The 46,350-nt window shown below is 49.5% G+C and carries 48 protein-coding genes (1 of these 48 cut by a window edge); 26 read left to right on the top strand and 22 right to left on the bottom strand.

Annotated elements, in window-relative coordinates:
* The 3 genes from D9734_RS23505 to D9734_RS08045 form a co-directional block, all read right to left on the bottom strand.
* Positions 1 to 1,925 (bottom strand): ESPR-type extended signal peptide-containing protein (locus D9734_RS23505; RefSeq protein WP_276320413.1); only part of this gene is annotated, 1,925 nt, incomplete at its 3' end.
* A 43-nt stretch (positions 1,926 to 1,968) separates the two neighbouring features.
* Positions 1,969 to 2,652, bottom strand: coding sequence for a DUF3251 domain-containing protein (locus D9734_RS08050; protein WP_130206676.1), 684 nt, complete (start codon positions 2,650 to 2,652; stop codon positions 1,969 to 1,971).
* A gap of 535 nt (positions 2,653 to 3,187) precedes the next feature.
* Positions 3,188 to 3,550, bottom strand: coding sequence for a YibL family ribosome-associated protein (locus tag D9734_RS08045; RefSeq protein WP_000665680.1), 363 nt, complete (start codon positions 3,548 to 3,550; stop codon positions 3,188 to 3,190).
* A gap of 279 nt (positions 3,551 to 3,829) precedes the next feature.
* On the opposite strand from D9734_RS08045, the gene yibT reads away from it, so the two are divergent.
* Positions 3,830 to 4,039: a protein YibT gene (gene yibT / locus D9734_RS08040; RefSeq protein ID WP_130206674.1), complete on the top strand. Its 210-nt coding sequence runs from the start codon at positions 3,830 to 3,832 to the stop codon at positions 4,037 to 4,039.
* Between the two features lie 4 nt (positions 4,040 to 4,043).
* Here yibT and mtlR read toward each other — a convergent pair whose 3' ends face one another.
* The 3 genes from mtlR to mtlA all read right to left on the bottom strand — a co-directional run bounded on the left by mtlR (position 4,044) and on the right by mtlA (position 8,051).
* Positions 4,044 to 4,631, bottom strand: a complete 588-nt coding sequence (mtlR, locus tag D9734_RS08035; RefSeq protein ID WP_130206672.1) for a mannitol operon repressor MtlR — start codon at positions 4,629 to 4,631, stop codon at positions 4,044 to 4,046.
* Positions 4,631 to 5,776: a mannitol-1-phosphate 5-dehydrogenase gene (gene mtlD / locus D9734_RS08030; RefSeq protein WP_130206670.1), complete on the bottom strand. Its 1,146-nt coding sequence runs from the start codon at positions 5,774 to 5,776 to the stop codon at positions 4,631 to 4,633. The genes mtlR and mtlD overlap by 1 nt, the downstream gene beginning before the upstream one ends.
* 361 nt (positions 5,777 to 6,137) lie before the next feature.
* Positions 6,138 to 8,051, bottom strand: a complete 1,914-nt coding sequence (mtlA, locus tag D9734_RS08025; RefSeq protein ID WP_130206668.1) for a PTS mannitol transporter subunit IICBA — start codon at positions 8,049 to 8,051, stop codon at positions 6,138 to 6,140.
* A 535-nt stretch (positions 8,052 to 8,586) separates the two neighbouring features.
* Between mtlA and D9734_RS08020 the strand changes: the two genes are divergently transcribed.
* The 8 genes from D9734_RS08020 (at position 8,587) to aldB (ending at position 18,499) form a co-directional block, all read left to right on the top strand.
* Positions 8,587 to 8,949: a DUF3302 domain-containing protein gene (locus D9734_RS08020; protein ID WP_130206666.1), complete on the top strand. Its 363-nt coding sequence runs from the start codon at positions 8,587 to 8,589 to the stop codon at positions 8,947 to 8,949.
* Between the two features lie 2 nt (positions 8,950 to 8,951).
* Positions 8,952 to 10,088: an HlyD family secretion protein gene (locus D9734_RS08015; RefSeq protein WP_000364939.1), complete on the top strand. Its 1,137-nt coding sequence runs from the start codon at positions 8,952 to 8,954 to the stop codon at positions 10,086 to 10,088.
* 70 nt (positions 10,089 to 10,158) lie between these two features.
* Positions 10,159 to 10,767, top strand: a complete 609-nt coding sequence (locus D9734_RS08010; RefSeq protein ID WP_130206664.1) for a glutathione S-transferase — start codon at positions 10,159 to 10,161, stop codon at positions 10,765 to 10,767.
* A gap of 97 nt (positions 10,768 to 10,864) precedes the next feature.
* Positions 10,865 to 12,256 (top strand): L-seryl-tRNA(Sec) selenium transferase, encoded by a 1,392-nt coding sequence (gene selA / locus D9734_RS08005; protein WP_130206662.1) that lies wholly within the window; start codon positions 10,865 to 10,867, stop codon positions 12,254 to 12,256.
* Entirely contained in the window at positions 12,253 to 14,097 is a 1,845-nt protein-coding gene (gene selB, locus D9734_RS08000; protein ID WP_130206660.1) for a selenocysteine-specific translation elongation factor, read from the top strand. Before selA ends, selB begins: the two co-directional genes overlap by 4 nt.
* A 189-nt stretch (positions 14,098 to 14,286) precedes the next feature.
* Positions 14,287 to 15,438 carry an L-threonine dehydrogenase gene (gene yiaY, locus D9734_RS07995; RefSeq protein WP_130206658.1) on the top strand — a complete coding sequence of 384 codons (1,152 nt, stop codon included), beginning with the start codon at positions 14,287 to 14,289 and terminating at the stop codon, positions 15,436 to 15,438.
* A 119-nt stretch (positions 15,439 to 15,557) separates the two neighbouring features.
* Complete coding sequence (locus D9734_RS07990) at positions 15,558 to 16,853, top strand: Fic family protein (RefSeq protein ID WP_130206656.1); 1,296 nt, start codon at positions 15,558 to 15,560, stop codon at positions 16,851 to 16,853.
* A gap of 107 nt (positions 16,854 to 16,960) precedes the next feature.
* On the top strand, positions 16,961 to 18,499 hold the full coding sequence (gene aldB, locus D9734_RS07985; protein WP_001551836.1) for an aldehyde dehydrogenase AldB: 1,539 nt from the start codon (positions 16,961 to 16,963) through the stop codon (positions 18,497 to 18,499).
* A gap of 40 nt (positions 18,500 to 18,539) precedes the next feature.
* On the opposite strand, the gene D9734_RS07980 is transcribed toward aldB, so the two are convergent.
* Positions 18,540 to 19,619 carry a type I restriction endonuclease gene (locus tag D9734_RS07980; protein ID WP_205712813.1) on the bottom strand — a complete coding sequence of 360 codons (1,080 nt, stop codon included), beginning with the start codon at positions 19,617 to 19,619 and terminating at the stop codon, positions 18,540 to 18,542.
* A 479-nt stretch (positions 19,620 to 20,098) separates the two neighbouring features.
* On the opposite strand from D9734_RS07980, the gene D9734_RS07970 reads away from it, so the two are divergent.
* Both D9734_RS07970 and D9734_RS07965 read left to right on the top strand, forming a co-directional pair.
* Positions 20,099 to 20,284 carry a type II toxin-antitoxin system HicA family toxin gene (locus D9734_RS07970; RefSeq protein WP_130206652.1) on the top strand — a complete coding sequence of 62 codons (186 nt, stop codon included), beginning with the start codon at positions 20,099 to 20,101 and terminating at the stop codon, positions 20,282 to 20,284.
* 16 nt (positions 20,285 to 20,300) lie between these two features.
* Complete coding sequence (locus D9734_RS07965) at positions 20,301 to 20,711, top strand: type II toxin-antitoxin system HicB family antitoxin (protein ID WP_130206650.1); 411 nt, start codon at positions 20,301 to 20,303, stop codon at positions 20,709 to 20,711.
* Here D9734_RS07965 and D9734_RS07960 read toward each other — a convergent pair.
* Positions 20,708 to 21,022 (bottom strand): hypothetical protein, encoded by a 315-nt coding sequence (locus tag D9734_RS07960; protein ID WP_130206648.1) that lies wholly within the window; start codon positions 21,020 to 21,022, stop codon positions 20,708 to 20,710. The genes D9734_RS07965 and D9734_RS07960 overlap by 4 nt on opposite strands.
* A gap of 182 nt (positions 21,023 to 21,204) precedes the next feature.
* On the opposite strand from D9734_RS07960, the gene D9734_RS07955 reads away from it, so the two are divergent.
* Both D9734_RS07955 and D9734_RS07950 read left to right on the top strand, forming a co-directional pair.
* Positions 21,205 to 21,528 carry a DUF3302 domain-containing protein gene (locus D9734_RS07955; RefSeq protein WP_130206646.1) on the top strand — a complete coding sequence of 108 codons (324 nt, stop codon included), beginning with the start codon at positions 21,205 to 21,207 and terminating at the stop codon, positions 21,526 to 21,528.
* Between the two features lie 5 nt (positions 21,529 to 21,533).
* The gene (locus D9734_RS07950) at positions 21,534 to 22,670 is read left to right on the top strand and encodes an HlyD family secretion protein (protein ID WP_130206644.1); all 1,137 of its coding nucleotides are present in this window, start codon (positions 21,534 to 21,536) and stop codon (positions 22,668 to 22,670) included.
* Here the strand turns inward: D9734_RS07950 and D9734_RS07945 are convergent.
* Positions 22,667 to 23,641 carry a LysR family transcriptional regulator gene (locus D9734_RS07945; RefSeq protein ID WP_130206642.1) on the bottom strand — a complete coding sequence of 325 codons (975 nt, stop codon included), beginning with the start codon at positions 23,639 to 23,641 and terminating at the stop codon, positions 22,667 to 22,669. The genes D9734_RS07950 and D9734_RS07945 overlap by 4 nt on opposite strands.
* 124 nt (positions 23,642 to 23,765) lie before the next feature.
* Here D9734_RS07945 and D9734_RS07940 point away from each other — a divergent pair, with 124 nt between their 5' ends.
* From D9734_RS07940 to kdgT, 3 genes are all read left to right on the top strand, one after another.
* Positions 23,766 to 24,506, top strand: coding sequence for a MipA/OmpV family protein (locus D9734_RS07940; RefSeq protein ID WP_130206640.1), 741 nt, complete (start codon positions 23,766 to 23,768; stop codon positions 24,504 to 24,506).
* 156 nt (positions 24,507 to 24,662) lie between these two features.
* Complete coding sequence (gene sodA / locus D9734_RS07935; RefSeq protein WP_001361705.1) at positions 24,663 to 25,283, top strand: superoxide dismutase [Mn]; 621 nt, start codon at positions 24,663 to 24,665, stop codon at positions 25,281 to 25,283.
* A gap of 259 nt (positions 25,284 to 25,542) precedes the next feature.
* Positions 25,543 to 26,526: a 2-keto-3-deoxygluconate transporter gene (kdgT, locus tag D9734_RS07930; RefSeq protein WP_130206638.1), complete on the top strand. Its 984-nt coding sequence runs from the start codon at positions 25,543 to 25,545 to the stop codon at positions 26,524 to 26,526.
* Between the two features lie 55 nt (positions 26,527 to 26,581).
* On the opposite strand, the gene D9734_RS07925 is transcribed toward kdgT, so the two are convergent.
* The gene (locus D9734_RS07925) at positions 26,582 to 27,472 is read right to left on the bottom strand and encodes a dihydrodipicolinate synthase family protein (RefSeq protein WP_130206636.1); all 891 of its coding nucleotides are present in this window, start codon (positions 27,470 to 27,472) and stop codon (positions 26,582 to 26,584) included.
* Positions 27,473 to 27,624: 152 nt separating this feature from the next.
* On the opposite strand from D9734_RS07925, the gene yiiM reads away from it, so the two are divergent.
* Positions 27,625 to 28,299, top strand: a complete 675-nt coding sequence (gene yiiM / locus D9734_RS07920; protein WP_130206634.1) for a 6-hydroxyaminopurine reductase — start codon at positions 27,625 to 27,627, stop codon at positions 28,297 to 28,299.
* 105 nt (positions 28,300 to 28,404) lie between these two features.
* Here the strand turns inward: yiiM and cpxA are convergent, their stop codons facing one another.
* A complete protein-coding gene (gene cpxA, locus D9734_RS07915) occupies positions 28,405 to 29,778 on the bottom strand; it encodes an envelope stress sensor histidine kinase CpxA (protein ID WP_000580414.1) in 1,374 nt (457 codons plus the stop codon).
* Positions 29,775 to 30,473, bottom strand: a complete 699-nt coding sequence (gene cpxR, locus D9734_RS07910; protein ID WP_130206632.1) for an envelope stress response regulator transcription factor CpxR — start codon at positions 30,471 to 30,473, stop codon at positions 29,775 to 29,777. The genes cpxA and cpxR overlap by 4 nt, the downstream gene beginning before the upstream one ends.
* Positions 30,474 to 30,621: 148 nt before the next feature.
* Here cpxR and cpxP point away from each other — a divergent pair, with 148 nt between their 5' ends.
* The 5 genes from cpxP to cdh all read left to right on the top strand — a co-directional run bounded on the left by cpxP (position 30,622) and on the right by cdh (position 35,462).
* Positions 30,622 to 31,122: a cell-envelope stress modulator CpxP gene (gene cpxP, locus D9734_RS07905; protein WP_130206850.1), complete on the top strand. Its 501-nt coding sequence runs from the start codon at positions 30,622 to 30,624 to the stop codon at positions 31,120 to 31,122.
* 147 nt (positions 31,123 to 31,269) lie between these two features.
* A complete protein-coding gene (fieF, locus tag D9734_RS07900; protein WP_064530279.1) occupies positions 31,270 to 32,172 on the top strand; it encodes a CDF family cation-efflux transporter FieF in 903 nt (300 codons plus the stop codon).
* Between the two features lie 180 nt (positions 32,173 to 32,352).
* Entirely contained in the window at positions 32,353 to 33,315 is a 963-nt protein-coding gene (gene pfkA / locus D9734_RS07895) for a 6-phosphofructokinase (protein ID WP_032185626.1), read from the top strand.
* A 297-nt stretch (positions 33,316 to 33,612) separates the two neighbouring features.
* Positions 33,613 to 34,602 (top strand): sulfate/thiosulfate ABC transporter substrate-binding protein Sbp, encoded by a 990-nt coding sequence (sbp, locus tag D9734_RS07890; protein ID WP_130206630.1) that lies wholly within the window; start codon positions 33,613 to 33,615, stop codon positions 34,600 to 34,602.
* 104 nt (positions 34,603 to 34,706) lie between these two features.
* A complete protein-coding gene (cdh, locus tag D9734_RS07885) occupies positions 34,707 to 35,462 on the top strand; it encodes a CDP-diacylglycerol diphosphatase (RefSeq protein ID WP_130206628.1) in 756 nt (251 codons plus the stop codon).
* Positions 35,463 to 35,520: 58 nt separating this feature from the next.
* Here cdh and tpiA read toward each other — a convergent pair whose 3' ends face one another.
* Both tpiA and D9734_RS07875 read right to left on the bottom strand, forming a co-directional pair.
* Entirely contained in the window at positions 35,521 to 36,288 is a 768-nt protein-coding gene (gene tpiA, locus D9734_RS07880) for a triose-phosphate isomerase (protein WP_130206626.1), read from the bottom strand.
* 107 nt (positions 36,289 to 36,395) lie between these two features.
* Positions 36,396 to 36,995, bottom strand: coding sequence for a YiiQ family protein (locus D9734_RS07875; RefSeq protein ID WP_130206624.1), 600 nt, complete (start codon positions 36,993 to 36,995; stop codon positions 36,396 to 36,398).
* Positions 36,996 to 37,095: 100 nt separating this feature from the next.
* Here D9734_RS07875 and D9734_RS07870 point away from each other — a divergent pair, with 100 nt between their 5' ends.
* The 3 genes from D9734_RS07870 (at position 37,096) to uspD (ending at position 38,502) form a co-directional block, all read left to right on the top strand.
* The gene (locus tag D9734_RS07870; RefSeq protein WP_064530283.1) at positions 37,096 to 37,536 is read left to right on the top strand and encodes a DUF805 domain-containing protein; all 441 of its coding nucleotides are present in this window, start codon (positions 37,096 to 37,098) and stop codon (positions 37,534 to 37,536) included.
* A 211-nt stretch (positions 37,537 to 37,747) separates the two neighbouring features.
* A complete protein-coding gene (locus D9734_RS07865) occupies positions 37,748 to 38,047 on the top strand; it encodes a DUF406 domain-containing protein (protein ID WP_032204720.1) in 300 nt (99 codons plus the stop codon).
* 26 nt (positions 38,048 to 38,073) lie between these two features.
* On the top strand, positions 38,074 to 38,502 hold the full coding sequence (uspD, locus tag D9734_RS07860; RefSeq protein ID WP_130206622.1) for a universal stress protein UspD: 429 nt from the start codon (positions 38,074 to 38,076) through the stop codon (positions 38,500 to 38,502).
* A gap of 4 nt (positions 38,503 to 38,506) precedes the next feature.
* Here uspD and fpr read toward each other — a convergent pair whose 3' ends face one another.
* The 4 genes from fpr to glpF all read right to left on the bottom strand — a co-directional run bounded on the left by fpr (position 38,507) and on the right by glpF (position 42,935).
* A complete protein-coding gene (gene fpr, locus D9734_RS07855) occupies positions 38,507 to 39,253 on the bottom strand; it encodes a ferredoxin--NADP(+) reductase (protein ID WP_130206620.1) in 747 nt (248 codons plus the stop codon).
* A gap of 96 nt (positions 39,254 to 39,349) precedes the next feature.
* Complete coding sequence (gene glpX, locus D9734_RS07850; protein WP_130206618.1) at positions 39,350 to 40,360, bottom strand: class II fructose-bisphosphatase; 1,011 nt, start codon at positions 40,358 to 40,360, stop codon at positions 39,350 to 39,352.
* Positions 40,361 to 40,558: 198 nt separating this feature from the next.
* Positions 40,559 to 42,067 carry a glycerol kinase GlpK gene (gene glpK, locus D9734_RS07845; RefSeq protein ID WP_130206616.1) on the bottom strand — a complete coding sequence of 503 codons (1,509 nt, stop codon included), beginning with the start codon at positions 42,065 to 42,067 and terminating at the stop codon, positions 40,559 to 40,561.
* Positions 42,068 to 42,089: 22 nt separating this feature from the next.
* Complete coding sequence (glpF, locus tag D9734_RS07840) at positions 42,090 to 42,935, bottom strand: glycerol uptake facilitator protein GlpF (protein WP_130206614.1); 846 nt, start codon at positions 42,933 to 42,935, stop codon at positions 42,090 to 42,092.
* A 424-nt stretch (positions 42,936 to 43,359) separates the two neighbouring features.
* Between glpF and zapB the strand changes: the two genes are divergently transcribed.
* Positions 43,360 to 43,605, top strand: a complete 246-nt coding sequence (gene zapB, locus D9734_RS07835; protein WP_001296623.1) for a septal ring assembly protein ZapB — start codon at positions 43,360 to 43,362, stop codon at positions 43,603 to 43,605.
* Positions 43,606 to 43,856: 251 nt separating this feature from the next.
* On the opposite strand, the gene D9734_RS07830 is transcribed toward zapB, so the two are convergent.
* The 4 genes from D9734_RS07830 to hslU form a co-directional block, all read right to left on the bottom strand.
* Positions 43,857 to 44,531 (bottom strand): hypothetical protein, encoded by a 675-nt coding sequence (locus tag D9734_RS07830; protein ID WP_130206612.1) that lies wholly within the window; start codon positions 44,529 to 44,531, stop codon positions 43,857 to 43,859.
* A gap of 59 nt (positions 44,532 to 44,590) precedes the next feature.
* Entirely contained in the window at positions 44,591 to 45,076 is a 486-nt protein-coding gene (gene rraA / locus D9734_RS07825) for a ribonuclease E activity regulator RraA (RefSeq protein ID WP_130206610.1), read from the bottom strand.
* A 92-nt stretch (positions 45,077 to 45,168) separates the two neighbouring features.
* Positions 45,169 to 46,095, bottom strand: coding sequence for a 1,4-dihydroxy-2-naphthoate polyprenyltransferase (gene menA / locus D9734_RS07820; RefSeq protein WP_130206608.1), 927 nt, complete (start codon positions 46,093 to 46,095; stop codon positions 45,169 to 45,171).
* 66 nt (positions 46,096 to 46,161) lie between these two features.
* A protein-coding gene (gene hslU, locus D9734_RS07815; RefSeq protein WP_001293348.1) for an HslU--HslV peptidase ATPase subunit crosses the window boundary here: on the bottom strand, positions 46,162 to 46,350 show its 3' portion. Its footprint extends 1,143 nt past the window's final position; the window shows 189 of its 1,332 coding nt (coding positions 1,144-1,332); its start codon lies off the right edge, out of view; its stop codon occupies positions 46,162 to 46,164.

Genomic DNA, 46,350 nt, shown 5'->3' with positions numbered 1-46,350 from the left:
GTGCCAGCCAGTACGTTGGTGATTTTGCTGGTGGCATCGGTACCGTGTGCGGCGCTGAATGCACCAGCATTTGAATTAGCGGTCGCATCCCACAACAGGGCGTCATTATCCAGAGCAGTAAGAGCTGCGCCAACGTTGGTGTATTCATTGCCGCCAATATTATATTTAGGGCCGGTAAATACGCCGGTATCACTCATTGTTGCGCCACCGCCCAAATAGGACGTAATGGTGCTTGCAGTACTTTGAAGTTGTGAACCATTAATGGCATCGGTGCTGGAGGTAGAAACAGTGCCAGCCAGTACGTTGGTGATTTTGCTGGTGGCATCGGTGCCGTGCGCGGCGCTGAATGCATTTTTAGCATCATTCCACAGCAGGGCATCATCCTTAAGGTCACCAACGGAATTCGTCAGGTTGGAGATGTTGGTGGTGTTGGTGGCAATACTTGCCGTATTCGTGGCAATGTTGCTGGTATTAGTAGCGATATTGGTGGTATTGGCCTCGACATCGTCATTGGTAGCTTTCAGCTGAGAACCGTTAACCGCATCCGTACTGGTAGCAGAAATAGTGCCGGCTTTAACGTTGGTGATGATGCTGGTGGCATCTGTACCATGTGCCGCACTATATCCCTTTTTAAGGGAGTCCCATTGTATCGTATTATTGTTTAGATCCGCTAAGGCGTCGCCAACATTGCCATAAATACCATTTTTCAGTCTGTAATTCGGGGAAGTAACGACGCCTTGCGAATTGACGGTAGCTCCCCCACCAAGATGGTCCGCTACTGACTTACTGATAGCATAAAGCTGTGATCCATTGATAGCATCAGTACTGTCAGTGCTGATATTACCTGCTGCCATATTGACAATTTGTCGCTGAACTGTTGTGTTCCCCACAGAGACGGAATTCTCTTCAGTCGCTACAGAACCAGCGCCCAGAGCAACGGAATTTTTCCCTTGAGCACTGGCTTGACCACCAATTGCAATGCCATTTTCTAAACCGGCATAACTATCTTGTCCAATAGCAATAGAATTTGCACCGCCTGTGGTACTACCATTACCCAGCGCGATAGCATTTACGCCGTCAGCTTTATTCCCCTGACCGATGGCAATTGCACCAGCAGCTACGGCCTGGCTTTGATTACCCAGAGCAATCGTGTTATCGGCATCTGCAATACCCCCAAAGCCCAACGCGATACTATTAAGCCCATTTGCCTGCGCTTTGGTACCAACGGCCGTCGCATTTTCAGCGGCTTTGCTCTCAGCGCCCATAGAAATTGCGTTTGCGGCGCTGGCGGTGGATAGTCTGCCGAATGCGAGGCCGTCGTCACCGTTTGCTACGCTATATTCACCCATTGCAATGGATTTGGCACCTCTAGCCTCAGCGTGAAAACCTGATGCGAGACTGGATAGGCCAAGTGCTTTGCTGTAATAGCCTAGAGCGACAGCGTTATCTGCATCGGTAGTGGCATATACCCCCATAGATATAGCAAAGCCGGCATTTGCAGTTGCATTGGATGAGGCTCCCATAGCAATAGAGCGGTTGCCATCGGATTTTGCTTTTACCCCCAAAGCCAGAGAGGAATCACCATTCGATTGACTGTATGAGCCGATTGCTGTGCTCCACATTCCAAGTGCTTTAGCATAATAACCGAGTGCTGCTGATGCACCATTGGTATTTGTATATGAATTAGCGATAGCTCCATAACCAATTGCAATCCAACCAGTACCACTGTCGTAGTGGTTACTGTCACCAGTATCATTACCGGCATTTGCTAACGCCCCAAACGACGACAACAGCCCACCAGCGACCAGCGCAGAAATTAACAGCTTACTGCGTCCGCTCTTCTTGCCACGACTCTTCGCCGTTTCGCTGGCAACGCTGTAACTGCCCGTCGCCGGATTCCAGATAACTTTAAATATTTTGTTCATTATTGATGCTCTCTATTCCTTGATATAAGCGCAGAAGCTGCATTTATTTTTTGCTTTTTCGCTGCTGATATGCAGCAGAGTGAAGGTCGTCGAACTGAAGGTTTGCCATATTGATGGCGAGCTTCAGGTATTTAAGATTATTAGGAGATACGCCTTTCAGCGTCAGGTTAATGTCTTGCCATTGACCTGGTAATAATTTCAGCGAGGAGTTCATTGAGGTGCTGAAAAGTAATTGCTGCCATTTTGCTAAGTCTTTAGCATCGGCAGGTTTTTCGTTGCCCCAGGTGGCATGAAAACCAATATTGGATACGGGAACGCTTAATAAGTTGACCAGTGAAATACGAATAACGCTGCCATTTTCTACGGCGTCAATAGACAGTATGCGTCCTGCTAGACCGACTGAGCCGTTATTTAAAATGAAGTATTGTGTTTGTGTCGGATTAAATTCAGTGAAGACAAACTCATTCTGCTTGTCCTTGACTGATTTCACGACGCCAGCAAGCGTTTTGGTACTATTTATGATGCTATTTTGTTGTTTTTCAAAAAGTTCAATTTTGCTTTTATATTGTTCTTGCTGTTTTTTTAGCGCGTCTATTTGACTTTGTTGCAATGCTTGCTGCCTGGTGAACTCGTCGATTGAGTTTACTTTTTCAATATAGTCACACCCCGTTAATGCACAGAGTGACGATATCGTTAACACGTTTAATAGTGCTTTTTTTATGCTCATGGGATGAATTCCTTTTCATAATCCTGATGCGTTGGAAACTACGGTATAGTTATTTTTTGTGTGAATGATTTAATATTTTATATTCACAATAAAAATGAATGAGAGAGTTTTTAATTAATGGGCATTGAGAGTGTATTATTAAATGTCAAATTGTTTTAGTTTGTCGATGATAATGAGTAAATCGCGCGAAGTTTAATGATCGGTGTCAATCAATGTCAAATGTTTAATGGAGTAAAAGCGAGGAAGGTAAGAAGTTAATATTTGTATGGTGGATGTTTTGATAAAATAAATTTGATGATGGTTGGAAAATATAAATAATTAAGCATTAATACACGAATAATCATATTTAATATTTATATATAGTGCTTTTATTACGCAGAATATTTTCAGAATTTAGCCTGTGACAATGAGGCAAGCGAGCGGGCAACATTGAACATGCGATGTTAAGAATGTTAACGATATTCGGTATCTGAAACCAGCTCCTGCATGTGTCAGCAGGAGCGAGTAAAAATAGAGGAAGCGGTGATTACATTGATCAGAAGGCAGTCTTTGAGAACCCGGTCATCTCTTGCAGGCCCATTTCACGGCCCAGTGCGGTCATCGGGTGCACAACCACCAGCCCGCGAACGCTCTTCTTCAGCTTGCCCATATCAGCTTGCTCTTTTTTCGTAATCGCACGCTGGAATGGCATCTTCATCAGCTTTTGCGCTTCTTTACTGAGTTTCTGGCTATGAACTTCGCGCAGACGCGCAATTTCAGCTTCCAGCGTGGCTTTCTCTTTTTCCAGCTCGGCATATTTGTCTGCGGCTTCAACCAGTGACAGATCGGCTTGCTGATGGCGGATGGCGTCCAGGCGATCGCTGAGACGTTTGATTTCGTTTTTTTCGACTTCTTTCATTTGATGGCTTCTGATAAAGATAAATTTATAGTCCCTAGTATGCGCGACCAGGCACTTTGTTCACAACTGATGACATTGTAATAGTTCTTCCTTGCAACCAGTTACATGCTCAAAAACCATGTAACGTTTTGATTTGTAGTAAAATTAAAAGAAAAAGATAACCAGTGAGGGTGAACATTGAGGAATAAGCACGTTTTCCTTAATGCCATCTTGACCTGGATCCTAAACTAAAATTGGCGGCCGCGCATTCCCGGCGCGGGGTAATACGGAGATATTATCATGGGCAAATTAGGTGAAAACGTTCCGCATCTGATCGACAAAGCCGTAGATTTTATGGCATCAAGCCAGGCGTTCCGGGAGTATCTGAAAAAGCTTCCTCCCCGCGACGCTATTCCGTCCGGTATACCTGAGGATAGCGTGCCGTTATATCTGCAACGTCTGGAGTATTATCGTCGGCTTTATCGGCCGAAGCAGGTTGAGAAGCAGTAATCGCTTACTTTTGAAAGGCTTTTTTTAAGCTGATTTTGGAAATCAGCTCTGTCAGTGAAAGGACCATTGTTGAACGCACAGCTTGTTGGTAACGCTGAATTTGCATCGCATACAAACTGGAATCCGTTGGTTCAAATTGTGGCGGCGGTGGGATCGCCGCCACGCAGTGCAGCTCGCCAAATGGCCCAATAATTTCATCATCGGTAAAGGCATACTCGTTACCGTCGTGATTCAGCTCTTCACGCAGCGCCATCAAGAGTTCCGCATCTTCATATTCGTTGCGGCTAATCACGCCAAGCCCATAAATCAGCTTTAAGCGCACGGAAAGGTCGCCCAGCGGACCATCGCCGTCGAGTAACGGTTCTACAGCATACTTCACCGCGTAATCGTCTTTGCGGAATACCTGAAGCACCAGAAGATTCACCGCCTCGGTCAGGAGATCAACGGCGGTGATCAAAAAGCTTCGCACGGTTTTGCCAGCATTCAGACGCTCAAGCACACGGTTTTCAAAGGCCTGGGTTTGTTCCATTGTTGCCTGCATATCTGACAATCTGTTGTTCAGGCGCAGGGTTTTCTGCGCCTGGTCTACCATTATTTTGCGTTATAAGCCGTGACTGCTTCGGCGACTACCTCGCTGTTAGCATCAAGCCCGGAAATTTGCGCCAGCGCTTCCTGCGGGCCTTTCTCGGTAATCAGTGCCGCCAGTTCCTGCGCCTGCGGATCATCTTCACTACGGAAATGCATCGCGGCGGCGATACCTTCAATCAGGTTTTTGTGCGGCAAACCGTACTCCAGCGTACCCAACAGCGGTTTTACCAAACGATCGCCAGCGCTCAGTTTACGCAGCGGCTGACGCCCTACACGCTCCACATCATCCTTCAGATACGGATTTTCAAAACGACCGAGGATTTTCTGGATGTATGCTGCATGTTTGTCAGCATCAAAGCCATAGCGCTTGATCAGTACAGCGCCGCTTTCTTCCATCGCACCTTTTACCACTGCACGGATTTTCTCGTCGAGAATTGCATCACGAATGGTCTGATGGCCCGCCAGTTTTCCGAGGTACGCGGTTATAGCATGACCTGTGTTCAGGGTGAAGAGTTTACGCTCGACAAATGCCATCAGGTTGTCTGTTAATTCCATACCTGGGATGTTCGGCAGTGTGCCTTTGAACTGGGTTTTATCAACAATCCATTCGCTGAAGGTTTCTACCGTGACTTCCAGCGGATCGTTAGTTGCAGAAGCGGAAGGCGGTACGATGCGGTCAACGGCGGAATCGACAAAGCCAACATGCTCTTCTACCCACGCTTTGGCATCTTCCGGCAGGGCGTTCATCACATGGCCTTTCAGTTGCGTGGTGCCGCGAACCATGTTTTCACAGGCGATGATGTTCAGCGGGGATTCATTACCTTGCTCTTTACGTTTCACCAGCCCTTTAGCGATGGCAGGAGCTATACGTTCCAGCACGACCGGGCCAACGGCGGTAGTGACTAAATCAACCTGAGCAATCAGATCAACGACATCATCACCAATGCTGCTGACGGCATTTACACCGGAAACGGTATCCACCTGCTCGGTTTCGCCGACCACATGAACCTGATAGCTATGACGGGCATTCAGGGCATCAAGCACCACCTGATTTACATCGGCAAACGTCAGTTGGATACCCGCGTCCGCCAGCAGTTTACCGATAAAGCCACGACCGATATTACCTGCGCCAAAATGTAATGCTTTCATAGTATTAACCTTCATCAATGTTTTTACCCGAGAGGGCTGGGGTGAGGCATTTCCCTCACCCAAACCCTCTCCGTGAGGAGAGGGGCAGCGCCGGATGCGGCGTAAACGCCTTATCTGGCCTACAAGAACGTGCAAATTCAACAAACTGCGCTTTGTTTTGTAGGCCTGATAAGCGAAGCGCATCAGGCAATCAGCCCACCCTCTCCATGTAGAGAGGGGCAGCGCCGGATGCGGCGTAAACGCCTTATCCGGCCTACAATCGTGCAAATTCAACAAACTGCGCTTTGTTTTGTAGGCCTGATAAGCGAAGCGCATCAGGCAATCAGCCCCACCTTCTCCATGTGGAGAGGGTGGGATTGGATTACTTACGACCTGCCAGCAGTTCCAGCACTTCATCCACGCTGGTGGTGTGTGCCAGACGCTCGATGACGGACTCATCATCCAGGGCGTTGGTCAGGCTGGTGATAACCTGAATGTGCTCGTTGTTACGGGCTGCAATACCAATCACCAGACGGGCAATGTCATCTTCTTCTTCACCGAAGCGCACGCCTTCCGGGTACTGGCAGAACACGACGCCCGTTTTCAGCACGCGATCTTTCGCTTCAACCGTACCGTGCGGCACGGCGATAGACTCACCCAGGTAAGTCGGGGTCAGTTTTTCACGGTCCAGCATCGCCTGTACGTATTCCGGCTCAACATAACCGCCTTTCACCAGCTGCTCGCCAGCAAAACGAATCGCTTCTTCTTTGGTGGCCGCTTTGCGACCGAGGAAGATGTTTTCCGCGCCGAGCTTGAACAGGTTGGCATTAGAATCGTCAAAGCTGTCTTTCAGGCTGTCTTTTACTTTCACTTCGTTTTCAGTATGACGCTGGGCAGCAACCAGACGTTCAGTCAGGCTGGTGTACAGGCCGCTATCGAGGAAGTTAGTCAGCGAAATATGTTGTGCCTGCGGAACCTGGCGCATAGCGCGTTCGGTCAGATCACGGTGAGTGATGACCAGGTCCACATCCGGCGGTAGGTTGTTGATCGCGCTGTTGGTAACTGAAATCTGCGACAGACCCGCATCCTGAATTTTCTTACGCAGCACACCTGCGCCCATCGCACTGGAACCCATACCGGCGTCACAGGCAACGATGATTTTACGTACGTGGCTCAGGTCGTTAGTCACATCGCCAGCAGACAGCGGAGACGCGCCTTTAGACTCAGCTTTCATTTCCTGAACGCGACGTGCTGCAGCTTCAATATCATCTTCTTCTTTTACTTTGCTGGTTTTCAGCAAAATAGCAGAGACAACGAAGGACACAGCCATCGCCGCACACACACCTGCGATGTTAGCGAAATAAGCACCTTTTGGCGTCATCGCCAGTACCGCGAGGATAGAACCCGGAGATGCCGGAGAAACCAAACCACCGCCCAGAATAGTCAGCGTGAACACGCCAGTCATACCGCCGAGGATAACGGCCAGAATCAGACGCGGGTTCATCAACACATACGGGAAGTAAATTTCGTGGATACCACCCAGGAAGTGGATGATTGCCGCACCGCCCGCAGACTGTTTAGCGCTACCACGACCAAAGAACATGTACGCCAGCAGAACACCCATACCCGGACCCGGGTTAGCTTCAATCAGGAAGAAGATGGATTTACCCAGTTCATGGGACTGCTGAATACCCAGCGGCGAGAAGATACCGTGGTTAATGGCGTTGTTGAGGAAAAGGATTTTCGCTGGCTCAACAAAGATGGACGCCAGCGGCAGCATGTCATGGACAACCATGAAGTTAACGCCCGCAGCCAGCATTTTGGACAGGGCTTCAACCAGCGGACCAATCCCCATGAATGCCAGAATAGCGAGGATCATCCCCATGATACCGGCAGAGAAGTTGTTCACCAGCATCTCAAAACCGGATTTGATTTTACCGTCTACCCAGCGGTCGAAATGCTTAATGCACCAGCCACCCAGCGGACCTGCAATCATAGAACCGAGGAACATCGGCATATCTGCGCCGACGATAACGCCCATGGTGGTGATGGCACCGACTACGCCGCCACGTTCGCCGCCTACCAGCTTACCACCGGTATAACCGATCAGTAGCGGCAGGAGGTAGGTGATCATCGGCCCGACCAGCTTCGCCAGCGTTTCGTTCGGTAACCACCCTGTTGGAATAAATAACGCGGTGATGATACCCCACGCGATAAACGCGCCGATATTCGGCATCACCATGTTGCTGAGGAAACGACCAAAGCTTTGCACTTTGATCTTAATATCGGATGACATAAAAACACCCCTTCTTATGTTTGCTGTCGCGCAGGCTGGAAGCCCGAGGTTTTTTGTTAATGTGGCGGCAGAGGTAGCCGGACCTTGTAGATACTGCGAAATCTGGCACTGAATCGGTTAACTGTCCAGTTGATGGCCTTTTGTGTGATGTCAATCACATAAATATAGGGGGTAGAGAGGTAATTGACGTGATGTTCATCACAAAACGCTTGTGTAAAAAAGCAACAAGACGGCGATTTTCGCTAAAAATGGCATTTAAATGTGAGTAACGTCACATTTTTATTTTGACGGTTTGTTGAATCTTTGTGATCTAAATCACAAAATATTTTCTCACGGCGTTCACCTGATGTGATCTACAGCATGTTATGCCTTAGTCATAAAATCGTTATGTAACTAAGCAACTCATCGCTTCTTAAAATTATTCTTCGGTGTGATGGCGAGAATCGCAAACCCGGATTATTGTCAAATAATCAGCCCGACGCGTATCTGGCTGCCAGCCCATAACAACTCTGATAAGCGTGAATTCGAGGCAGCTATGTTTCTAAACTATTTCGCGTTGGGAGTGCTGATCTTCGTCTTTCTGGTGATTTTTTATGGAATCATCGCGATACATGACATCCCCTATCTGATTGCCAAAAAGCGCAACCATCCTCATGCCGATGCCATTCATACCGCAGGGTGGGTCAGCTTGTTTACGCTCCACATTATCTGGCCGTTCCTGTGGATCTGGGCCACGCTTTACCAACCGGAACGCGGCTGGGGGATGCAGTCGCATATTACGCCGCAAGAGAGGGCGCCTGACCCGGACATCGCTGCGCTTTCTGACCGTATCTCCCGGCTGGAACATCAACTCGCCGCCGAGAAAAAACCTGACTACTCCACGTTTCCGGAGATCTAATCATGGATCTGTTGATTGTCTTAACTTACGTGGCGCTGGCGTGGGCAGTATTTAAAATCTTCCGCATTCCGGTGAATCAGTGGACGCTGGCGACGGCGGCGCTCGGCGGTGTGTTTTTGGTGAGTGGTTTGATTTTACTGATGAATTATAACCATCCCTACACTTTTACGGCGCAAAAGGCGGTGATAGCTATCCCTATCACGCCACAGGTGACGGGGATCGTGACTGAAGTCACCGATAAAAATAATCAGCTTATTCAGAAGGGCGAGGTGCTTTTTAAGCTCGACCCGGTACGTTACCAGGCGCGAGTAGACAGACTTCAGGCTGATCTGATGACGGCGACGCATAACATCAAAACGCTGCGGGCGCAGCTCACTGAAGCGCAGGCTAACACCACTCAGGTTTCAGCGGAGCGCGATCGGCTGTTTAAAAATTATCAACGCTACCTGAAAGGCAGCCAGGCGGCGGTGAATCCGTTCTCGGAACGTGACATCGACGATGCGCGGCAAAATTTCCTCGCGCAGGATGCGTTAGTGAAAGGCTCGGTGGCGGAGCAGGCGCAGATCCAGAGCCAGCTCGACAGCATGGTCAACGGTGAGCAATCGCAGATTGTGAGCTTAAGAGCGCAACTTACTGAAGCAAAATATAACCTTGAGCAGACCGTCATTCGCGCGCCAAGCAATGGCTACGTTACTCAGGTACTGATCCGCCCAGGTACATACGCAGCTGCCTTGCCGCTGCGTCCGGTTATGGTTTTCATCCCTGAGCAAAAACGGCAAATTGTCGCCCAATTTCGGCAAAACTCGCTGTTACGTCTGAAACCCGGCGATGATGCGGAAGTGGTGTTTAACGCGCTGCCTGGGCAGGTGTTCCACGGCAAACTGACCAGTATTTTACCTGTCGTGCCTGGCGGCTCGTATCAGGCGCAGGGGGTACTGCAATCATTAACGGTCGTGCCCGGCACGGACGGTGTGCTGGGAACCATTGAACTGGACCCTAACGATGATATCGATGCCTTACCCGACGGCATCTACGCCCAGGTGGCGGTTTACTCCGACCATTTCAGCCATGTTTCGGTGATGCGGAAGGTACTGCTAAGAATGACCAGTTGGATGCATTATCTTTATTTGGATCATTGAGACCTATATCACCTGTGTTTTGCGTGAGCCTGGGCCATACTGATATTTTTCCTCGCACAAAGGACTCGGCATGAAACTCGTCGGTAGCTACACCAGCCCGTTTGTACGCAAACTTTCTATTCTGTTGTTAGAAAAGGGCATAACTTTCGAATTTATTAATGAACTGCCCTATAGCGCGGACAATGGCGTGGCGCAATTTAACCCGTTAGGGAAAGTGCCGGTGCTGGTGACCGAAGAGGGCGAATGCTGGTTTGATTCGCCGATCATCGCCGAATATATTGAATTAATGAATGTTGCTCCGGCGATGTTGCCGCGCGATCCGCTGGAGTCGTTGCGAGTGCGCAAAATTGAGGCGCTGGCGGATGGCATTATGGATGCCGGGCTGGTGTCGGTGCGTGAACAGGCGCGTCCGGCGGCGCAGCAGTCTGAAGATGAATTGTTACGCCAGCGGGAGAAAATCAACCGCAGCCTGGATGTGCTGGAAGGATATCTGGTCGATGGCACGCTCAAAACTGATACAGTCAATCTGGCGACTATCGCCATTGCCTGTGCCGTCGGGTATCTCAATTTCCGCCGCGTTGCGCCGGGCTGGTGTGTGGACCGCCCACACTTAGTCAAACTGGTCGAGAATCTCTTTAGCCGCGAAAGCTTCGCTCGCACCGAACCGCCAAAGGCTTGATGCGCGATATGTCCTCCTGACCCATCTCACGTTACAATCCGTGGTTATGTTAAACGCCCTTCTCCGTGCGAGAGGGCCTTGATGAGCCTGGTTTCCTATGACAACCGAAACGCGTTCCCTCTATAGTCAACTTCCAGCTATCGATCGCTTATTGCGTGATAGCTCTTTCCTTTCTTTGCGTGATACTTATGGCCATACCCGTGTCGTGGAGTTGCTGCGTCAGATGCTTGACGAAGCGCGGGAAATGATTCGCGACAGCCAGTCGCTGCCTGCATGGTGTGAAAACTGGGCGCAAGAGGTTGATGCTCGTCTGGCGAAAGAGGCGCAGAGCGCGCTGCGTCCGGTGATCAACCTGACGGGAACCGTGCTGCATACTAATCTTGGGCGGGCATTGCAGGCGGAAGCGGCGGTTGAGGCTGTTACGCAAGTTATGCGTTTGCCGGTGACGCTGGAATATGATCTGGATGACGCCGGACGCGGGCATCGCGATCGTGCGCTGGCGCAGTTGTTATGTCGCATCACCGGCGCAGAAGATGCCTGTATCGTCAATAACAATGCGGCGGCGGTGCTGCTGATGTTGGCAGCTACTGCCAGTGGTAAAGAAGTGGTGGTTTCTCGCGGCGAACTGGTGGAGATTGGCGGCGCGTTTCGTATTCCCGATGTCATGCGTCAGGCAGGCTGCACCCTACATGAAGTAGGGACCACCAACCGCACGCACGCGAATGATTATCGTCAGGCAGTGAATGAAAATACCGCGCTGCTGATGAAGGTGCATACCAGTAATTACAGCATTCAAGGCTTCACCAAAGCGATAGACGAAGCTGAACTGGTGGCGCTCGGCAAAGAACTGGATGTTCCCGTGGTGACTGATTTAGGCAGTGGTTCGCTGGTGGATCTCAGTCAGTATGGTTTGCCAAAAGAGCCTATGCCGCAGGAGTTGATTGCGGCGGGCGTCAGCCTGGTGAGCTTCTCCGGCGACAAGTTGTTAGGCGGGCCGCAGGCAGGGATTATCGTTGGTAAAAAAGAGATGATCGCGCGTTTGCAGAGTCACCCGCTGAAACGTGCATTACGTGCAGATAAAATGACACTCGCGGCGCTGGAAGCCACGTTGCGTCTTTATTTACACCCTGAAGCACTGAGTGAAAAATTACCGACCCTGCGTCTGCTTACCCGCAGCGCAGAGGTCATTCAAATCCAGGCGCAACGGTTGCAGGCACCCCTTGCCGCTCACTATGGCGCGGAGTTTGCGGTACAGGTTATGCCATGCCTTTCGCAGATTGGCAGTGGTTCGCTGCCGGTGGATCGTCTGCCGAGCGCGGCATTGACGTTTACGCCTCATGACGGACGCGGTAGCCACCTTGAGTCATTAGCTGCTCGCTGGCGTGAATTGCCGATTCCGGTGATTGGGCGCATTTATGACGGGCGTCTGTGGCTGGACCTACGCTGCCTTGAAGATGAGCAACGGTTTTTGGAGATGTTGTTGAAATGATTATTGCGACTGCCGGACACGTTGACCACGGCAAAACGACGTTATTACAGGCGATTACGGGCGTAAATGCTGACCGTCTGCCGGAAGAAAAGAAGCGTGGGATGACCATCGATCTCGGCTATGCCTACTGGCCGCAGCCAGATGGACGCGTGCCTGGTTTTATCGACGTTCCCGGTCATGAAAAGTTTCTTTCCAACATGCTGGCGGGCGTCGGAGGTATTGATCACGCGCTGCTGGTGGTGGCGTGCGATGACGGCGTGATGGCACAGACCCGTGAGCATCTGGCGATTTTGCAGCTTACCGGTAACCCGATGCTGACAGTGGCATTGACTAAAGCCGATCGCGTGGACGAAGCGCGTGTTGATGAGGTTGAACGCCAGGTAAAGGAGGTGCTGCGGGAATACGGTTTTGCTGAGGCAAAACTGTTTATCACCGCAGCGACCGAAGGACGGGGAATTGATGCCCTGCGCGATCATCTGCTTCAGTTGCCGGAACGCGAACACGCCAGCCAACATAGTTTCCGACTCGCTATCGACCGCGCATTTACCGTAAAAGGTGCCGGGCTGGTGGTCACTGGTACGGCGTTAAGCGGGGAAGTGAAGGTAGGTGATTCACTATGGCTGACAGGTGTAAATAAACCGATGCGCGTGCGTGCGCTGCATGCGCAAAACCAGCCAACAGAAACCGCCCATGCCGGGCAGCGTATCGCGCTTAACATCGCTGGTGATGCGGAAAAAGAACAGATTAACCGTGGCGACTGGCTGCTTGCCGATGTGCCGCCAGAGCCGTTCACACGAGTGATTGTCGAGTTACAAACCCATACGCCGCTGACCCAGTGGCAGCCGCTGCATATTCACCACGCCGCCAGCCACGTTACGGGACGCGTTTCGCTGCTGGAAGATAACCTTGCCGAGCTGGTGTTCGACACGCCGCTGTGGCTGGCGGATAACGATCGCCTGGTGCTGCGCGATATCTCTGCCCGTAACACGTTGGCGGGGGCGCGGGTGGTGATGCTTAACCCGCCGCGTCGCGGTAAACGTAAGCCGGAATATCTGCAATGGCTGGCGTCACTGGCACGCACACAAAGCGATGCCGACGCACTGACCGTTCATCTGGAGCGCGGTGCGGTTAACCTTGCCGATTTCGCCTGGGCGCGTCAGCTCAATGGTGAAGGGATGCGCGAATTACTGCAACAGCCGGGCTATATTCAGGCTGGTTACAGTTTGTTGAACGCTCCAGTTGCCGCCCGCTGGCAACGTAAAATTCTCGACACATTAGCAACTTATCATGAGCAACATCGCGATGAACCTGGTCCAGGACGCGAGCGTCTGCGGCGCATGGCGTTGCCGATGGAAGATGAAGCACTGGTGCTGTTGCTGATTGAAAAGATGCGCGAAAGCGGCGACATTCACAGCCATCATGGTTGGCTGCATCTGCCGGATCACAAAGCGGGATTTAGCGAAGAGCAGCAAGCAATCTGGCAAAAAGTGGAACCGCTGTTTGGCAACGAGCCGTGGTGGGTGCGTGACCTGGCAAAAGAGACGGGAACTGACGAACAGGCAATGCGCCTGACACTACGGCAGGCGGCGCAGCAGGGGATAATTACGGCGATCGTTAAAGATCGTTATTACCGTAACGATCGGATTGTCGAGTTTGCCAACATGATCCGCGATCTCGATCAGGAGTGTGGCTCGACCTGTGCGGCGGATTTCCGCGATCGCTTAGGTGTTGGTCGAAAACTGGCAATTCAAATTCTGGAATATTTTGACCGCATTGGTTTTACGCGTCGTCGGGGAAATGATCATTTATTGCGTGACGCATTATTATTTTCGCATAAATAAGATAATGATTAATTCATATTAAATGCGAATTACTTTAAAAGTCTTATAAATTTTGAAAAAGCGCATTAGAACATGAGTCTAATGTGCTTTTTTTAATATACGATTCTAAAAAGAATAATATCGATCAACTTTTTAAATATAAATCCTCTGTAAGCTGCCCGCCCTTTTACCCTCGTTCTGGAGTGTGTTATGGCAGCTTCCACATTTTTTATTCCTTCTGTTAATGTCATTGGCGAAGATTCTTTAAAAGATGCGCTGAATATGATGGAGGAATATGGTTTTCGCCGTATATTAATTGTTACTGACAGAATGCTAGCGAAATTAGGTATGGCGGGAGAGGTACAAAAAGCCTTATATGACCGCAATATTTTTAGCATTATTTATGAGGGTACCCAACCTAATCCGACCACGAAGAATGTCGCAGAAGGTTTGAAAATGTTGAAGGAAAATAACTGCGACAGCGTGATCTCCTTAGGCGGCGGTTCTCCGCACGACTGCGCAAAAGGTATTGCACTGGTAGCCGCTAACGGTGGTGATATCCGTGATTATGAAGGCGTAGACCGCTCTGCAAAACCACAGTTGCCGATGATTGCCATTAATACCACGGCGGGTACAGCATCTGAAATGACCCGTTTTTGCATCATCACCGACGAAGTGCGACATATCAAAATGGCGATTGTGGATAAACACGTTACCCCGCTGCTTTCGGTTAATGATTCCTCGCTGATGATCGGTATGCCTAAGTCACTGACCGCAGCTACCGGGATGGATGCTCTCACTCATGCCATCGAAGCGTATGTGTCTATTGCGGCAACGCCAATTACTGATGCCTGTGCGCTGAAAGCAATGACCATGATTGCAGAAAATCTACCGTTAGCCGTCGAAGATGGCAGCAACGCTAAAGCGCGTGAAGCAATGGCTTATGCCCAGTTCCTCGCAGGTATGGCATTCAATAACGCTTCTCTGGGTTATGTTCATGCGATGGCGCATCAGTTAGGTGGCTTTTACGATCTACCGCACGGCGTTTGTAATGCCATTCTGCTGCCGCACGTGCAGTTATATAACAGCAAAGTTGTTGCATCACGTTTGCGTGACTGCGCCGCGGCGATGGGTGTGAACGTCACAGGTAAAAATGATGCTGAAGGGGCAGAAGCCTGTATTAACGCGATTCGCGACCTGGCGAAGAAAGTGGATATCCCGGCAGGTCTGCGTGACCTGAACGTTAAAGAAGAAGATTTCCCGGAGCTGGCAAGCAATGCCCTGAAAGACGCTTGTGGCTTTACTAACCCGATTCAGGCAACTGAGGAAGAAATTGTGGCGATTTATCGCGCTGCAATGTAATCCCCATTCTCTTGCGGCTGGCGTATTGTCAGCCGCTATCTCAAAATTTGCGATTTTTGAGATAGTTTCTTTAGTCTGCTATACACTATCTCAATATTGCGCTTTTTTGAGATAAGCAAATGGCTATCAAATCACCTCCCAGACTGATTCCTTTATCACACTTATCGGGTGAGGAACTCCAGGCCCACTTACGCTTTAACCGGGTTACCGATGAAAAAGGACGTTATCTGCCTTTTGATGAGTTGCAGTACCGCATCAAAAAAGGGGAAAACATTGAAGTGGCGTGGACGCTTACCCGGCTGGCGCGCAACGCGGCGATCCAGCGAATCAATTATTGCAATGAAGCGGGTGAGCAGGCCGGATTCAACATTACGCCAGTGATTGCAGAAGCGTGCGAGCTTGTCGACAAACATGCAACCGCGCTGGCGCTGAAAGATCAGACTGAACGGTTACGCGGGGCGGGCGCCGAGTTAAGCCAGTTACGCCTGGAAGAGCCGATTACCAGTTCCCAACTGGAAGGTGCGAATACCACGACGCTGGTGGCGAGAAAAATGCTGGAAACAGGGCGGGCGCCACGCACTGAAGACGAGCATATGATTGCGGGAAATGCCCGGCTGATGGCGGAAATTCCGCAATTACTCACAGAACCGCTGACACCTGCGCTTATACGTCAGTTACATGCTATTGGTATGGGGGGAATAAATGACGCGAAATATCGTCCGGGTGAATTTCGTGAAACAGATGATGTCGTGATCGCCGATTATGACGGCAATATTGTGCACCAACCGCCCGCTGCGGCATTGTTGCCGGAACGACTGGAAAAAGTTTGCCAGTGGTTAAACAGCCATGAAGGGTATATTCACCCGCTGGTCCGCGCCTGCATTCTGTATTTTATGCTGGCCCATGAACATCCGTTTCGCGATGGCAACGGGCGCACCAGTCGGGCGCTGTTTTACTGGTATATGCTGAAATCGGGCTACGATGTCTTTAAATATATTTCCATCAGCCGTTTGCTTCATGTTGCACCAGTCAAATATGCCACCAGCTACCAGTACACTGAATCAGATGGTATGGATCTGACTTATTTCCTTGAATATCAGGCGGGTGTCATTAAACGTGCTGTGCAAAACTGGCAGCAGCATATTGATGAAATTATGCAACGAAGCGCAAAACTTGACCGCCTATTGTTCAGTTCTGGTGTACTTAGGCGACTGAATCCGCGTCAGGTAACACTTCTGAATGTGATGCTCGCCAATCCGGGGAAAGAGTACACAGTTTCTGAAACCAGCGCGAGTCTGGGCGTCTCTGATAATACAGCGCGAACTGATTTACGGACGATTGTTAAAGAAGGATTTGCGCAAGAGAAGAAAATTAATGACCAGCAAGTAGTGTACGTCGCACATTACCCGCTGTAGTCCTTGCCAGTAAATTCGTGATAGCCGTCGTAAAGCTGTTACCGACTGGCGAAGATTTCGCCAGTCACGTCTACCCTTGTTATACCTCACACCGCAAGGAGACGATCATGACCAACAATCCCCCTTCAGCACAGATTAAGCCCGGCGAGTATGGTTTTCCCCTCAAGTTAAAAACCCGCTATGACAACTTTATTGGCGGCGAGTGGGTCGCGCCCGCCGATGGCGAGTATTACCAGAACCTGACGCCGGTAACCGGGCAGTTGTTGTGCGAAGTGGCGTCTTCGGGCAAACGAGATATCGATCTGGCGCTGGATGCTGCGCATAAAGTGAAAGATAAATGGGCGCATACCTCGGTGCAGGATCGCGCAGCGATTCTGTTTAAGATTGCCGATCGGATGGAGCAGAACCTCGAGCTGTTAGCGACGGCAGAAACCTGGGATAACGGCAAACCCATTCGCGAAACCAGTGCTGCCGATGTGCCGCTGGCGATTGACCATTTCCGCTATTTCGCCTCGTGTATTCGGGCGCAGGAAGGCGGGATCAGTGAAGTTGATAGCGAAACCGTGGCTTATCACTTCCACGAACCGTTAGGTGTGGTGGGGCAGATTATCCCGTGGAACTTCCCGCTGCTGATGGCGAGCTGGAAAATGGCTCCCGCGCTGGCGGCGGGCAACTGCGTGGTGCTGAAACCCGCACGACTTACCCCGCTTTCTGTACTGCTGCTAATGGAAATCGTCGGTGATTTACTGCCGCCGGGCGTGGTGAACGTGGTCAACGGTGCGGGCGGCGAAATTGGCGAATATCTGGCGACTTCAAAACGTATTGCCAAAGTGGCATTTACTGGCTCAACGGAAGTGGGTCAGCAGATTATGCAGTACGCCACGCAAAACATTATTCCAGTGACGCTGGAGCTGGGCGGTAAATCGCCCAATATCTTCTTTGCTGACGTGATGGATGAAGAAGATGCCTTTTTCGATAAGGCGCTGGAAGGCTTTGCATTGTTTGCTTTTAACCAGGGCGAAGTCTGTACCTGCCCAAGCCGTGCTTTAGTGCAGGAGTCTATCTACGAACGCTTCATGGAACGCGCCATCCGCCGTGTTGAAAGTATTCGTAGCGGTAACCCGCTCGACAGCGTGACACAAATGGGCGCGCAGGTATCTCACGGGCAACTGGAAACCATCCTCAATTACATTGATATCGGTAAAAAAGAGGGCGCAGATGTGCTCACCGGCGGGCGGCGCAAGTTGCTGGAAGGCGAGCTGAAAGATGGTTACTACCTTGAACCGACTATCCTGTTTGGTCAGAACAATATGCGTGTTTTCCAGGAAGAAATATTTGGCCCGGTGCTGGCGGTAACCACCTTTAAAACGATGGACGAGGCGCTGGAGCTGGCGAACGACACACAATATGGCCTGGGTGCAGGCGTCTGGAGTCGTAACGGCAATCTGGCCTATAAGATGGGGCGCGGCATTCAGGCCGGGCGCGTGTGGACCAACTGTTATCATGCCTACCCGGCACACGCAGCGTTTGGCGGCTACAAACAGTCGGGCATCGGACGCGAAACCCATAAGATGATGCTGGAGCATTATCAGCAAACCAAGTGTCTGCTGGTGAGCTACTCGGATAAACCGTTGGGGCTGTTCTGATGGTTTAGGCAGGCAACATTAATTGTTGCCTGCCTATGTTTTAGTTGTATAAAGCGGCAGTCGCTTTTAACTCATCGCTGAAAGAATAAATATCATCGAGAGATTCAATAGGATGGCGGGTTTCGTTTTTCTCTAAGTCAAATAGGCCAATATATTTTTGATTTCGATTGAAATGTAATCTACAGAGTGGCTTTCGATTATTGTCATCTACAAGTATACCAAAATAGCTTTTTGTATCTCTGTGGACTATTCGTGGTGCATCAAGCACTACGCGAACTATAGCTTTAACAATATGAAATCCTTCAAGCTCCTCCATAGTAGTAGCAATATCGGTTTCTTCTTTATTAATACATTCTACTTCTTCATTGTGTGAATTCGAATCAATTACAGATAATGAACCACCACCTATTGCCGATTTCAATCTTTCGTTTATTTGAGAGTTAATATATTGATTGGCAGCTTTCTTTGTTAATTTTGCAAACGTATCTTTTACTTTTTGTGTTAACATACCTTCATAAATTCTTGCTGCAAAGAATTTTACAAAATCCTCTTCAGGATTATTCATTTGTGCATGGAGAACTTTTTTAATTAAACTAACATATTTTAATTCACCTGCAGCATTAATTATTGATTCCAAATCAAATGCTGATTTAGTAAGTTTCTTTATCTCGGGAACAACTGTTTCATCTAAGTCAAGTAGATCTATCTCAAGAAATGGTTTTTCATCCATTTTATTAGGCGCTTCTAAATCAGTAAAAAATTTATAAACTTGTCCATTGGTTAGAATAGATATTCTTGCATTTGTTACATGGAAGTATCGAAAAAGCTGTGAAGCGTGATTTATATTTAGAGGATCGCCGATTTTTTTGCATTCAATGAGAATCTGAACCTCACCACTTTTTAAGATCGCATAGTCAATCTTTTCACCTTTCTTCGTTCCAATATCACATACAAACTCTGGGATAACTTCGGTAGGTTCAAAGACATCATAACCTAACACATTGTTAATGAACGGCATTACGAAAGCATTTTTGGTAGCCTCCTCAGTTTCAATGACCCCGGCTTGTTGTTTTATTTTTGTGGATAATGAATTCAGCTTATCTATAAACACCATAGACATTATAACTCCTTTTATATATTTAATAAAAATGCGATTTATAAAAATATAGAAAATATTTATATATTAACGTTTTATCATTGGTCATAGTTAATGTATAACACAAAAAATAATGTTTGCACATTGTAAATACAATGGTGAAACAAGCTTGATATTTATCAAGAAAATAAAACAATGTCTGTTATTCTTTTATTAGTTATTTTAAACGTTCTATGAATACGAGTTGGAGCTATAGCAAGACTGGCTTCGATATCGCATGGATAATCTAATACAAGGTTTTTTAACGCCTAATACTATGAGTTATACGTAAATTGCGAGTCTCCTCGCATTTTTTCAACAAGTTACTGCACGTGGTTATTCTTCTTCCGAGCGACATTCCTGAATCAATTTTAGCCACCTGACGGCCTCTATAAATCGCGCTATCGTGATTGCTATCGCTAATTATATGTGTATCGTATGTATAATCATGGAAGGACAGGGATGTGAAAAGTGCAGACGTGATCGCCATCCTGAAACAGCATGGCTGGGAACATATTCGAACCCGCGGCAGTCATCATCAGTTTCGCCATCCTGTTCATCCGGGCCTGGTGACGGTCCCGCATCCTAAAAAAGATATTAAGCTAGGTACGCTGGCACAAATTGAGCGTCAGGCTGGTTTAACATTTTAAAATTTCAGGAGGCAATATGTTTTATCCCGCCTATATCCATAGCGATTCCGACGGTAGCGCCAGCGGTTTTTTCCCTGATGTTCCTGGCTGTTATTTTGCCGGGGATACGCTTGATGACGCTTTCCAGGATGCGCGAAGTGCACTGGTCGCACACTTTGAAACCTTGTGCGAGATGAATGAAGAGTTGCCTCTTCCTGGCTCCGTAGACGAACATCTGGCTCAGCAGGCGCAGGACTTTATTGGCGGGCAATGGTTGCTGGTGGATATCAATATGAATCAGTTCGAAGGTCGGGCTGAACGTATCAATATTACGATGCCGAAAAGGTTACTGAACAAGATTGATACCTACGTGCGCAATAACCCAGACTACGCCAACAGAAGTGCATTTCTGGCAGAAGCTGCCCGGCGTGTTTTGCCAGGAGTTTAATCTCGCGTTTCGATGGTGAGCGGGCGAACCAGGCTGTACAACCACAAACCAAAACAAGCGATAGTGCCAATCACCACGGTGAGGAACACACTGACTGACAGGCCTGCAAGCATTCCTGCGGGCAGGGCCAGCAGGCCGTGGATTACGGTGTCGTTCCATCTGACCTGATCGTAGCCAAACATGCCTAAAACGCCGCAAACCAGGCCGTAAATCACCATTGGTGTTCCGAGACCAATCAATAATAAACGGTAGATAATTGAAGGTTTAATACGCTTAATCTGTACTGTGGATGTTTTACTGGAGTTATTCATTAGTTTGGCCAATAGTTCCATTATTTCAATATGATAAGCCTCGACCTGTTTAAAAGCCAGGCAGCACATTTCAGAAAGTATATAAAAAACAATATGTCGTTATATAAATAAGGAAATTGCACTGCATCATGACATTTCATAATATGCGTTAATTGTTCTTTTTTATATTCTCTGAGGGAAATATGTTTCTGGATTATTTTGCACTGGGAGTGCTTATTTTTGTATTCCTGGTAATCTTCTATGGGATTATTATTTTACATGATATTCCCTACCTGATAGCGAAAAAACGCAACCATCCTCATGCCGATGCCATTCATGTTGCCGGTTGGGTGAGTTTGTTTACGCTGCATGTTATCTGGCCCTTTTTGTGGATTTGGGCCACGCTTTACCGCCCGGAGCGGGGATGGGGAATGCAAAGCCATGATTCATCCGTTATGCAACTACAACAGCGCATTGCCGGGCTGGAGAAACAGCTCGCCGACATGAAAGCTCCTTCTGCCGAGTAATATTTATGGATTTACTGATTATTTTGACCTATGTGGCTTTCGCATGGGCAATGTTTAAGATTTTTAAAATTCCCGTGAATAAATGGACCATCCCTACTGCGGCACTGGGCGGCATATTTATTGTCAGCGGCTTAATTCTATTAATGAACTATAACCATCCATACACCTTTAAAGCGCAAAAAGCGGTTATTTCCATTCCGGTTGTTCCGCAGGTGACGGGTGTAGTAATTGAAGTGACGGACAAGAAAAATACGCTGATTAAAAAAGGCGAAGTGCTATTTCGACTGGATCCGACGCGTTATCAGGCGCGGGTGGATCGGCTGATGGCGGATATCGTCACCGCAGAACATAAGCAGCGGGCATTGGGGGCAGAGTTAGATGAGATGGCGGCGAATACCCAGCAGGCAAAGGCCACACGGGATAAATTTGCCAAAGAGTACCAGCGTTACGCACGCGGCAGCCAGGCGAAAGTAAATCCGTTTTCAGAACGGGATATCGATGTGGCGCGGCAAAACTATCTGGCGCAGGAAGCCTCAGTGAAGTCATCGGCGGCGGAACAAAAACAGATCCAGAGCCAACTGGATAGCCTGGTGTTGGGGGAACATTCTCAAATCGCCAGCCTGAAAGCGCAGCTTGCGGAAGCAAAATATAACCTTGAGCAGACGGTAGTGCGTGCGCCGAGCGACGGTTACGTGACTCAGGTACTGATTCGTGCAGGAACGTATGCCGCGTCGCTGCCGCTGCGTCCGGTAATGGTGTTTATACCCGATCAGAAACGACAAATTGTGGCGCAGTTCCGCCAGAACTCCTTGCTGCGCCTGGCCCCCGGCGATGATGCGGAAGTGGTGTTTAATGCCCTGCCTGGTAAGGTCTTCAGCGGTAAGCTGGCAGCCATCAGTCCAGCTGTTCCTGGCGGGGCTTATCAGTCGACCGGCACTTTACAGTCCTTAAATACAGCACCAGGTTCTGATGGCGTTATCGCGACCATTGAGCTGGATGAGCATACTGATTTGAGCGCATTACCAGACGGTATTTACGCCCAGGTGGCGGTCTATTCCGATCATTTCAGCCATGTTTCGGTTATGCGCAAAGTGCTGTTACGCATGACCAGCTGGGTGCATTACCTTTATCTCGACCACTAATCTTTGTTTTCCGCCGCTTGTTCAGGCCGCAGTTGCTGCGACTGGGCAAGCTGGTGGCGAATTTCACGCAGCATCTCGTCCAACACATACTGGACCCGCCAGGGCTGGTATTCCCGTTTACGGAAGATAGCCACCAGATCCAGCCACCATTCATACGGTTGCTGAAAGCAGGGGATCAGCGTGCCGTCTTGCAGGTCGCTCTGCACACTTTTGTCTGGCGCAAACACTATCCCCAGGTGATTTCGCGCCAGCTCCAGCGCCGACTGAGTATTGTCACAGACGTAATTTCCCTTAACACGATAATCACGTACTTCTTTACTTCCGGCGACGTTGAAGCGCCAGATATTCGCGTCATCGATCATCATCGAGTCGATCAAAATACAGGAGTGATGTTCAAGTTCGTCTGGTCGGCTAATGGGGTGTTTCTCAAGATAAGTTTGGCTGGCATAGGCGGTTACTGCATATTGCGTAATAAAACTGGCAACCAGCGATTCATCTTTTGGTGGCGCGTAGCTGATTAAAACATCACAATCATCGGGAAATTCGACACCTTCATAAAAGGCGTTGCGCTCAAGATTGCAGGTTTTTAGCGATAAGGTGATTTCACCGATATCTTTAATTTTGTCGATAACGTGTTTGGATAAATAGGTAATAATGCCAGTTGGTGCGTAGATGGTAACCCGACCACGTTTCTCATGCTTATAATCTGCAATAAAATTATTAAGCTGCTCGTTTCTGTCGAGCATATCATTAATGTACGGTAATAGCGCGGTTCCAAAAGGCGTCAGCATCAATTGCCGTGTGGTTCTGTCAAAGACTTTTAAGCCCACTTTTGATTCAAAATCAGCAAGATATTTACTGACATTGGCCTGCGCGATGCCAAGCACGGTGGCAGCATGGCTGATATTTTCACTGGCAGCGATTACCGAGATAATTTTTAACTCCCGGTACTTGAGTTGTAATTTTGTCATCGCAACAGTCCAATTTATATATAATTTTATATATTACTATATAAATATGAATCTTGCACCGGAGAAATTGTAAGTATTACTATGCCGACTCTTTTTTATCTTAATTTAAAATGGAATGTCGGACATGTTAATTAACCGCAATATTGTGGCGTTATTTTTTATGCCTTTTATGGCAAGTGCAACTGCCGCAGAATTATCCGTTGGTGCTGGCGCAGTTTATAATGAATCGCCTTATCGCGGTTATAATGAAAATACCAAAGCAATTCCGCTGATCAGTTATGAGGGCGATTCTTTTTATGTCCGCCAGACGACGTTAGGTTTTATTCTGTCGCAAAGTGAAAAAAATGAACTTAGCCTGACTGCATCCTGGATGCCGCTGGAATTTGATCCTGCCGATAATGACGACCATGCTATGCAACAACTCGATAAGCGTGACAGTACGGCAATGGCGGGAGTTGCCTGGTATCACCATGAGCGTTGGGGGACCGTGAAAGCTTCTGCGGCAGCTGATGTTCTGGATAACAGTAACGGTTGGGTAGGTGAGTTATCGTTATTCCACAAAATGCAGATAGGTCGCCTGTCGCTGACACCTGCTCTTGGCGTTCTCTATTATGACGAGAATTTCAGTGACTATTACTATGGCATTTCAGAGAGCGAGTCTCGTCGCAGCGGTCTGGCGAGTTATACCGCGCAAGATGCCTGGGTGCCTTATGTCAGCCTGACGGCAAAATACCCCATCGGAGAACACGTCGTATTAATGGCGAGTGCCGGATACAGTGAGCTGCCAGAAGAGATTACTAACAGCCCAATGATTGACCGTAATGAAAGTTTTACTTTTGTCACCGGCGTGAGTTGGCGTTTTTAATTGACTGGGTAGAAAAGCTGACCGGAATCATCTCGGGCATTCCCCTATGAAAAGTACGGCATTGATAATCATTTTCAATATCATTTAATTAACTATAATGAACCAACTGCTTACGCGGCATTAACAATCGGCCGCCCGACAATACTGGAGATGAATATGAGCTATACCCTGCCATCCCTGCCGTATGCTTACGATGCCCTGGAACCGCACTTCGATAAGCAGACCATGGAAATCCACCACACCAAACACCATCAGACCTACGTCAACAACGCCAACGCGGCGCTGGAAAGCCTGCCAGAATTCGCTAACCTGCCGGTTGAAGAGCTGATCACCAAACTGGACCAGCTGCCAGCAGACAAAAAAACCGTTCTGCGCAACAACGCTGGCGGTCACGCTAACCACAGTCTGTTCTGGAAAGGTCTGAAAAAAGGCACCACCCTGCAGGGCGATCTGAAAGCGGCTATCGAACGTGATTTCGGTTCCGTTGATAACTTCAAAGCAGAATTTGAAAAAGCGGCAGCTTCCCGCTTTGGTTCCGGCTGGGCATGGCTGGTGCTGAAAGGCGATAAACTGGCGGTGGTTTCTACTGCTAACCAGGACTCCCCGCTGATGGGCGAAGCCATTTCTGGCGCTTCCGGCTTCCCGATTGTGGGCCTGGATGTGTGGGAACACGCTTACTACCTGAAATTCCAGAACCGTCGTCCGGACTACATCAAAGAGTTCTGGAACGTAGTGAACTGGGATGAAGCTGCGGCACGTTTCGCGGCGAAAAAATAATCGCATCTTGCCTGCTGCAATGAGGCGTTTACGCCTCTTGTCAGCATAAAAAACAAACCATCGTGCATAACGGTGGTTTTTTTGTGATCAATTTCAAAAGAAAAACAATGATCCTATAAAATTAAAACGACGTTTCAATTGGTGTGGTGTTGATCACTTTTATTGCCATGATGAATGTCTATCTTCGTTTCCATCAACACTGATGCTCCGTTAAGGAACTTCGCATCAGCCTATAAAAATATGCCAACAGGTGATGGAAATGCAGATAAAACGCACGATAGAGAAAATCCCGGGGGGGATGATGCTCATCCCGCTGTTCCTTGGCGCACTGTGTCATACTTTCTCGCCGGGGGCGGGGAAATATTTTGGATCATTCACTAACGGGATGATTACTGGCACGGTGCCTATCCTGGCGGTGTGGTTTTTCTGCATGGGGGCGTCTATCAAATTAAGCGCGACGGGAACAGTGTTGCGTAAATCCGGTACGCTGGTGATAACCAAAATTGCCGTTGCGTGGGTGGTTGCGGCCATTGCTTCGCGCATTATTCCTGAGCACGGTGTCGAAGTTGGATTTTTTGCCGGGCTTTCAACGCTGGCGCTGGTGGCGGCAATGGACATGACCAACGGCGGTCTGTATGCCTCTATCATGCAGCAATACGGCACCAAAGAAGAGGCCGGGGCATTTGTGTTGATGTCGCTGGAATCTGGTCCGCTAATGACGATGATTATTCTGGGAACCGCCGGGATTGCTTCGTTTGAACCGCATGTTTTCGTTGGCGCAGTATTGCCGTTCCTGGTGGGCTTCGCGCTGGGGAACCTTGATTCTGAATTGCGCGAGTTTTTTAGCAAAGCGGTGCAGACGCTGATTCCGTTCTTTGCCTTCGCGCTGGGCAATACCATTGATTTAACCGTGATTGCCCAGACAGGTTTGTTGGGGATCCTGTTGGGTGTGGCGGTGATTATCGTGACCGGTATTCCGTTGATTATTGCCGATAAATTGATTGGCGGTGGCGATGGCACCGCCGGAATTGCCGCCTCCAGTTCTGCCGGGGCCGCAGTGGCAACGCCGGTACTGATTGCGGAAATGATCCCGGCCTTTAAACCGATGGCGCCTGCGGCAACTTCGTTGGTGGCGACGGCGGTAATTGTGACGTCGATTCTGGTGCCAATTCTTACCTCTGTCTGGTCACGTAAAGCCAAAGCCAGAGTGGCGAAGATCGAAATTCTGGGTACGGTGAAATAACCTCTCTTATTCCATATCATCGCCGGATGAATTGACGTTCATCCGGCGTTTTACCTTAAATAACAAATACCTCATCAATCGTCCGACATTCGCTTTCTGTTAACTCCCCACCGGCATTGCGCGACACTCCTGTGCAGTAACCAAACTTACGTGATACCACCGTCTTGATGGTAGTGACAAAATCTTCACCGATGGCGTAGATGGACATATAAGTACCAATCTGTTGCTGAATATCTTGTAAAGCTGCCAGGTCGCCGCGTTTGAAGGCTTCGCGGGCTCCGACAAACAGCTCTGGCATAACGTTATTTAAGCCAGAGATTATCCCCGCGCCGCCAGCCAGCAAATTAGGAATGTAATACTCGTCATACCCCGAAAGCACCGCAAAATCAGGACGCACAGCCTGAGTTGCCTGAATCATGCTGCGGGTGTGTGACTGGCAATCGACAGTATCTTTAATTCCGGCAAACTCAGGAAACTCACTCGCCAGTGTGGCGACCAGGTCTGGGGTTAAATCACAACCGGTCCGCGCCGGGAAGTTATATGCGAACCATTTGCCCTGTAATTCGCGACCCAGGTGACGGAAATAGCTTAATAATTGCTTTGCCGTTTGGCTGTAGTAGTAAGGCGGGAGGATCATCACCGCATCGTAGCCAACGCGATACGCTTCTTGCGCCATAACCAGCACATCATGTGTGCATGTGGATGAGACGTTGGCCACCATTTTTAGCTTGCTCATGGCTCGTGCTTCACGAATAAGCATGAGCCTCTCTTCCAGGGTGAAGGAGGCAAACTCACCAATGCTTCCCATTAGCAATATCACATCGATATTAGCGTCAGTGAGTCGCTGCAGATGCTGCTTCAATCCGTTAAGGTCTATATTCCCGTCTTTATCCATCGGCGTGATGGAAGGACACCAGACGCCAGAAAACAGTGATTTATCAGCCACGCTGTAAACTCCTCATAATGAAATGGTGTTTCAAAAACATCTCATTGATAACATGTCTACAGTTTTGTCATGTGAACCGTGCTCTCATTTTGCGCGCCTGACGTAAAATAAATATGGTCTAATGGGGAAATTTCTCGGTGGAGAGGGAACAGATGCGATATCCGGTTGATGTATACACAGGCAACATTCGGGATTATCCGGAAAGCCGTCCAAGTGCAATTGCGAAAATCCAGGTCGATGGCGAGTTAATGTTGACAGAACTGGGGCTGGAAGGCGACGAACAGGCAGAGAAAAAGATTCACGGTGGGCCGGACAGGGCGCTGTGTCATTATCCTCGCGAGCATTATCTCTACTGGGCGCGGGAATTTCCGGAACAGGCAGAGTTGTTTGTTGCACCTGCGTTTGGTGAAAACCTCTCAACCGACGGTCTGACGGAAAATAATGTTTATATTGGCGATATTTTCCGCTGGGGAGAGGCGTTGATTCAGGTCACCCAGCCGCGCTCTCCGTGCTACAAACTCAATTACCACTTTGATATCAGTGATATAGCTCAGTTGATGCAAAACACGGGTAAAGTCGGCTGGCTGTATAGCGTGATTGCGCCGGGGCTGGTATCTGCTGATGCGCCGCTGGAGTTGGTTTCCCGCGTTAGCGATGTGACCGTGCAAGAGGCTGTCGCCATCGCATGGCATATGCCGTTTGATGATGAGCAGTATCACCGCTTGCTTTCCGCAGCCGGGCTATCGAAAAGCTGGACGCGGACGATGCAGAAACGCCGACTTAGCGGCAAGATTGAAGATAATTCACGGCGGTTGCGGGGGAAATAACCCCCGGAGAGTAGGCCTGATAAGACGCGACCAGCGTCGCATCAGGCATTCTGCTCAAATGCCGGATGCGGCGTAAATGCCTTATCCGATCTACAAAAGCGGAGTTTAACTCCGCTTATACAGCGGCAGCCAAATCACCAGACGTAAACCGCCCAGCGGGCTGTCTTCCGCTTTCACCCAACCACGGTGCTGCTGAATGGCGGTTTCGACGATCGCCAGCCCCAAACCTGTACCGCCAGATTCACGATCGCGCGCTTCATCTGTACGATAGAACGGGCGGAAAATCTGTTCGCGATCTTCCGGGCTAACGCCAGGACCATCGTCGTCCACAGTAATGGTGATACCGTCTTTATCTACCGCAAAGCCCACTTCAATCTTCGTATGGGAATAACGCAGAGCATTACGCACAATGTTTTCCAGCGCACTTTCCAGGGCGTTCGGGTTGCCGTACAGCGGCCACGGCCCTGGCGGGAAGTTAACCGTAAACGACTTGCCCATCTGTTCCGCTTCGAATGCCGCGTTATCCAGCACTTCGTTCCACAACTGGTTGGCTTTGATTGTCTCGCTTACCAGCGCGTTTTTCTGCTGATTACGTGACATCACCAACAGGTCGTTGATCATGCTGTCCAGACGCTGGGCTTCGGTTTCAATACGCTCCAGTTCCTTGCTTTCACCACTACGACGACGCAGTAACGCCGTACCCAGTTGCAGACGCGTCAGCGGCGTGCGCAGCTCGTGAGAGATATCAGAAAGCAGGCGCTGCTGGGAGGTCATCATGCGTTCCAGTGCGGTCACCATCTGGTTAAAACTGGCACCTGCGGCAAGAAATTCTTGTGGCCCCGCTTCCAGTTCCGGATGCTGGCGTAAGTTCCCCTGGGCAACTTCATCGGCTGCGTTTTTCAGCTTACGCGCCGGTTTTGCCAGGCTCCAGGCCAACCACAACAGCAGCGGCGTACTGACCAGCATGGTGACAATCAGCAGTAATAGCGGGCGGTCAAACAGTAAGTTAATGAAATCGGATTGAGAACTGCTGGCCGGGCGAATCAGATACAGTTGGTAATTATCTTCGCCATCACGCACGGAGAACGGACCCACCAGTTCCACGCGACCATACTTTTTCTTCTGCGGATGATCGGCGTTATCGGCCTGACCAATAAAGTTGCGAATGATCTGCATTTCGCTGCGTTCAGCGCCGATCACGCGGCCTTCAGTGGTCACCAGTAATAAACGCTGGCCTGGTGGCGCCCACTTATCAATGGCCCGGAACAGGCGACGCCACCACATTAAATCGTTGGGTGGATCGTTCGCCAGTTCCGCTTCGACATGCTGCTCAATCATCAGCCCCTGACGCTGTTCGCTATCCAGAAGCTCGGTCATCTGGCGTGAATCGAGCTTGGGTAACATCAAAACCAGCATCAACACCAGCGCCAGCGTCAGCCAGAAGATGGCGAAGATGCGCGCGGTTAAGCTGCCTATCATGAAGCGGAAACCATCAGATAGCCGCGACCACGCAATGTTTTAAACCAAGGATGACCGTCTTTACGATCCGGCAGCTTACGACGCAGGTTGGAAATATGCATATCGATAGCACGGTCGAAAGGCGTCAGGCGTTTGCCCAGCACTTCCTGGCTTAAATGCTCGCGAGAAACCACCTGACCCAGATGCTGCGCCAGTAGGTAGAGCAGGGTAAATTCAGTACCGGTTAACTCCAGTGTTTGCCCGTCGAAGCTGGCTTCCTGACGGCCTGGATTCAGCACTAAGGCATCAACTTCCAGCGTTGGCGAACCGTTATCGCTGTTCTGCTGTTGCTCGCTCCAGTGCGAACGGCGCAGGATCGCGCGAATACGTGCAACCAATTCACGATCGTTAAACGGTTTCGGGAGATAGTCATCCGCACCCAGCTCAAGGCCGAGGACGCGATCAAGTTCACTGCCGCGAGCCGTCAACATAATGACTGGCGTCTGGTGTGTCTGGCGAAGCGCTTTCAGCGTATCGATACCATTTTTCTTCGGCATCATCACATCAAGCAAAAGTAAATCAATGCTGTCGTCCAGAAGAGCAAGCGCCTGTTCCCCATCGTGGGCAACAATCACGTTGAAGCCTTCCATCTCGAGCAGCTCCTTTAACAGGGATGTCAGCTCTCGGTCATCATCAACTAACAGGATTTTATTCATTGTTTAAATACCTCCGAGGCAGAAATTACGTCATCAGACGTCGCTAATCCATGACTTTACGTTGTTTTACACCCCCTGACGCATGTTTGCAGCCTGAATCGTAAACTCTCTATCGTTGAATCGCGACAGAAAGATTTGGGAGCAAATGATGCGCATAGTTACCGCTGCCGTCATGGCCTCAACGCTGGCAGTCAGTTCATTAAGCCACGCTGCTGAAGTCGGTTCAGGCGATAACTGGCATCCGGGAGAAGAACTTACGCAGCGCAGTACGCAGAGCCATATGTTCGACGGCATAAGTTTAACCGAACATCAGCGTCAGCAGATGCGAGATCTTATGCAACAGGCCCGGCACGAACAGCCACCTGTTAATGTTAGCGAACTGGAGACAATGCATCGCCTTGTCACCGCAGAAAATTTTGATGAAAACGCTGTGCGCGCACAGGCAGAAAAAATGGCGAACGAGCAAATAGCTCGTCAGGTTGAGATGGCAAAAGTCCGCAACCAAATGTATCGCCTGTTAACGCCGGAGCAGCAAGCGGTTTTAAACAAGAAACATCAACAACGAATGGAACAGTTGCGCGACGTGACGCAATGGCAAAAAAGTTCATCGTTGAAGCTATTGAGTAGTAGCAACTCACGTTCCCAGTAGTAAACCCTGTTTTCCTTGCCATAGACACCATCCCTGTCTTCCCCCACATGATGTGGGGGTTTTTTTATCCGCAATTTGCCTGTTACTTGATGCATTGCAGATGATTTGCATCCGTTATACTACCGTCAGTTGATAGCGGGAGTATTTATGAATCAATCTTATGGGCAGCTGGTCAGTCGGGCAGCGATTGCTGCAACGGCGATGGCTTCGCTGTTATTACTGATTAAAATTTTTGCATGGTGGTATACCGGATCAGTGAGTATTCTCGCTGCGCTGGTGGATTCGCTGGTGGATATCGGCGCGTCATTAACTAACTTATTGGTCGTGCGTTACTCACTGCAACCTGCCGACGATAATCACTCCTTTGGTCACGGTAAAGCTGAATCGCTCGCCGCGCTGGCGCAAAGTATGTTTATCTCCGGCTCCGCGCTGTTCCTGTTTTTGACCGGTATTCAGCATTTGGTTTCTCCGACACCGATGAAAGACCCGGGTGTTGGGGTTATCGTGACTATTGTGGCGCTAATTTGTACGATTATTCTTGTCTCGTTTCAGCGTTGGGTCGTTCGCCGGACGCAAAGCCAGGCAGTGCGGGCAGATATGCTACATTATCAGTCTGATGTTATGATGAACGGCGCGATTTTGCTGGCGCTGGGATTGTCCTGGTACGGCTGGCATCGTGCTGATGCCCTGTTTGCTTTGGGAATCGGCATCTATATTTTATATAGCGCGTTACGCATGGGGTATGAGGCGGTCCAGTCATTATTGGATCGCGCGCTGCCCGATGGCGAACGACAGGAAATTATTGATATCGTGACTTCCTGGCCGGGAGTTAGCGGCGCTCACGATCTTCGCACGCGGCAGTCAGGGCCGACCCGCTTTATTCAGATTCATTTGGAAATGGAAGACTCTCTGCCTTTGGTTCAGGCACATATGGTGGCGGATCAGGTAGAGCAGGCTATTTTACGGCGTTTTCCGGGTTCAGATGTGATTATCCATCAGGATCCTTGTTCTGTCGTACCCAGGGAGAGTAAACGGTCTACGCTTTCATAATCCGTACAAAAGAGAGCCAGACCCGCATTTTGTGTATAAAATACCGCCATTTGGCCTGACCTGAATCAATTCAGCAGGAAGTGATTGTTATACTATTTGTACATTCGTTGGATCACTTCGATGTGCAAGAAGACTTCCGGCAACAGATTTCATTTTGCATTCCAAAGTTCAGAGGTAGTCATGATTAAGAAAATCGGTGTGTTGACAAGCGGCGGTGATGCGCCAGGCATGAACGCCGCAATTCGCGGGGTTGTTCGTTCTGCGCTGACAGAAGGTCTGGAAGTAATGGGTATTTATGACGGCTATCTGGGTCTGTATGAAGACCGTATGGTACAGCTAGACCGTTACAGCGTGTCTGACATGATCAACCGTGGTGGTACATTCCTCGGTTCTGCGCGCTTCCCGGAATTCCGCGACGAGAACATCCGCGCCGTGGCTATCGAAAACCTGAAAAAACGTGGTATCGACGCGCTGGTGGTTATCGGCGGTGACGGTTCCTACATGGGGGCAATGCGTCTGACCGAAATGGGCTTCCCGTGCATCGGCCTGCCGGGCACCATCGACAACGACATCAAAGGTACTGACTACACCATTGGTTTCTTCACGGCATTGAGCACCGTTGTTGAAGCTATCGACCGTCTGCGTGACACCTCTTCTTCTCACCAACGTATTTCCGTGGTGGAAGTGATGGGCCGCTACTGTGGCGATCTGACTCTGGCTGCGGCTATTGCTGGTGGCTGTGAATTCGTTGTGGTTCCGGAAGTTGAATTCAGCCGTGACGATCTGGTAAACGAAATCAAAGCCGGTATCGCGAAAGGTAAAAAACACGCGATTGTGGCGATCACTGAACATATGTGTGACGTCGACGAGCTGGCACACTTCATCGAAAAAGAAACTGGCCGTGAAACCCGCGCAACTGTGCTGGGCCACATCCAGCGCGGTGGTTCTCCGGTGCCTTACGATCGTATTCTGGCTTCCCGTATGGGCGCTTACGCTATCGATCTGCTGCTGGCAGGCTACGGTGGTCGTTGCGTAGGTATTCAGAACGAACAACTGGTTCACCATGACATCATCGATGCTATCGAAAACATGAAGCGTCCGTTCAAAGGTGACTGGCTGGACTGCGCGAAAAAACTGTATTAATGATTTCGGAAAAAGGCAGATTTCTTTAGCCTGAAGCCGATGACAGAGGCAAAAATGCCAGATGCGCTTCGCTCAATCTATTGAGTTTGCAAGCTTTTGTAGGCCGGATAAGGCGTTCACGCCGCATCTGGCATGAACAAAGCGCACTTTGTCAGCAATATGAGGCGGATTTCTTCCGCCTTTTTAACTCCCCCATATATACCCGCAAGTTATAGCCAATCTTTTTTTATTCTTTAATGTTTGAATCCCTTTCTGGCACGCTTTGTTCATCACAACACAACATAAGAGAGCCGGGCGATGAACAAGTGGGGCGTAGGGTTAACTTTATTACTGGCAGCGACCAGCGTTATGGCAAAGGATATTCAGCTTCTTAACGTTTCGTATGATCCAACGCGCGAACTGTACGAACAGTACAACAAAGCCTTCAGCGCCCACTGGAAACAGCAAACCGGCGATAACGTGGTGATTCGCCAGTCGCACGGCGGTTCGGGTAAACAGGCGACGTCGGTAATCAATGGCATAGAAGCTGATGTCGTCACGCTGGCGCTAGCCTATGACGTGGATGCCATTGCTGAACGTGGTCGTATCGATAAAGCGTGGATCAAGCGTCTGCCGGATAACTCCGCACCTTATACTTCTACCATTGTCTTCCTGGTGCGCAAGGGCAATCCGAAGCAGATTCACGACTGGAACGATTTGATTAAGCCTGGTGTTTCGGTGATCACCCCGAACCCGAAAAGTTCTGGTGGTGCTCGCTGGAACTACCTGGCCGCCTGGGGCTACGCCTTGCATCACAACAACAACGATCAGGCAAAAGCGCAGGAATTCGTGCAGTCGTTGTATAAAAACGTCGAAGTACTGGATTCCGGTGCGCGCGGTTCAACGAATACCTTTGTTGAGCGCGGCATTGGCGACGTGCTGATTGCCTGGGAAAACGAAGCTCTGCTGGCGGCGAATGAACTGGGGAAAGATAAATTCGAAATCGTCACGCCGAGCGAGTCTATTCTCGCAGAGCCTACGGTGTCAGTTGTCGATAAAGTGGTAGAGAAAAAAGGCACTAAAGAGGTGGCGGAAGCTTACCTGAACTATCTCTACTCGCCAGAAGGCCAAGAGATTGCGGCTAAAAACTACTATCGTCCGCGCGATCCTCAGGTAGCGAAAAAATATGAAAATGCCTTTCCGAAGCTGAAGTTATTCACCATTGATGAAGAGTTCGGTGGCTGGACGAAAGCGCAAAAAGAGCATTTCTCTAACGGCGGTACGTTTGACCAAATCAGCAAACGTTAATTTTGTTGAAGGCAATCAGACCCGGTGGCATCTCGCGACCGGGTTTTTTATTTGTCACGATTTTGCGTTACCCTTGCATCTCTTTGAGGTACAGGGAAAAAAAGATGAAAAAAGCAGGTCTTCTTTTTTTAGCGATGATGGTTATCGCTGTTGCTGCTACAGGCATTGGTTACTGGAAATTGACCGGTGAAGAGTCGGACACGTTGCGCCAGATTGCCCTTGAGCAATGTTTACCCAACCAGCAGCAAAACCAAAGCCCTTCGCCATGTGCGGAAGTCAAACCCAATGCCGGATATGTAGTTTTAAAAGACCTCAACGGTCCTCTGCAATATTTGTTGATGCCAACGTATCGTATTAATGGCACTGAAAGTCCATTGTTAACCGATCCTTCAACGCCTAATTTCTTCTGGTTAGCCTGGCAGGCGCGTGATTTTATGAGCAAAAAATACGGCCAGCCAGTCCCCGATCGCGCGGTATCTCTGGCGATTAACTCCCGTACCGGGCGCACGCAAAACCATTTTCATATTCATATCTCTTGTATTCGTCCTGATGTGCGCGAACAACTGGATAATAATCTGGCGAATATCAGCACCCGTTGGTTACCGCTGCCCGGTGGGCTGCGTGGGCATGAATATCTGGCACGTAGGGTAACTGAAAGCGAGCTGGTAAAACGGAGTCCGTTTATGATGCTGGCAGAAGAAGTGCCAGAGGCACGGGAACATATGGGCAGTTACTCGCTGGCGATGGTGCGGCAGAGTGATAACTCGTTTGTATTGCTGGCGACGCAGCGCAATCTGCTGACGCTGAATCGTGCTTCAGCCGAGGAACTTCAGGATCATCAGTGTGAGATTTTGCGTTAAAGCGAGGAGTTGTTGAGGAAAGCTAAGTGCCGGATGCGATATCCGGCACCAGTCAGACTTAAGCCTGTTTAGCCGCTTCTGCAGCTTTAACGATCACTGCGAAGGCGTCAGCTTTCAGAGAAGCACCGCCAACCAGCGCACCGTCGATGTCCGGCTGAGCGAACAGTTCTGCGGCGTTAGACGCGTTTACAGAACCGCCGTACTGGATGATCACTTGTTCAGCGATGTTAGCGTCAACTTTAGCGATGTGGTCACGGATAAATTTGTGAACAGCCTGAGCCTGCGCCGGAGTTGCAGATTTGCCAGTACCGATTGCCCATACTGGTTCGTAAGCGATTACCGCACCTTCGAATGCCGCAGCACCCTGAGTTTTCAGTACCGCGTCGATCTGACGTGCGCAAACTTCTTCAGTTTTGCCCGCTTCGTTTTCAGCTTCGGTTTCACCGATGCACAGAACCGGAGTCAGACCCTGCTCTTTCAGCACCGCGAATTTTTTCGCGATCAGTTCGTCAGACTCTTTGTGGTAAGTACGACGTTCAGAGTGACCGATGATGATGTACTGTGCGCCGATGTCTTTCAGCATAGCAGCAGAGGTTTCACCAGTGAATGCGCCGGACAGGTTCAGATCCACGTTCTGCGCACCCAGCATGATGTGGCTGCCTTCAGCTTCACGCTTCGCCATATCGATGTACATTTCTGGTGGCGCGATTGCAACGCCACAGCCATCAACGCCTGCCAGCTCTTTACGCAGGTTAGAAACCAGCTCATGAACCATGTGGCGGCTGCCGTTCAGTTTCCAGTTACCCATCACTAAAGGATGTCGCATTTTAATTCTCCACGCTTATAAGCGAATAAAGGAAGATGGCCGCCCCGCGGGGCAGCAGGTCTGTGAAACAGTATAGAGATTCATCACTGGAAAGGCTTTGCTTTTTGTCATTTATTCAACCCTTCAAGCGATTCAGATAGCGCCAGCTTAATCGGTTCAACAGCGAAGGTCAGTCCCTTTTCGCCGTTGTCCGCGACAACATAGCGCAGTGCGCCTTCTGTCTCTGTGTAATAACGTTTGTTTTTCCCCGCAGTAAGGAGCGACTGTAGCTTTTTCTGGCTTTGTGTTTTGGTCATCAGCGGGGTGAGTGTGCGGATCACCGCCGCCATGTATTCATGAGCTTTTGCTTTGGCGGCTTTTTGCTCTGGTCCCTGGATTGGTAGCCAGGTAATTTGAATGCTTTTGATTTTTAAAGTGCCACGCTCCAGCGCCGTAGAGGCATACAAGTTCTCGTTAATTTTACTGGCGGCGCGAGTCAGATTGGCTTTGTCGGGGCTGCTGTCGATGGCGCGAAACTCGTTCAGTGGCAGGTTGGGGTTCTGGCTGTTAAAGTTTTCTCGAAACTGGCTGATGGAGAGATCGAAGGTAGGGGCGCCAGCAAGTAGATAGGGCGCAGTGGTCGCCGTACCTGGTGTTTGTGCATGCACCGTTGTGCTAACGGCTGATGCAGAACATAAGAGAAAAAACAGCGTAAACCCTGGCTTCATCGACAGTACCTTTTGTTATGACTGGCTCCGATTAAAACGATATCTGTCTCCCTTGTCAAAAGGGTAGAATCCTGGAAAAGACAACCATCAAGGAACTTACATGACCATACAGCAATGGTTATTCTCGTTTAAAGGGCGTATTGGGCGCCGTGATTTCTGGATTTGGATTGGCCTCTGGTTCGTTGGCATGCTGGTGCTTTTCTCACTGGCAGGTAAAAACTTACTCGATATCCAGACCGCCGCGTTTTGCCTGGTGTGCTTACTTTGGCCGACCGCGGCAGTAACGGTCAAACGACTGCACGATCGCGGGCGTTCCGGCGCATGGGCATTTTTAATGATTGTAGCGTGGATGCTGCTGGCGGGTAATTGGGCGATTTTACCGGGCGTCTGGCAATGGACGGTGGGGCGTTTTGTCCCGACGTTGATTCTGGTGATGATGCTTATTGATCTTGGCGCATTTGTCGGTACGCAGGGCGAAAATAAATTTGGCAAAGATACTCTGGATGTGAAGTATAAAGCCGACAATAAATCAAGTAATTAACCTTTAATATATCTTTTATTGCTATTTTTTTCCGGGATCGTTATTTCCACGCTGGAAATGACAATGCCCGGAAAATCCTCCCCATTTCCTCACCTTAAGCAATATCAAAAAAAATGGTAATCCATAAGATCATTACTTGTTTGTTCTTCTCTTAACGGCGCATTATTCTTAAGTCGTAATCGACAGAGAGGCGAATATACAGAGGTGCCCTATGAAAGATGTCGTAGATAAATGCAGTACTAAAGGATGTGCGATTGATATCGGTACGGTGATTGATAACGACAACTGTACCAGTAAGTTTTCGCGCTTTTTTGCCACCCGCGAAGAAGCAGAGTCCTTTATGACCAAACTGAAAGAGCTTGCCGCCACTGCATCCTCTGCGGATGAAGGGGCCAGCGTGGCCTATAAGATTAAGGATCTGGAGGGGCAAGTTGAGCTTGATGCGGCCTTCACCTTCTCATGCCAGGCCGAGATGATTATTTTTGAGTTATCCCTGCGTTCGTTAGCTTGATGGAGTCGCTTTAGAAGGAGTTAAACATGGCTTATAAACACATTGGCGTGGCAATTTCCGGAAATGAAGAAGATGCCTTACTGGTGAACAAAGCCCTGGATCTCGCCAGACATAATGACGCTCACCTGACATTGATTCATATTGATGATGGCTTAAGCGAGTTGTATCCGGGCATTTACTTCCCTGCAACAGAAGATATTCTTCAACTATTGAAAGATAAGTCAGATAACAAGCTGTATAAACTGACGAAAAATATTCAGTGGCCGAAGACCAAACTGCGTATTGAACGCGGAGAAATGCCGGAAACACTGCTTGAAATTCTGCAACAAGAGCAGTGCGACCTCCTTGTCTGTGGGCATCACCACTCATTTATCAACCGTTTGATGCCAGCATACCGCGGGATGATCAATAAGTTGAATGCGGACCTGCTCATCGTGCCGTTTATCGATAAGTAACCGCTTACCAGTAATGCTCCGCTGTCATGTGGCCCGGTCGACGACGTAAATGTTTCGTCATCTGCCGGGTTTCTTTTAGCAGCTGTTGCGTATCGCGCACCATTTGCGGATTACCACACAGCATCACGTGACTGGTTTCTTTATCCATTGGTAGGCCAACCGCGTTTTCCAGTTCACCGCTTTCAATTAACGCCGGTATTCGCCCGGTGAGCGAACCCGCAGCCGTTTCCCGACTGACCACCGTCTGAATACGCAGTTTCCCTTTGTAGCGTTTTTCCAGTTCTTGCATCAGCGGCAGATAGCTTAAGTCGGCGGCATATCGTGCGGCGTGAACCAGCACCAGGTTTTTGAAGCGATCTAAATCTTTGCCCAATTGCAGAATTGATAAATAAGGGCCAATCGCTGTACCGGTTGCCAGCATCCACAGTGTTTCGCAGTCCGGCACTTCATCCAGCACAAAGAAGCCAGCCGCCTCGCTAACCACTTGCACTTCGTCACCCGGTTTTAGCGCCGCCAGTCGCGGGCTTAATTTGCCATCGGGAACGGTGACCAAGTAAAACTCCAGATCGGGATTATCGGGCGAGTTAACGTAGGAGTAAGCGCGCTGGACGCGTTCGCCGTCAATTTCAAGGCCAAGTTTAGTGAATTGCCCGGCGGTAAACGGAAGCACGGGAGCGTGAACGGTGAGACTAAACAGGGCGTCGGTCCAGTTCTGCACTTTAGTGACTTTGCCTGTTACCCAATCAGCCATGTTTTTCTCCTGTTTTGATTGACTTGCCTTATCTTCGTTCTCCGAACAAAAAAATTCCAGTCCCGAAGGACTGGAAGGCTCAATCGATCAAATCACTCAGAGAATGTGCACCTGCATATCCGGGTCTTTACGATCCAGATAGTGAATCGACTGAATGCGACGAATGGTGCGGGATTTACCACGGATCAGCAGCGTTTCGGTAGTGGCGATATTGCCTTTGCGGCTAATACCTTCCAGTAAATCGCCCTTAGTGATACCGGTTGCGGAAAAGATGACGTTATCGCTGCGCGCCATATCGCCCAGACGCAACACTTTACCCGCTTCGATGCCCATTGCTTTGCAGCGTGCCAGTTCCTGTTCACCAATGCGGCGATTTTCTGCGTTGTCGCCTTTGACATCATGACGCGCCAGCAGACGGCCATTCATATCGCCATCTAACGCCCGAATCACCGCCGCAGAAACCACGCCTTCCGGCGCGCCGCCAATGCCGTAAAGCACGTCAACTTCGCTGTCTGGCATACAGGTGAGAATTGAGGCCGCAACGTCACCATCCGGAATCGCAAACACGCGCACGCCGAGTTGCTGCATTTCTGCGATAACGGCATCGTGGCGCGGTTTCGCCAGAATCGTTACCGTCAGTTCGCTCAATGGTTTGCCGAGCGCCGCGGCAACATTGCGCAGGTTATCCGCCAACGGCAGATTCAGGTCAATGGCGCCCTTAGCTCCCGGTCCGACGATCAGCTTTTCCATATACATATCTGGCGCGTTGAGGAAGCAGCCTTTATCGCCTACTGCCAGCACCGCCAGCGCGTTAGCCTGGCCCATCGCCGTCATGCGCGTGCCTTCAATCGGATCAACAGCAATATCCACTGCATCACCGCGACCAGTACCGACTTTTTCACCAATGTAGAGCATCGGTGCTTCGTCGATTTCACCTTCACCAATGACGATAGTGCCGTCAATGTTGACCTGGTTGAGCATAATGCGCATGGCGTTAACCGCTGCGCCGTCAGCGGTATTTTTATCGCCGCGTCCTAACCATTTGTAGCCAGCCAGCGCCGCAGATTCGGTGACGCGGGAAAATTCGATGGCAAGTTCTCGTCTCATAGCAAACTCTAAGCAGTAAGGAATGGCGCGAAGTGTAGCACAGGGGAGGGAGCGGATTATTGATGTGTGCGGGGGTTGCCCCCGCACGATTTCAGAGTCTGTGTGATGCCGGATATGTATCCGGCTCGTAGGCCTGATAAGACGCGTCAGCGTCGCATCAGGCGATCAGCATCAGACAATCGGTTCAGGTGCCTGACATTACTCGTCGTGTTCTTCCCAGGCCATCGCGCGTTTGACCGCTTTTTTCCAGCCAGCGTAACGGTAATTACGCTCGGTAGTTTCGATGCCAGGACGGAACTCGCGTTCAATCACTGCTTTCTCTTGCAGTTCGTCGAGATTTTGCCAGAAGCCAACCGCCAGACCAGCAAGATAGGCCGCACCCAACGCAGTCACTTCGCGAACTTCCGGGCGCTCAACGCGCGTGCCGAGAATATCGGACTGGAACTGCATCAGGAAGTTATTTGCCACCGCGCCACCGTCCACGCGCAGGGCGTGCAGACGAATGCCTGAGTCGGCCTGCATTGCTTCCAGCACGTCACGCGTCTGATAGGCAATAGACTCCAGCGTCGCACGGATGATGTGGTTGGCGTTCACCCCACGAGTTAAGCCGAAAATGGCCCCGCGCGCATACGGATCCCAGTAGGGCGCACCCAGTCCGGTAAACGCCGGAACGACATACACACCGTTGGTGTTTTGTACTTTAGTTGCAAAGTATTCGGAATCGTAGGCGTCGTTAATCAACTTCATTTCATCGCGTAGCCACTGAATGGAGGCGCCCGCCATAAATACCGCACCTTCCAGTGCGTAGTTTACTTCTCCGCTCGGGCCACAGGCGATGGTGGTCAGCAGACCGTTTTCTGATTTCACTGCTTTCTCGCCAGTGTTCATCAGCATAAAGCAGCCGGTACCGTAGGTATTCTTCGCCATCCCTTCTTTCACGCACAACTGGCCGAAGAGTGCCGCCTGCTGGTCGCCCGCAATCCCGGCGATCGGAATACGCGTGCCGCCTTTGCCGCCAATGTTGGTCTGACCGTACACTTCGGAAGAACGACGTACTTCTGGCAGCATCTCACGCGGGATATCCAGCGCGTCGAGCATTTTGTCGTCCCAGTCCAGAGTATGGATGTTGAATAACATGGTACGAGACGCATTAGTGTAATCAGTGACGTGAACGCGGCCCTGAGTCATTTTCCAGATAAGCCAGGTATCAACCGTACCAAACAGCAGTTCACCACGGCGTGCACGCTCGCGGGAACCTTCCACATGGTCGAGGATCCACTTCACTTTGGTGCCAGAGAAGTACGGGTCAATCACCAGACCGGTGTTGTTACGAATGTACTCTTCCATGCCGTCACGCTTGAGATGCTCACAGATCTCGGCGGTACGACGGCACTGCCAGACAATAGCGTTATAGATAGGCTTGCCGGTTTCTTTTTCCCAGACGATGGTGGTTTCACGCTGGTTCGTAATACCGATAGCTGCAATTTGATCGGAATTAATATCTGCTTTCGCCAGCACTTCTACCAGTGTGGAGCTTTGGGTGGCCCAGATTTCCATCGGGTCGTGTTCTACCCAGCCTGGTTTTGGGTAAATTTGCTCAAATTCGCGCTGTGACACGCTAATGATATTGGCATCGTGATCCATCACGACCGCGCGGGAGCTGGTGGTGCCCTGGTCGAGCGCAACGATATATTTTTTTTCAGTCATGTTTAATTGTCCCGTAGTCACATTACAGCGAAGCTTTTTGTTCTGAAGGAGTTGTGATCTCCTTTTCTTCCACAACACAGATATCGCAAGGCAAATGGCGACCAATCAGTTTGCGGTAGGCGAATGCACCAACAATCGCGCCAACGATAGGGCCAAAAAGCGGCACCAGGAAGTAAGGAATGTCTCTGCCGCCGGTAAAGGCGACATTGCCCCAGCCCGCCAGCCAGGCAAAGGCTTTCGGACCGATATCACGTGCTGGGTTCATGGCAAAGCCCGTTAATGGACCCATAGATGCGCCAATGACCGCAATCAGTAGACCAATCAGCAAGGGAGCCAAAGGGCCGCGCGGTACGCCGTTACCATCGTCCGTTAACGCCAGGATCAGCCCCATCAGAATAGCGGTAATCACCATCTCAACTGCGAAGGCCTGCACAAAATTGATATGAGGGTTAGGATAAGTAGAGAAAGTACCCGCCAGATCAACACTTTCAACGCTTCCGCGAACAATATGATGGGTCTGCTCGAAGTCGAAGAATAAATTGTAGTAAAGCCCGTAAACTAATGCCGCAGCGCAGAAAGCTCCGGCGACTTGTGAAACGATATAAGGAATAACCTTGCGCTTGTCGAAACAGGCAAACAGCCACAGCGCAATGGTGACAGCTGGATTAAGATGTGCGCCGGAAACCCCTGCGGTTAGATAGATGGCCATCGCCACCCCCAGTCCCCAAATAACACTGATTTCCCACTGACCAAAAGACGCGCCAGCGACTTTAAGTGCAGCAACGCAACCGACACCGAAAAAAATCAACAACCCGGTACCGAGGAATTCAGCAATGCACTGGCCTTTCAAGGTTGATGTTTGACTCATAATCGGATCCTGAAGAGTTAATGTTTGTTGTATGCGTGAAAGTCACGGACCTCCACGATGCTTGTAGGCATGCTGTAAACTTATCGTTAACGAGCGAAAACGAGAAATATCGAACTTAAAATGTGTGTGCTTCGTCATAAAATGAGCGTTATCGCGCTATTTTTTTCATCTGTCTATACATGATGTATGTTTGTTAGAACATTAATGTAACAATTTTATTAACATTTTCTATTGGTGTGGATTATGTCACCAGGAGAAGGATGAAAAGTGTGGCAAACCGTAATCTACAAGGCGTGCCGCTGGACAGCGATGGCGCGGCTTCATACAATCGGAGCTAACTAAAATGCGCTCGTATTTATTAAGGCGTCACCGGTAATCGGGACGAGGATTTTTATCCATCAACGCCTTGCAATTCAGGAGAGGTATGACAATGTCATTAGAAGTGTTTGAGAAACTGGAAGCAAAAGTACAGCAGGCGATTGATACCATCACTCTGTTGCAGATGGAAATCGAAGAGCTGAAAGAAAAAAACAACTCACTGTCGCAGGAAGTTCAAAATGCCCAGCATCAGCGCGAAGAGCTGGAGCGTGAGAACAACCATCTGAAAGAACAGCAGAACGGCTGGCAGGAACGTCTGCAGGCCCTGCTGGGTCGTATGGAAGAGGTTTAATCTCTTCCATGCAGAGGCGCCGCAAGGCGCCTTATTTTTTACTTCAGTGTTTTTTGAGCGAATGCGCATAAAAGACCTGACACAAGCACGGGACGTAATAGTGACCCCAGAAAGACTGAACTGATATATTTTCCAGCCATGCCAGGGACCCCGTACCACAGATTGCTGTGCTGAAGGTGGCTAAGAAAAACAACTAATATCCATAGTATTAATAAGATAATGCATCTCGTATCAATAATATATCAATCAGATCATTGACGGGCAGAAAGCATCATTTTCATTACTTCTTCTTGATATTCGTCCAAATAATCTGGGTCGATGGCTGCGACCAGTTGTATCAAATTAGTGTTATCCAGTAGAGTCATGAAAATAGCATGTCTTACTTTGCCATCACTCATTGTTTGCACTCCTTCCTGATAAGCGCAGGTAAATCCCTGAACATCACAAACATGCATTTCTGCAGTTCCGTTTTGAGTCGCGGTAAGTTCCTCGATTGAATGTACACCGAGTTCATTTTGTGAGAAGGCAACAATAGCTAAAATAGCATGGGCATCCCGAGTCACCAGGGTTGGCCCTTGTTTTACTATATTGGCAACCCACTGTTTGCTCGGAACCGTGACGGTGATACCTGGCCCCGGGAAAGTATAATCCCATGTGCTGTGCCGTTCCCACACCGTATAGCTGCTATAGATAAGAAATAATCCCATTAACCAACAAGTGCCGCGAATAAAGCTGCGGCTGCTTCTTTTTTTTATCGTTATACAGATGATTGTGGCGGTAATAAATGATAGGGCAAGTGGGTTAAAAAATACGTTAGCAAAATATAAAATCATTTCACCGGTGTTGCCAGATAAAAGGAATTTGTAGCGGAAATGGTTAACGGCTATAAGAAATAAATATATAATTAAAAGAATAATATTCTGCATGAATACGTCCATGTATAAAAAAGGGGAATTTAATTCCCCTTTTAACGCATGGCAGATACTTATTCAATATCCAGCGGATCTTCAGAAAGAATAATCCCGGTATTGTCGGCATAGAGATGGTCGCCGGAGAAGAAGGTGACGCCGCCAAAATTGACGCGGACATCGCTTTCGCCAATGCCTTCGCCAGCGGCACCGACCGGAATTGCGGCCATCGCCTGGATGCCGATGTCCAGTTCTTCCAGATCATCTACCTGACGCACCGCGCCGTAAATGACCAGGCCTTCCCATTCATTTTGTAATGCCAGACGCGCCAGTTCAGCATCGACCAGTGCGCGACGAACAGAACCACCGCCATCGACGACAAGGACACGACCACGGCCATTCTGTTCGAGCAGATCGTACAGCAACCCGTTGTCCTCGAAACATTTTACCGTGATGATTTGTCCGCCAAACGACGCCCGTCCACCAAAGTTGGAGAACAGCGGTTCCACGACGTTGACATCTTCTTGATAGATGTCACAAAGCTCGGAAGTATCGTATTTCATAGGCTTAACATTCAGTTGCTGCGAGAATTTTCAGTATATCGCGCTATGTGGGTTGTTGGCAAAATCATCAATTGTTAATTGATATTTGTCAGTTATGTAGCCCACTGGCTTAAGAATATTCCCAAAACAAACAGCAGGTTAGTTAGTAATGCTCCTTTGACGGTGCGTTCCAGCATCGGACGCATCGCCACCGGGTCCATTTCATGCATCACATAACGGGCTTGCTTCACCAGCAACGGTGCTGCCAGCAGGAACAGCCAACCCCACAGGCTATGCAGTGAAAAGAGATTAAACAGCGCCAGACACACCAGCGAGCCCATCAGCAGGCAAGCATGGTAACGACGGGCGTTCACTTCACCTAAGCGCACTACCAGTGTGTTTTTGCCATTCTCGCGGTCGCTATTGATATCGCGCAGATTGTTAATGTTAAGCACCGCCGTTGCCAGCAGACCACAGGCCGTTGCCGGAAGGATCAGCGCCGGAATCAGCGTATGCGCCTGCAAATACCAGCTGCCCATTACGCTCAACCAGCCAAAGAAAACCAGTACGGAAATATCACCCAGGCCGATATAACCATAAGGGCGATTGCCCACGGTATAGGTGATAGCGGCGATAATTGATAACCCACCAAGAATCAGGAAGCCGACAAAATCAGCCAGGTTATGACACGCCACCGCGACCAGCGCCAGTCCAGAGAGGCAAATGAGCACGACGGTAATAATGAGCGCCCGTTTCATCTCTTGCTGGGTAATGACCCCTTTTTGCATGCCGCGCAGCGGTCCAATACGGTCAGGTTTGTCGCTACCTTTGACGGCATCACCGTAGTCATTGGCGAGGTTAGAGAGGATCTGTAATAGCCCGGCGGTAATGAGTGCCAGCAGAGCGACCAGCGGATCGAAGTGACCTTGCCACCATGCCAGCGCCGTCCCGACGATAATTGCAGCAAAGGCGAGGGGGAGGGTTTTAGGTCGTAAACTTTCCAGCCACGCCTGAGTTCGGCTAATTTGTTGTTCAGTCATAATACGCGCCAATAAAAATGGGGCCTTTCAGCCCCATCAAACAATGATGAAAATGATTGAACGCGATTATAGGATAAAACGGCTCAGATCTTCATCTGCCACCAACGCATCCAGATGTTTGCTCACATAATCTGCGTCAATAGTGATGGTTTGACCGCTTAAATCGCTGGCGTCGTAGGAAATCTCTTCCATCAAACGCTCCAGAACGGTATGTAAACGACGCGCACCGATGTTTTCGGTAGATTCGTTTACCTG

The sequence above is a fragment of the Escherichia sp. E14S1 genome (genome assembly GCF_004211995.1).
Classification (GTDB): domain Bacteria; phylum Pseudomonadota; class Gammaproteobacteria; order Enterobacterales; family Enterobacteriaceae; genus Escherichia.
Note: the sequence above shows the minus strand (reverse complement) of the source record. Positions and strands in the feature narration are given on the sequence as shown.

Bases quoted from the DNA above. Each gene is read 5' to 3' on its own strand.
- glpX (WP_130206618.1), bottom strand. From the start codon at position 40,360: ATGAGACGAGAACTTGCCATCGAATTTTCCCGCGTCACCGAATCTGCG.
- cdh (WP_130206628.1), top strand. From the start codon at position 34,707: ATGAAAAAAGCAGGTCTTCTTTTTTTAGCGATGATGGTTATCGCTGTT.
- D9734_RS08050 (WP_130206676.1), bottom strand. From the start codon at position 2,652: ATGAGCATAAAAAAAGCACTATTAAACGTGTTAACGATATCGTCACTC.
- sodA (WP_001361705.1), top strand. From the start codon at position 24,663: ATGAGCTATACCCTGCCATCCCTGCCGTATGCTTACGATGCCCTGGAA.
- fieF (WP_064530279.1), top strand. From the start codon at position 31,270: ATGAATCAATCTTATGGGCAGCTGGTCAGTCGGGCAGCGATTGCTGCA.
- D9734_RS07990 (WP_130206656.1), top strand. From the start codon at position 15,558: ATGGCTATCAAATCACCTCCCAGACTGATTCCTTTATCACACTTATCG.
- mtlD (WP_130206670.1), bottom strand. From the start codon at position 5,776: ATGAAAGCATTACATTTTGGCGCAGGTAATATCGGTCGTGGCTTTATC.
- pfkA (WP_032185626.1), top strand. From the start codon at position 32,353: ATGATTAAGAAAATCGGTGTGTTGACAAGCGGCGGTGATGCGCCAGGC.
- D9734_RS08010 (WP_130206664.1), top strand. From the start codon at position 10,159: ATGAAACTCGTCGGTAGCTACACCAGCCCGTTTGTACGCAAACTTTCT.
- sbp (WP_130206630.1), top strand. From the start codon at position 33,613: ATGAACAAGTGGGGCGTAGGGTTAACTTTATTACTGGCAGCGACCAGC.
- D9734_RS07960 (WP_130206648.1), bottom strand. From the start codon at position 21,022: ATGAATAACTCCAGTAAAACATCCACAGTACAGATTAAGCGTATTAAA.
- D9734_RS08015 (WP_000364939.1), top strand. From the start codon at position 8,952: ATGGATCTGTTGATTGTCTTAACTTACGTGGCGCTGGCGTGGGCAGTA.
- cpxA (WP_000580414.1), bottom strand. From the start codon at position 29,778: ATGATAGGCAGCTTAACCGCGCGCATCTTCGCCATCTTCTGGCTGACG.
- tpiA (WP_130206626.1), bottom strand. From the start codon at position 36,288: ATGCGACATCCTTTAGTGATGGGTAACTGGAAACTGAACGGCAGCCGC.
- D9734_RS07940 (WP_130206640.1), top strand. From the start codon at position 23,766: ATGTTAATTAACCGCAATATTGTGGCGTTATTTTTTATGCCTTTTATG.
- yibT (WP_130206674.1), top strand. From the start codon at position 3,830: ATGGGCAAATTAGGTGAAAACGTTCCGCATCTGATCGACAAAGCCGTA.
- D9734_RS07950 (WP_130206644.1), top strand. From the start codon at position 21,534: ATGGATTTACTGATTATTTTGACCTATGTGGCTTTCGCATGGGCAATG.
- mtlR (WP_130206672.1), bottom strand. From the start codon at position 4,631: ATGGTAGACCAGGCGCAGAAAACCCTGCGCCTGAACAACAGATTGTCA.
- glpF (WP_130206614.1), bottom strand. From the start codon at position 42,935: ATGAGTCAAACATCAACCTTGAAAGGCCAGTGCATTGCTGAATTCCTC.
- menA (WP_130206608.1), bottom strand. From the start codon at position 46,095: ATGACTGAACAACAAATTAGCCGAACTCAGGCGTGGCTGGAAAGTTTA.
- aldB (WP_001551836.1), top strand. From the start codon at position 16,961: ATGACCAACAATCCCCCTTCAGCACAGATTAAGCCCGGCGAGTATGGT.
- D9734_RS07830 (WP_130206612.1), bottom strand. From the start codon at position 44,531: ATGCAGAATATTATTCTTTTAATTATATATTTATTTCTTATAGCCGTT.
- zapB (WP_001296623.1), top strand. From the start codon at position 43,360: ATGACAATGTCATTAGAAGTGTTTGAGAAACTGGAAGCAAAAGTACAG.
- selA (WP_130206662.1), top strand. From the start codon at position 10,865: ATGACAACCGAAACGCGTTCCCTCTATAGTCAACTTCCAGCTATCGAT.
- D9734_RS07945 (WP_130206642.1), bottom strand. From the start codon at position 23,641: ATGACAAAATTACAACTCAAGTACCGGGAGTTAAAAATTATCTCGGTA.
- D9734_RS07980 (WP_205712813.1), bottom strand. From the start codon at position 19,619: ATGTCTATGGTGTTTATAGATAAGCTGAATTCATTATCCACAAAAATA.
- yiaY (WP_130206658.1), top strand. From the start codon at position 14,287: ATGGCAGCTTCCACATTTTTTATTCCTTCTGTTAATGTCATTGGCGAA.
- kdgT (WP_130206638.1), top strand. From the start codon at position 25,543: ATGCAGATAAAACGCACGATAGAGAAAATCCCGGGGGGGATGATGCTC.
- D9734_RS08020 (WP_130206666.1), top strand. From the start codon at position 8,587: ATGTTTCTAAACTATTTCGCGTTGGGAGTGCTGATCTTCGTCTTTCTG.
- uspD (WP_130206622.1), top strand. From the start codon at position 38,074: ATGGCTTATAAACACATTGGCGTGGCAATTTCCGGAAATGAAGAAGAT.
- fpr (WP_130206620.1), bottom strand. From the start codon at position 39,253: ATGGCTGATTGGGTAACAGGCAAAGTCACTAAAGTGCAGAACTGGACC.
- D9734_RS07875 (WP_130206624.1), bottom strand. From the start codon at position 36,995: ATGAAGCCAGGGTTTACGCTGTTTTTTCTCTTATGTTCTGCATCAGCC.
- cpxP (WP_130206850.1), top strand. From the start codon at position 30,622: ATGCGCATAGTTACCGCTGCCGTCATGGCCTCAACGCTGGCAGTCAGT.
- rraA (WP_130206610.1), bottom strand. From the start codon at position 45,076: ATGAAATACGATACTTCCGAGCTTTGTGACATCTATCAAGAAGATGTC.
- mtlA (WP_130206668.1), bottom strand. From the start codon at position 8,051: ATGTCATCCGATATTAAGATCAAAGTGCAAAGCTTTGGTCGTTTCCTC.
- D9734_RS07965 (WP_130206650.1), top strand. From the start codon at position 20,301: ATGTTTTATCCCGCCTATATCCATAGCGATTCCGACGGTAGCGCCAGC.
- selB (WP_130206660.1), top strand. From the start codon at position 12,253: ATGATTATTGCGACTGCCGGACACGTTGACCACGGCAAAACGACGTTA.
- D9734_RS07870 (WP_064530283.1), top strand. From the start codon at position 37,096: ATGACCATACAGCAATGGTTATTCTCGTTTAAAGGGCGTATTGGGCGC.
- yiiM (WP_130206634.1), top strand. From the start codon at position 27,625: ATGCGATATCCGGTTGATGTATACACAGGCAACATTCGGGATTATCCG.
- D9734_RS07955 (WP_130206646.1), top strand. From the start codon at position 21,205: ATGTTTCTGGATTATTTTGCACTGGGAGTGCTTATTTTTGTATTCCTG.
- D9734_RS07865 (WP_032204720.1), top strand. From the start codon at position 37,748: ATGAAAGATGTCGTAGATAAATGCAGTACTAAAGGATGTGCGATTGAT.
- glpK (WP_130206616.1), bottom strand. From the start codon at position 42,067: ATGACTGAAAAAAAATATATCGTTGCGCTCGACCAGGGCACCACCAGC.
- cpxR (WP_130206632.1), bottom strand. From the start codon at position 30,473: ATGAATAAAATCCTGTTAGTTGATGATGACCGAGAGCTGACATCCCTG.
- D9734_RS08045 (WP_000665680.1), bottom strand. From the start codon at position 3,550: ATGAAAGAAGTCGAAAAAAACGAAATCAAACGTCTCAGCGATCGCCTG.